This window comes from Paenisporosarcina indica (assembly GCF_001939075.1).
Lineage (GTDB): Bacteria > Bacillota > Bacilli > Bacillales_A > Planococcaceae > Paenisporosarcina > Paenisporosarcina indica.
Genome location: NZ_MPTA01000001.1, coordinates 461372 through 519042 on the forward strand (window position 1 = coordinate 461372; position 57671 = coordinate 519042).

Annotated in this window: 55 protein-coding genes (1 of these 55 cut by a window edge); 49 read left to right on the forward strand and 6 right to left on the reverse strand. The window is 38.5% G+C overall.

Annotation, left to right across the window (positions count from 1 at the left end; all coding sequences use genetic code 11):
• The 39 genes from infB to GY23_RS02350 form a co-directional block, all read left to right on the forward strand.
• On the forward strand, positions 1-1880 hold the 3' portion of the coding sequence (gene infB / locus GY23_RS02160; RefSeq protein WP_075617562.1) for a translation initiation factor IF-2. The gene continues 721 nt to the left of window position 1, outside the view; only the last 1880 of its 2601 coding nucleotides appear in the window; its start codon lies beyond the left edge, outside the window; its stop codon occupies positions 1878-1880.
• Entirely contained in the window at positions 1877-2155 is a 279-nt protein-coding gene (locus GY23_RS02165) for a DUF503 domain-containing protein (RefSeq protein WP_075617563.1), read from the forward strand. Before infB ends, GY23_RS02165 begins: the two co-directional genes overlap by 4 nt.
• A gap of 22 nt (positions 2156-2177) precedes the next feature.
• A complete protein-coding gene (gene rbfA, locus GY23_RS02170; protein WP_075617564.1) occupies positions 2178-2531 on the forward strand; it encodes a 30S ribosome-binding factor RbfA in 354 nt (117 codons plus the stop codon).
• Positions 2532-2615: 84 nt separating this feature from the next.
• Positions 2616-3548 (forward strand): tRNA pseudouridine(55) synthase TruB, encoded by a 933-nt coding sequence (gene truB / locus GY23_RS02175; protein WP_075617565.1) that lies wholly within the window; start codon positions 2616-2618, stop codon positions 3546-3548.
• Positions 3545-4495, forward strand: a complete 951-nt coding sequence (ribF, locus tag GY23_RS02180) for a riboflavin biosynthesis protein RibF (protein ID WP_075617566.1) — start codon at positions 3545-3547, stop codon at positions 4493-4495. The genes truB and ribF overlap by 4 nt, the downstream gene beginning before the upstream one ends.
• 131 nt (positions 4496-4626) lie before the next feature.
• Entirely contained in the window at positions 4627-4896 is a 270-nt protein-coding gene (gene rpsO / locus GY23_RS02185) for a 30S ribosomal protein S15 (protein ID WP_075617567.1), read from the forward strand.
• A gap of 186 nt (positions 4897-5082) precedes the next feature.
• Positions 5083-7218 carry a polyribonucleotide nucleotidyltransferase gene (gene pnp, locus GY23_RS02190; protein ID WP_075617568.1) on the forward strand — a complete coding sequence of 712 codons (2136 nt, stop codon included), beginning with the start codon at positions 5083-5085 and terminating at the stop codon, positions 7216-7218.
• A gap of 71 nt (positions 7219-7289) precedes the next feature.
• Positions 7290-8528: a M16 family metallopeptidase gene (locus tag GY23_RS02195; RefSeq protein ID WP_075618210.1), complete on the forward strand. Its 1239-nt coding sequence runs from the start codon at positions 7290-7292 to the stop codon at positions 8526-8528.
• Between the two features lie 417 nt (positions 8529-8945).
• On the forward strand, positions 8946-9215 hold the full coding sequence (locus tag GY23_RS02200) for a YlmC/YmxH family sporulation protein (protein ID WP_075617569.1): 270 nt from the start codon (positions 8946-8948) through the stop codon (positions 9213-9215).
• On the forward strand, positions 9212-10030 hold the full coding sequence (locus GY23_RS02205; RefSeq protein ID WP_075617570.1) for a hypothetical protein: 819 nt from the start codon (positions 9212-9214) through the stop codon (positions 10028-10030). Before GY23_RS02200 ends, GY23_RS02205 begins: the two co-directional genes overlap by 4 nt.
• A complete protein-coding gene (locus GY23_RS02210; RefSeq protein WP_075617571.1) occupies positions 10024-10611 on the forward strand; it encodes a dipicolinate synthase subunit B in 588 nt (195 codons plus the stop codon). Before GY23_RS02205 ends, GY23_RS02210 begins: the two co-directional genes overlap by 7 nt.
• An 83-nt stretch (positions 10612-10694) precedes the next feature.
• Complete coding sequence (locus GY23_RS02215) at positions 10695-11735, forward strand: aspartate-semialdehyde dehydrogenase (RefSeq protein WP_075617572.1); 1041 nt, start codon at positions 10695-10697, stop codon at positions 11733-11735.
• A 13-nt stretch (positions 11736-11748) separates the two neighbouring features.
• A complete protein-coding gene (gene dapA / locus GY23_RS02220) occupies positions 11749-12642 on the forward strand; it encodes a 4-hydroxy-tetrahydrodipicolinate synthase (RefSeq protein ID WP_075617573.1) in 894 nt (297 codons plus the stop codon).
• A gap of 232 nt (positions 12643-12874) precedes the next feature.
• On the forward strand, positions 12875-14542 hold the full coding sequence (locus tag GY23_RS02225; protein ID WP_075617574.1) for a ribonuclease J: 1668 nt from the start codon (positions 12875-12877) through the stop codon (positions 14540-14542).
• Between the two features lie 80 nt (positions 14543-14622).
• Positions 14623-16929 carry a DNA translocase FtsK gene (locus GY23_RS02230; RefSeq protein ID WP_075617575.1) on the forward strand — a complete coding sequence of 769 codons (2307 nt, stop codon included), beginning with the start codon at positions 14623-14625 and terminating at the stop codon, positions 16927-16929.
• Positions 16930-17097: 168 nt separating this feature from the next.
• Complete coding sequence (locus tag GY23_RS02235) at positions 17098-17826, forward strand: GntR family transcriptional regulator (RefSeq protein ID WP_075617576.1); 729 nt, start codon at positions 17098-17100, stop codon at positions 17824-17826.
• A gap of 51 nt (positions 17827-17877) precedes the next feature.
• A complete protein-coding gene (locus tag GY23_RS02240) occupies positions 17878-18942 on the forward strand; it encodes a BMP family lipoprotein (protein WP_075617577.1) in 1065 nt (354 codons plus the stop codon).
• Positions 18943-19099: 157 nt separating this feature from the next.
• Entirely contained in the window at positions 19100-20647 is a 1548-nt protein-coding gene (locus GY23_RS02245; RefSeq protein WP_075617578.1) for an ABC transporter ATP-binding protein, read from the forward strand.
• A complete protein-coding gene (locus tag GY23_RS02250; protein WP_075617579.1) occupies positions 20640-21686 on the forward strand; it encodes an ABC transporter permease in 1047 nt (348 codons plus the stop codon). Before GY23_RS02245 ends, GY23_RS02250 begins: the two co-directional genes overlap by 8 nt.
• A gap of 1 nt (position 21687) precedes the next feature.
• Positions 21688-22647: an ABC transporter permease gene (locus GY23_RS02255; RefSeq protein WP_075617580.1), complete on the forward strand. Its 960-nt coding sequence runs from the start codon at positions 21688-21690 to the stop codon at positions 22645-22647.
• 660 nt (positions 22648-23307) lie between these two features.
• Positions 23308-24585, forward strand: a complete 1278-nt coding sequence (yfmF, locus tag GY23_RS02260; RefSeq protein ID WP_075617581.1) for an EF-P 5-aminopentanol modification-associated protein YfmF — start codon at positions 23308-23310, stop codon at positions 24583-24585.
• On the forward strand, positions 24582-25886 hold the full coding sequence (yfmH, locus tag GY23_RS02265) for an EF-P 5-aminopentanol modification-associated protein YfmH (protein ID WP_075617582.1): 1305 nt from the start codon (positions 24582-24584) through the stop codon (positions 25884-25886). Before yfmF ends, yfmH begins: the two co-directional genes overlap by 4 nt.
• The gene (gene ymfI, locus GY23_RS02270) at positions 25883-26611 is read left to right on the forward strand and encodes an elongation factor P 5-aminopentanone reductase (protein WP_075617583.1); all 729 of its coding nucleotides are present in this window, start codon (positions 25883-25885) and stop codon (positions 26609-26611) included. The genes yfmH and ymfI overlap by 4 nt, the downstream gene beginning before the upstream one ends.
• Positions 26612-26654: 43 nt before the next feature.
• Complete coding sequence (locus tag GY23_RS02275; protein ID WP_075617584.1) at positions 26655-26912, forward strand: DUF3243 domain-containing protein; 258 nt, start codon at positions 26655-26657, stop codon at positions 26910-26912.
• A 182-nt stretch (positions 26913-27094) separates the two neighbouring features.
• Entirely contained in the window at positions 27095-27892 is a 798-nt protein-coding gene (locus tag GY23_RS02280) for a DUF3388 domain-containing protein (protein ID WP_075617585.1), read from the forward strand.
• Between the two features lie 16 nt (positions 27893-27908).
• A complete protein-coding gene (locus GY23_RS02285; protein WP_075617586.1) occupies positions 27909-28775 on the forward strand; it encodes a helix-turn-helix domain-containing protein in 867 nt (288 codons plus the stop codon).
• Between the two features lie 52 nt (positions 28776-28827).
• The gene (gene pgsA / locus GY23_RS02290; RefSeq protein WP_075617587.1) at positions 28828-29406 is read left to right on the forward strand and encodes a CDP-diacylglycerol--glycerol-3-phosphate 3-phosphatidyltransferase; all 579 of its coding nucleotides are present in this window, start codon (positions 28828-28830) and stop codon (positions 29404-29406) included.
• A 14-nt stretch (positions 29407-29420) separates the two neighbouring features.
• Positions 29421-30683 carry a competence/damage-inducible protein A gene (locus tag GY23_RS02295; protein ID WP_075617588.1) on the forward strand — a complete coding sequence of 421 codons (1263 nt, stop codon included), beginning with the start codon at positions 29421-29423 and terminating at the stop codon, positions 30681-30683.
• 246 nt (positions 30684-30929) lie between these two features.
• The gene (gene recA / locus GY23_RS02300; RefSeq protein WP_075617589.1) at positions 30930-31988 is read left to right on the forward strand and encodes a recombinase RecA; all 1059 of its coding nucleotides are present in this window, start codon (positions 30930-30932) and stop codon (positions 31986-31988) included.
• A 352-nt stretch (positions 31989-32340) separates the two neighbouring features.
• The gene (gene rny, locus GY23_RS02305; protein WP_075617590.1) at positions 32341-33894 is read left to right on the forward strand and encodes a ribonuclease Y; all 1554 of its coding nucleotides are present in this window, start codon (positions 32341-32343) and stop codon (positions 33892-33894) included.
• Positions 33895-33947: 53 nt separating this feature from the next.
• A complete protein-coding gene (locus tag GY23_RS02310) occupies positions 33948-34745 on the forward strand; it encodes a TIGR00282 family metallophosphoesterase (RefSeq protein ID WP_075618211.1) in 798 nt (265 codons plus the stop codon).
• Positions 34746-34832: 87 nt separating this feature from the next.
• Positions 34833-35102, forward strand: coding sequence for a stage V sporulation protein S (locus GY23_RS02315; protein WP_075617591.1), 270 nt, complete (start codon positions 34833-34835; stop codon positions 35100-35102).
• 172 nt (positions 35103-35274) lie between these two features.
• Entirely contained in the window at positions 35275-35418 is a 144-nt protein-coding gene (locus GY23_RS19000) for a hypothetical protein (protein WP_425434959.1), read from the forward strand.
• 202 nt (positions 35419-35620) lie between these two features.
• Entirely contained in the window at positions 35621-37159 is a 1539-nt protein-coding gene (gene miaB / locus GY23_RS02325) for a tRNA (N6-isopentenyl adenosine(37)-C2)-methylthiotransferase MiaB (RefSeq protein WP_075617592.1), read from the forward strand.
• On the forward strand, positions 37156-37587 hold the full coding sequence (locus GY23_RS02330; RefSeq protein ID WP_075617593.1) for a YlbF/YmcA family competence regulator: 432 nt from the start codon (positions 37156-37158) through the stop codon (positions 37585-37587). The genes miaB and GY23_RS02330 overlap by 4 nt, the downstream gene beginning before the upstream one ends.
• Before the next feature lie 222 nt (positions 37588-37809).
• Complete coding sequence (gene cotE / locus GY23_RS02335) at positions 37810-38355, forward strand: outer spore coat protein CotE (RefSeq protein WP_425434954.1); 546 nt, start codon at positions 37810-37812, stop codon at positions 38353-38355.
• Positions 38356-38556: 201 nt separating this feature from the next.
• Positions 38557-41145: a DNA mismatch repair protein MutS gene (gene mutS / locus GY23_RS02340; RefSeq protein ID WP_075617595.1), complete on the forward strand. Its 2589-nt coding sequence runs from the start codon at positions 38557-38559 to the stop codon at positions 41143-41145.
• Between the two features lie 23 nt (positions 41146-41168).
• Positions 41169-42968, forward strand: a complete 1800-nt coding sequence (gene mutL, locus GY23_RS02345) for a DNA mismatch repair endonuclease MutL (RefSeq protein ID WP_075617596.1) — start codon at positions 41169-41171, stop codon at positions 42966-42968.
• A 126-nt stretch (positions 42969-43094) separates the two neighbouring features.
• Positions 43095-43370, forward strand: a complete 276-nt coding sequence (locus GY23_RS02350) for a hypothetical protein (protein ID WP_075617597.1) — start codon at positions 43095-43097, stop codon at positions 43368-43370.
• A 32-nt stretch (positions 43371-43402) separates the two neighbouring features.
• Here the strand turns inward: GY23_RS02350 and GY23_RS02355 are convergent, their stop codons facing one another.
• The gene (locus GY23_RS02355) at positions 43403-43801 is read right to left on the reverse strand and encodes an SET domain-containing protein (RefSeq protein ID WP_075617598.1); all 399 of its coding nucleotides are present in this window, start codon (positions 43799-43801) and stop codon (positions 43403-43405) included.
• A 444-nt stretch (positions 43802-44245) separates the two neighbouring features.
• Between GY23_RS02355 and glpK the strand changes: the two genes are divergently transcribed.
• The 6 genes from glpK (at position 44246) to GY23_RS02385 (ending at position 49976) form a co-directional block, all read left to right on the forward strand.
• Positions 44246-45736, forward strand: coding sequence for a glycerol kinase GlpK (glpK, locus tag GY23_RS02360; protein ID WP_075617599.1), 1491 nt, complete (start codon positions 44246-44248; stop codon positions 45734-45736).
• Between the two features lie 13 nt (positions 45737-45749).
• Positions 45750-47396 carry a glycerol-3-phosphate dehydrogenase/oxidase gene (locus GY23_RS02365; RefSeq protein ID WP_075617600.1) on the forward strand — a complete coding sequence of 549 codons (1647 nt, stop codon included), beginning with the start codon at positions 45750-45752 and terminating at the stop codon, positions 47394-47396.
• A complete protein-coding gene (locus GY23_RS02370) occupies positions 47396-48316 on the forward strand; it encodes an alpha/beta fold hydrolase (RefSeq protein WP_075617601.1) in 921 nt (306 codons plus the stop codon). Before GY23_RS02365 ends, GY23_RS02370 begins: the two co-directional genes overlap by 1 nt.
• On the forward strand, positions 48313-49242 hold the full coding sequence (gene miaA, locus GY23_RS02375; protein WP_075617602.1) for a tRNA (adenosine(37)-N6)-dimethylallyltransferase MiaA: 930 nt from the start codon (positions 48313-48315) through the stop codon (positions 49240-49242). The genes GY23_RS02370 and miaA overlap by 4 nt, the downstream gene beginning before the upstream one ends.
• Before the next feature lie 137 nt (positions 49243-49379).
• Positions 49380-49607 (forward strand): RNA chaperone Hfq, encoded by a 228-nt coding sequence (gene hfq, locus GY23_RS02380; protein ID WP_075617603.1) that lies wholly within the window; start codon positions 49380-49382, stop codon positions 49605-49607.
• A 69-nt stretch (positions 49608-49676) separates the two neighbouring features.
• A complete protein-coding gene (locus GY23_RS02385; RefSeq protein ID WP_075617604.1) occupies positions 49677-49976 on the forward strand; it encodes a rhodanese-like domain-containing protein in 300 nt (99 codons plus the stop codon).
• A 26-nt stretch (positions 49977-50002) separates the two neighbouring features.
• Here GY23_RS02385 and GY23_RS02390 read toward each other — a convergent pair whose 3' ends face one another.
• Positions 50003-50620: a trimeric intracellular cation channel family protein gene (locus GY23_RS02390; protein WP_075617605.1), complete on the reverse strand. Its 618-nt coding sequence runs from the start codon at positions 50618-50620 to the stop codon at positions 50003-50005.
• A gap of 151 nt (positions 50621-50771) precedes the next feature.
• Here GY23_RS02390 and GY23_RS02395 point away from each other — a divergent pair, with 151 nt between their 5' ends.
• From GY23_RS02395 to glnA, 3 genes are all read left to right on the forward strand, one after another.
• Positions 50772-52025, forward strand: coding sequence for a methionine gamma-lyase family protein (locus GY23_RS02395; protein WP_075617606.1), 1254 nt, complete (start codon positions 50772-50774; stop codon positions 52023-52025).
• A 588-nt stretch (positions 52026-52613) separates the two neighbouring features.
• Complete coding sequence (locus GY23_RS02400; RefSeq protein ID WP_075617607.1) at positions 52614-52994, forward strand: MerR family transcriptional regulator; 381 nt, start codon at positions 52614-52616, stop codon at positions 52992-52994.
• Positions 52995-53029: 35 nt separating this feature from the next.
• Positions 53030-54364 carry a type I glutamate--ammonia ligase gene (gene glnA, locus GY23_RS02405; protein ID WP_075617608.1) on the forward strand — a complete coding sequence of 445 codons (1335 nt, stop codon included), beginning with the start codon at positions 53030-53032 and terminating at the stop codon, positions 54362-54364.
• Positions 54365-54460: 96 nt separating this feature from the next.
• Here glnA and GY23_RS18160 read toward each other — a convergent pair whose 3' ends face one another.
• Positions 54461-54637, reverse strand: a complete 177-nt coding sequence (locus GY23_RS18160) for a site-specific integrase (RefSeq protein WP_161487556.1) — start codon at positions 54635-54637, stop codon at positions 54461-54463.
• A 570-nt stretch (positions 54638-55207) separates the two neighbouring features.
• Between GY23_RS18160 and GY23_RS02410 the strand changes: the two genes are divergently transcribed.
• On the forward strand, positions 55208-55408 hold the full coding sequence (locus GY23_RS02410) for a hypothetical protein (RefSeq protein ID WP_075617609.1): 201 nt from the start codon (positions 55208-55210) through the stop codon (positions 55406-55408).
• 140 nt (positions 55409-55548) lie between these two features.
• Here the strand turns inward: GY23_RS02410 and GY23_RS02415 are convergent, their stop codons facing one another.
• From GY23_RS02415 to GY23_RS02425, 3 genes are all read right to left on the reverse strand, one after another.
• Positions 55549-55959, reverse strand: coding sequence for a hypothetical protein (locus GY23_RS02415; protein ID WP_075617610.1), 411 nt, complete (start codon positions 55957-55959; stop codon positions 55549-55551).
• A gap of 522 nt (positions 55960-56481) precedes the next feature.
• Complete coding sequence (locus tag GY23_RS02420; RefSeq protein WP_075617611.1) at positions 56482-56694, reverse strand: hypothetical protein; 213 nt, start codon at positions 56692-56694, stop codon at positions 56482-56484.
• A 13-nt stretch (positions 56695-56707) separates the two neighbouring features.
• Positions 56708-57337, reverse strand: a complete 630-nt coding sequence (locus GY23_RS02425) for a cupin domain-containing protein (protein ID WP_075617612.1) — start codon at positions 57335-57337, stop codon at positions 56708-56710.
• Positions 57338-57671: the final 334 nt, after the last annotated feature.

Below are 57671 nucleotides of genomic sequence, written 5' to 3' on the forward strand. Positions count from 1 at the left end.
AAGGCCGCGGTGGTGGTGGAAATCATCGTCCGGGAACTGGAAACCGTGCTGGTGGAAGAAACAAAGGGAAACAAAATCGTCAACCAGTAGCACCACCAGTACCGAAAAAAGAAAAAGAATTACCTGAAAAAATCACTTTCTATGAATCATTGTCAGTTGGTGAGCTAGGTAAAAAATTAGGTAGAGAGCCATCTGAAATCATCAAGAAATTATTCTTGCTTGGTGTAATGGCTACAATCAATCAAGAATTAGATAAAGATGCAATCGAATTGATTTGTGCTGAATACGGTGTTGAAGTGGAAGAAGAAATCCGTATTGATATTTCTGATTTAGAAGGATATTTCGAAGGCGAAAATGAAGAACCAGGTGTTCAGATGGAACGACCACCAGTTGTTACAATAATGGGGCACGTTGACCATGGTAAAACAACACTTCTAGATTCTATTCGTAAAACAAAAGTTACTGCTGGTGAAGCTGGTGGGATTACACAACATATTGGTGCTTATCAAGTCGTAGAAAACGGCAAGAAAATCACATTCCTTGATACACCTGGTCACGCAGCTTTCACAACAATGCGTGCACGTGGTGCACGTGTTACTGATATTACAATTTTAGTTGTTGCAGCGGACGACGGCGTTATGCCTCAAACGGTTGAAGCGATAAACCATGCAAAAGCTGCCGAGGTTCCAATAATTGTTGCCGTGAATAAAATGGATAAACCATCTGCTAATCCTGAACGTGTGATGCAAGAATTAACTGAACACGGTTTAGTATCTGAAGAATGGGGCGGAGAAACAATATTCGCACCAATTTCAGCACTAAAAGGTGACGGCATTGATAACTTGTTAGAAATGGTTCTACTTGTTTCTGAAGTAGCCGAGCTAAAAGCAGATGCAAACCGTCGTGCAATTGGTACAGTTATTGAAGCACAACGTGATAAAGGCCGCGGTTCTGTTGCTACACTTCTAGTTCAAGATGGAACACTTAAAATCGGGGACCCAATCGTTGTCGGTCATACATTTGGCCGTGTACGTGCAATGGTCAACGATTTAGGACGTCGTGTAAAAGAAGCAGGTCCAAGTACACCTGTTGAAATTACTGGATTAAATGATGTACCACAAGCCGGTGACCGTTTTGTTGTCTTTGAAGATGAGAAAACTGCTCGACAAGTAGGAGAATCACGTGCTTCAACTGCTTTACAAGCACAACGTTCTGAGAAAACACGTGTAACTCTAGATAACTTATTTGATCAAATGAAACAGGGCGAAATGAAAGAACTGAATATCATTGTAAAAGCAGACGTTCAAGGTTCTGTTGAAGCAATGGCAGCATCTCTCATGAAACTTGAAGTAGAAGGCGTTAATGTTCGAATCATCCATACAGGTGCTGGCGCAATTACGGAATCAGATATTTCACTTGCTGCTGCTTCAAATGCAATTGTTGTTGGTTTTAACGTACGTCCTGATACAAATGCAAAACGTGCTGCTGAAGCTGAAGGTGTAGATATTCGTTTACATCGTGTAATTTATAAAGTAATCGAAGAAATTGAAGCTGCAATGACTGGATTATTGGATCCTGAGTTCCAAGAAAAAATCATTGGTCAAGCGGAAGTTCGCGAAACGTTTAAAGTTACGAAGATTGGTACAATTGCCGGAAGTTATGTAACAGAAGGTAAAATCGCTCGTGATAGTGGAATTCGTGTCATTCGTGACAGCATTGTTATATTTGAAGGCGAATTAGATTCACTAAAACGATTTAAAGACGATGCAAAAGAAGTTGCAAAAGGGTATGAATGTGGGATAACAGTGAAAAACTATAATGATGTCCAAGAAGGCGACATTATCGAATCATTCGTAATGGAAGAGATTAAACGTAAATGATTGCCTACGCGGAATGCGAGTTCATCATTCCGACGTCGCACTCGTTAAAAGAGAAGCGCGCTGTTTTACAGCGCATGCTTACTCGAACGAAGCAAAAGTTTAATGTGTCGATTTCTGAAATTGATCACCAAGACCTTTGGCAAAGAACAAGGATTGCGATTGTGTGTGTTGCTTCATCAATCGATGCAAGTGATCGCGAACTAACTCATGCCATTAACTACTTGGAGTCATATCCAGAATGGGAAAGAGCGGAGACCATCCGTGAACATCTATAGATAGAACAGAGGTGAAGCCATCATGGCGAATCGCTCAAATCGAGTAGCAGAACAAATGAAAAAAGAATTAGGCGAAATCATCAGACGTAGACTTAAGGACCCGCGTATTGGGTTTGTAACGGTGACAGATGTTGAAGTTACTGGAGATCTGCAACAAGCAACTGTCTATATTACAGTGTTAGGCAACGATAAGAACCGTGTAGAAACATTAAAAGGTTTAGCAAAAGCAAAAGGATTTATTCGTACCGAAATTGGTCAACGTATTCGTTTACGCCGGACCCCAGAACTCAATTTTGAATTTGACGAGTCCTCAGTTTACGGGAATAAAATCGATAATTTGCTTAGACAAATCGAAAAAACTGAAGAATCCGAGTAACAAAAAGAAGTCTGCGAAACTAAGTTTTAGCAGACTTTTTTCCTATTTACTTATTACATAAAACAAACAAAGGAGTGGGAGCGAATGCAAAACGGCATTCTTCCGCTATGGAAAGAAAAAGGGATGACCTCTCATGACTGCGTATTCAAACTGCGCAAAATATTAAAAATGAAACGCATTGGTCATACAGGTACACTAGATCCGAGTGTTGAAGGAGTACTGCCTATTTGTTTAGGTGAATCGACAAAAGTAGCGGAGTATTTGACAAACGCAGGAAAACTTTACGAAGCTGAAGTGACGATCGGCTCATCAACAACCACAGAAGATGCTGACGGTGAAATTGTTGACGTAAATCATTCATTAAAACAATTTTCTAGAGAAGAAATATTGACAGCATTGACAGCATTGACTGGCACAATTGACCAAACTCCACCTATGTATTCCGCGGTAAAAGTTAATGGGAAAAAACTATATGAATATGCGAGAGCTGGGATTGAAGTCGAAAGACCAACTAGACAAGTGACAATCTATGAGCTAACCCTTTTAAGTGAAGAGTATACTTTTACAGGAGAAGTTATTTCATTTAGAATCCGCGTGGCATGCAGTAAAGGAACCTATATCCGAACGCTTGCAGTTCAAATTGGTGAAAAACTTGGGTTCCCTGCACATATGTCACATCTAGTACGAACAGCTTCGGGAACCTTTACACCAGACAAATGTCTAACATTAAGTCAAGTACAAGAGCGAGTGGACAATGAGACACTAGAAGAATATTTGTATGATCTCGATTATGCACTTCATGATATGCCGAAAATTGAAGTGACTAGTACCTTTGAAAAGTCCATTCAAAATGGACAAGTGTTAGACGCAGTTGATGTACTAAGTAAACACGAAAGAATTGTTTTTACGAAGGATGAGCAAGCAATTGCGGTCTATATTAAACATCCTACAAAAGAAGGTAAGATGAAACCGGAGAAAATGTTTAATCGCTTAGTGACGGAGGAAGAGTCGAAATGAAAACCATCCATTTATCCTATCCACACCATGTAAATAATGATTCCATTTTAGGTCCCTATTCTCTAGCGATTGGTTTTTTTGACGGAATCCATTTAGGTCATCGAGAAGTTATTGGTCATGCAAAGAAAATAGCGAATGACAAAGGGTTAAAATTAGCGGTGATGACATTTGATCCACACCCTTCAGTAGTCCTTGGGAAAAGAAACGAAAAAGTGTTTTATATTACACCACTTGATCAAAAACTGGAGTTACTGCAATCCATGGGGGTAGACACCACATTCGTTGTCCGTTTTACATCTGATTTTGCTCAACTAACACCTGAAAATTTTGTTCACACGTTTATTCGCCAATTGAATGTTGCCCACGTAACTGCTGGCTTCGATTTTACTTTTGGTTCCTTTGGTAGAGGTGACATGGACATTATGAAAGAGTTATCCAACAATGATTTTGAGGTCTCTGTCGTTCAGAAAAAAGCAGATACCCATGAAAAAATCAGCTCAACACGAATCAGAAACGCCTTGACAGCTGGAGACATGGAAAAAGTCCATAAATTATTAGGTCGCCCATTTCGAATTCCAGGTGTCGTCGTTCATGGTGACAAACGAGGACGACAAATCGGTTTCCCAACTGCCAATATTCAAGCAAAAGAAGGATCGTTCATTCCGGCCACAGGTGTATATTCTGTTAGGATGTTAGTACAAGACGAATGGGTTGACGGTGTTTGTAACGTAGGTTATAAGCCTACATTCAAAAATCCGGATGAAAAAAAACTTACTATTGAAGTGCACTTGTTTAATTTTGACAAGAATATATACGGTGAGGAAGTATTTGTTGACTGGTATCACCACATTCGTGATGAACGTAAATTTGACGGCATTGAATCATTAAAGCAACAAATTGATAAAGATAAGCAAACATCCATCGCATTTCTTCAGAAATTACACTAAGAGTTGCACATTCGCCTGAACTATGCTAAAATTTTCATGCATAGAGATATGCTTAACTGTTGCTTGGCAAGGCGAATCACCAACGCTTGCTCGGTAATTAGGGATATTATGAGAAATTGGAGGTGAACCGGATGGCAATTACACAAGAACGTAAAAATGAACTAATCGCTGAATACCGTATTCATGAAAGCGACACTGGTTCTGCAGACATTCAAATCGCTGTGCTTACAGAAGATATTAACAACTTAACTGAGCATTTGCGTACACACAAGAAAGATCACCACTCACGTCGCGGTCTTTTAAAAATGGTAGGACGTCGTCGTAGCTTATTAACATACTTACGTGAAAACGAAGTATCACGTTACCGCGAATTGATTACTAAACTTGGTTTACGTCGATAAGATGCATTTTAGTGAAAGCGGGATTCGTCCCGCTTTTTCTTTATGTTCGTAAAGTTTTCCAAGAAAATAAATACTCTCGTCTATACATTTTATTAATTTTCGCATGATAAACACTTTTTTGATACACTACTAATGATACATACAAATAAATTTTCCAGGATTTTTAGTACGAGAGGAGTTCAATCAATGAACGAAAAACAAATATTTAATTTCGAATGGGCAGGTCGCCCTTTACAAGTAGAAGTAGGTAAATTTGCAAAACAAGCTAACGGTGCTGTGATGGTACGTTATGGCGATTCTACAGTTCTTTCAACAGCTACTGCTTCAAAACATCCAAAACCACTAGACTTCTTCCCACTTACAGTAAATTATGAAGAACGTCTTTATGCTGCAGGTAAAATTCCAGGTGGATTTATAAAACGCGAAGGTCGTCCCTCTGAAAACGCGATTTTGACTAGTCGTTTAATTGACCGTCCAATCCGTCCGTTATTCCCTGATGGATTCCGTAATGAAGTCCAAGTGATTTCAATCGTTATGTCTGTTGACCAAGATTGTACGACAGAAATGGCTGCAATGTTAGGTTCTTCATTAGCATTAATGGTTTCTGACATTCCTTTTGGTGGACCAATTGCTGGTGTGCAAATTGGATTAGTCGATGACCAGTTCGTAATCAATCCTACACAAGCACAACTAGCGAAAAGCACGATTGATTTAGTCGTAGCAGGAACAAAAGAAGCGATTAACATGGTTGAAGCAGGGGCTTTAGAAGTTCCTGAAGAAGTAATGTTGGAAGCGATCATGTTCGGTCACGAAGAAATTAAAAAATTAGTTGCGTTCCAAGAAGAAGTTGTCGCAGTAATGGGCAAAGAAAAAACAGACATTAAACTTTATGAGCTTGATGCGGAACTAACAAGCGAAATCAAATCAGTTTGCGAATCAAACTTAAATGCAGCGATTCAAGTTTACGAAAAGCATGCACGAGAAGAAGCAATTCGTGAAGTGAAAGATGAAGTGCTAGCTACTTATGTTGAACGTGAAAGTGATGATGCAACGCTTAAACAAGTTCGTGAAATTTTAGATAAAATGGTTAAAGAAGAAGTTCGTCGTTTAATAACAGAAGATAAAGTCCGACCAGATGGCCGTAAGTTAGACGAAATTCGTCCACTTTCATCTGAAACGGGTATTTTACCACGCACACATGGTTCTGGCTTATTCACGCGTGGACAAACTCAAGCACTAAGTATTGCAACACTAGGTGCATTAGGCGATGTTCAAATAATTGATGGCTTAGGAATCGAAGAATCAAAACGATTCATGCATCATTACAATTTCCCGCAATTCAGTGTTGGAGAAACGGGTCCTATCCGTGGACCAGGCCGTCGTGAAATTGGTCATGGTGCTCTAGGTGAACGTGCCTTAAAAGCTGTACTTCCAGATGAAAAGGAATTCCCATATACAATTCGTTTAGTTTCTGAAGTTTTAGAATCAAACGGATCGACATCACAAGCAAGTATTTGTGCGTCAACACTTGCCATGATGGATGCAGGCGTTCCAATTAAAGCACCAGTAGCAGGAATTGCAATGGGTCTTATCAAACGTGGTGAACACTATTCCGTTCTTTCAGACATTCAAGGGATGGAAGATCACTTAGGCGATATGGACTTTAAGGTGGCAGGAACGGCTAAAGGTGTTACTGCTCTTCAGATGGACATTAAGATTGACGGATTATCTCGTAGTATATTAGAAGAAGCATTAACGCAAGCAAAAATAGGCCGTATGCATATTTTAGATAGTATGATGGCTACAATTTCTGAACCACGTGAGAAGTTGTCTAAATTCGCTCCGAAAATTGTGATGGTTAAAATTAATCCTGATAAGATTCGTGATGTTATTGGACCGGGTGGTAAACAAATCAATAAAATCATCGACGAAACTGGCGTGAAAATTGATACGGAGCAAGATGGATCAATTTACATTTCTTCAATCGACGAAGACATGATCGCACGTGCAAAAGAAATTATTGAAAGTATTGTACGCGTAGCGGTTGTTGGTGAATATTATATGGGTAAAGTGAAACGAATCGAGAAATTCGGTGCATTTGTAGAAATTTTCCCTGGAAAAGACGGACTTCTTCATATTTCTGAAATTCAAGAAGAGCGTACGAAAGCAGTGGAAGATGTCTTGAAACTTGACGATGAATTATTTGTGAAAGTAATTGAAATCGATAATCAAGGTCGCGTGAATCTATCTCGTAAAATCGTCGTGAAAGAAGAAAAAGAAGCGGCGGAAAAAGAGCAAGCAGAAACAGAACAAGCAGAATAATAAACACAGAAAAGGTTGCCATATTTGTGTATGGCAACCTTTTTGGCAAAAGTATGGGGGATAAATTTACAGTGTTACAAAAAAGAACTAGTCAAAATGGAGTGCGTATCATTTCTGAACACATTCCACACGTCCGATCTGTTGCCGTGGGAGTCTGGGTATATGTTGGGTCAAAACATGAAACACCAGAGGAAAATGGATTAACACATTTCATTGAACATATGCTTTTTAAAGGCACAGCCACTCGTTCTGCTCGACAAATTGCAGAAGAATTTGATCGCATCGGTGGGTATGTTAATGCATTTACTTCAAAAGAAAATACTTGTTACTATGCAAAAGTGCTAGATCATCATGCGAAACATGCCATTTCGGTTTTGGCCGATATGTTTTTCCATTCGCAATTTGATGAGCAAGAGCTAGATAAGGAACGCCAAGTTGTTCTAGAAGAGATATTAATGGTTGAAGATACACCCGACGATGATGTGCATGAACAATTATGGAATGTAATGTACCCTAATCAGCCTTTAGGAGCTTCCATTTTAGGAACAAAAGCGACACTCGAGACATTCAGCAAAGATTCAATTCATCAATTTATGGATCATCACTATCGACCAGAACATATTGTCATCTCTGTAGCAGGCAATATTCCAGATGGTTATATTGACTACATCGATTCATTATTTGGTCATTTTACTTCAAACTCTGCAAGAGTGGATCGCCTCGAGCCTGACAGTCCAATTTTTCATCCTGGTGAATCTCGAAAAACGCGAGAAACCGAACAAGGACACCTCTGTTTGGGCTATCCAGGGTTAAGTGTAAGAGATCAACACATCTATGATTTAGTTGTGTTGAATAATATTTTAGGCGGCAATATGTCTTCCCGTTTATTTCAAGAAGTTCGAGAAGAGAAAGCCTTGGCCTATTCAATTTATTCATACCATTCGTCTTACGAAGATTCAGGGTCACTTGCAATCTATGGTGGCACGTCAAGCAATCAATTGCAAAAACTTCAGGAAACCATCCAGGAAACCATACAAAAAGTGGTGGATGATGGTGTGACGAATACAGAAGTTAACAATGCAAAAGAACAACTAAAAGGCAATTTAATGTTAGGGTTAGAAAGCACGAACGCACGCATGACCCGCAATGGTAAAAATGAATTAACTTTCAGTGCACATAAAACATATGATGAGACTTTACAAGAAATTGACGAAGTTCACATACATCATGTACAAAAACTTGTGACTGAAATTTTTGCCCATAAACCAGCAATTTCTATTATTACACCTTCGAAAGACAATCCTTTGTGATTGTCTTTTTTGTATATAAAGTAAAAAATTGTGAAAGCTTTTCCTCCTAAATCGAGCCCACAGAAAATGTTCATCATTTTAGAATGGACTAAGTATTCCCTATAATAACGCTACGGCGCATTGTGGATGTCTCTCGCGAGAACCCAGTCAAAAGATCATTTCCATGTCTTCTTGCTCGCGATACCACTTGAAATGCGCCTAATATGGTTCTGATTATGTATATTGATTTCATCAAATTCAATTCAGTGTATACAATTAACAAACAAGGCTTTCAAATAACTTGCAGTAAAAACCATTGTTCTTTTTTGCTGTTCTTTGTTGTCGGTGTCGGTCTACCACAGCCTTCTTCACATTTCTGTGAACATGTGTATCTTCATTGCATATATATAGGGAGATGAACATGGAGGAGGAGTCATTATGTTGCTATCAGAAATGGCTGTGAAAGAATTAATCCAAATTGAAGATGGCAAACGATTTGGATTGTTGGCTGATACAGAATTACTTTTTGAACCAACTAGTGGTAAAATCATTGGATTTCTCATTCTAAAAGAACATGGAAGTCGGCCGTTCAAATCAAAAAGTTCCCACCACAATGTGTATATCGCGTGGGAAGATATTATATTGATTGGTGAGAACCGTATTTTATTTACGAAAACATCCCATTTAAATTCGGAGCTGGCCAAATGACGACACTAAAATGGTGTGTCATTGGCGTAGATCCACGGATGGAAAGGCTCGCGAGCCTATTAACTGATTCAAATGTAAATGTATTATATTTGCAAACAAAGGCATGGAGTTACCAAGTTGAACGTGATTTAGCAGTGTATCAACCAGATGTTTTAGTATTACCCATACAACCACTCGAAGTTGTGACGGACTCCATCGGATTAGAATATTTTCAAACGATTAAAAAATGTTTTGTCGGAAGGTTATCCCCAGAATGGACACGCTTTTTTGAAGCAAGTGAACTAGACATGGAGCCTTATCTTGAAAACGAACATTTTATTTGGCTTAATGCAAAATTAACAGCAGAAGGATTTATTGCCGCATATTATAATGAGGAACAAGAAACAGTCGCCGGAAAACATTTTTTGATTTCGGGGTTCGGTCGAGTTGCAAAATTACTTGCCGCACAGCTGAAACGGATGGATGCCCATCCGCAAATTGTCGTTAGATCACCAGTTCAGTTAGCAGAAGCACATGCAATGGGGTATGAAGCGTGTAAGTTGGAACCTGGAATAGATTGCAATAAGGCGATTTTTATCAATACGATTCCAGCTAGATGGCTAACTGAAGATTACCGCTCATTAGTAACAACATGCCAACGGTTTTATGATATAGCTTCTTCTCCAGGTTGTTTAGTTGTAGAAGATGAATTATCGGATATCTATCGACTCTACACTTCATTACCGGGTCAATTTATTAAAGAGGACGCGGCGAAATTACTATTTACTTGTGTAACAAAGTCAATTAAACATCTTGAAGGAGGAACGGTGTGTTAACTGGTAAACGAATAGGTTTTGGGATTACTGCTTCACATTGTACGTATGAAGAAGTGGTTCCGAAAATTGCTGTACTTAGGGAACAAGGAGCTATTGTTGTGCCAATTGTGTCACATTCCGTGTTAGTGGCAGCTACACGGTTCGGTACAGGGGATGAATGGGTTCGCAAAATCGAAGAAGCTGCAGGTGCAAAAGTGATTTCAACAATTGCAGACGCTGAACCATTAGGACCGAAAACACCAGTAGATTGTATGGTCATTGCACCAATGACTGGAAACTCAATCAGCCGATTTGCAAATGCATCTACAGATTCACCTGTATTAATGGCAGCAAAAGCGACCATGAGAAATGGCACGCCCGTAGTACTAGGCATATCAACAAACGATGCATTAGGATTAAATGGAGTCAATATTATGAAATTATTAAACGCAAAACATATTTATTTTATTCCATTCGGTCAAGACGATCCATTTAAGAAACCAAATTCCCTTATCTCGGATTTTGATCTTATTGTTCCAACAATCTTGAAAGCAATGGAACATCAACAACTGCAGCCTGTGCTTATTCAACATAAAAAGTGAACTAATTTTCATGCACATTCCCGCAAGAATATGATACAATACCGACAATGTGTCCAATTAGTTGGATAAAGGGAGTGAGTGTAATGTCAAAAAAATATATAGTTGCTGTAGTCGGTGCAACCGGTGCGGTAGGACAGAAAATGATGGAACAACTTGTCAAACGTGATTTTCCTATCCAACATATAAAATTCTTAGCATCTGCACGTTCTGCTGGGAAAGTAATTGAATTTAATGGGCAATCGTACACAATTGAAGAGGCAACACCCGAAGCGTTTGATGGAGTGGAAATTGCTCTATTTAGTGCAGGTGGCTCTGTCTCTAAATTACTTGCACCGGAAGCTGCGAAACGTGGTGCGATTGTCATTGACAATACGAGTGCATTCCGAATGGATCAAGATATTCCACTCGTTGTACCGGAAGTGAATCGACAAGATCTTAAATTACACAATGGCATAATTGCAAATCCAAATTGCTCTACCATTCAAATGGTTTGTGCACTTCAGCCATTAAGAGAAGCATTTGGCTTGAAAAATGTCATCGTTTCAACTTACCAAGCCGTGTCTGGTGCAGGTGCTGTTGCAATAAAAGAGCTAGAGGAACAAAGTCGAACATTTGGAGAGACCAAAAATGTTTCGGCACAAGTATTACCTGTTAAAGGTGCCGAAACACATTACCCGATCGCATTTAATGCAATTCCTCAGATTGATACGTTTGATGATAATGGCTATACGTTAGAAGAAATGAAAATGATCAATGAAACGAAAAAAATTCTGCATATGCCTGGTCTAGCAGTCACAGCAACATGTGTACGCTTGCCGGTTGTTTCCGGTCACTCTGAATCTGTCTTTATCGAAGTGGAAAATGAAGGGGTTAGCGTATCGGACATTCGGTCGATTTTAGAATCTGCGAATGGAATAAAAGTATTAGATAATCCCGAGAAACAGGAATATCCAATGCCTTTATTTGCAGAAGGTCAGGATGAAGTGTTTGTTGGACGAATTCGAAAGGATCTATCAAATGCTAAAGGGTTTCATATGTGGATTGTAGCAGACAACTTATTAAAAGGTGCTGCGCTTAACTCAATTCAAATTGCAGAAGCGATGATTGAAGACGGTATTATCTAAAGGAGAGATTATTATGCAAATCGGCCGTGTATCTACAGCGATGGTTACACCATTTTTACCAGATGGAGCCATTCATTTTGAGATGGTTGCAAAACTAATTGAACATTTAATTGCCACAGGGACGGATTCCATCGTAGTTTGTGGGACGACGGGTGAATCACCTACATTGACAGATCAAGAAAAAGTAGATTTAATTCGCTTTACTGTTGAATCGGTAAATAATCGAATACCAGTATTCGCAGGAACTGGCAGTAACAGTACAAGAGCTTCAATTGAGCTGACCAAACTAGCTGAAGATGCTGGAGTAGACGGAATAATGTTGGTTACGCCATACTATAACAAGCCAGATCAACGCGGAATGTATGAACACTTTAAACAAATCGCGAGTGAAACAAAATTGCCTGTCCTGCTTTACAATATACCAGGTCGTTCTGTCGTGAATATGTTACCAGAAACTGTTGTAGCTTTAAGTAAAATCCCCAATATCCAGGCTATTAAAGAGGCTGGTGGGAACTTAGAACAAATGTCAGATATTATTTCTGAGTGCCCTGATGATTTTGCTGTTTATAGCGGAGATGATGGCTTAACATTGCCACTTCTTTCTATTGGTGGTGTAGGGATTGTATCCGTAGTTTCTCATGTAGTTGGAGAGGATATGCAAAAGTTAATAACGGCTTTTGAAGAAGGAAGACATAAAGATGCAGCGACGATACACCATGCTATGCTCCCGTTAATACGGGCAATGTTTGCAAAACCGAACCCTGTTCCTGTCAAATACGCATTAACTAAATTAGGGCTGGATGTAGGTACTGTACGCTTACCGCTTGTTGATATGACAAATGAAGAAAAGCAAGAATTTGATTCAGCGTGGGATAAATATGAAGAAAAAAGAAAGTTATTCAAATAATTATTTACGAAAGGTCAGTTCCTAACTGGCCTTTTTTACGTCAATTATTAATCTGTAGCCAGTACTTAAGTTTTAAGACCTTCGGAAAAAAAGCATTTTTCGTAGCACCCCTCCCATAACAAAGTCTTCATAAAACGACACTTTCCGCTTTTATTATTGTACTGTTGTCAGGTGTTAGATATAATGTATTGAAGTGGATAAATGTTCGGGTATATTTTTAGGAGGAAAGCACGTGACTAAAACAAAAAATGAAATCATTCGAATTATTCCCCTAGGTGGAGTTGGGGAAATCGGAAAAGCAATGTATGTAGTAGAAATAGACGAAGAGATCTTTGTTGTAGACAGTGGACTTATGTTCCCTGAAAATGAAATGCTTGGGATCGACATTGTTATTCCAGATGTAACATACTTAGAAGAAAATAAAGCTCGTATAAAAGGAATCTTTTTAACTCATGGACATGAAGATGCAATCGGCTCAATTTCCTACTTATTGAGAAAAATCCAGGCTCCTGTCTACGGTTCTCGTTTAACGATTGCCTTAGCAAAAGAGCATCTAAAAGAATTACCAGCAACTCAATCTGTTAAATTCTTCGAAGTAACAAACCGTAGTCGTATGAATTTCAAATCAACTCATGTGACATTTTTCCATACAACACACAGCATTCCTGATTCTTTGGGAATTGTTTTCCATACTTCTGAAGGTGCGATTGTTCATACAGGTGAATTTAAATTTGACCAATCGGCTAAAGGAAGTTACCGACCAGATATCGCCAAAATGGCAGGACTAGGCGAAGAAGGCGTATTTGTATTAATGTCTGATTCAACAGAGGCAGAACGTCCAGGTTATACGACTTCTGAAGCTGTTATTAAAGAACAATTATCTGAAACTTTCCACGCAGCGAAAGGAAGAATTCTTGTATCGTTGTATTCGTCAAATTTTATTCGTATTCAACAAGTTTTCGATACGGCACTTGAGACTCGTCGCAAGGTTGCTGTAGTTGGTAAAACATTAGAAAACGTGTTTGATGTGGGTAAACGACTGGACTATTTAAAAATCGATGATGAAACATTAATTTCGATAAAAGAAATAGGGAATTATGCAGATGAGGAAGTCGTCATCATTGTTTCTGGTACGCAAGGGGAACCACTTGAAGCGTTGGATAAAATGGTGCGAAAACATCATAAAGACGTAAAAATTAAAGAGACTGATACTGTATTAATTACATTTACTCCATCTCCTGGGATGGAAGTAGCCATGTTTAAAACGATGAACCACTTAGCAAAAACAGGAGCAAAGGTATTAACTTCGAGCAAAAAAGTACATGTTTCTGGACATGGTAGTCAAGAAGATTTGAAAATGATGTTAAATCTGATGAAACCGCAATATTTCATTCCGATACAAGGTGAATATCGCATGCTGATCGCACACTCGAAACTAGCACAAGCTACCGGCCTAACAAAAGCACAAATCTTTATTGCAGATAAAGGTGATGTTGTTGAGTATAAGAGCGGGAAAATGCGAATGAGTGGACGCGTACAAGCTGGGAACATTCTGATTGACGGAATCGGTATTGGCGATGTTGGAAACATCGTTTTACGTGATCGTAAACTATTATCTCAAGATGGTATTTTAATTGTCGTGGTTACATTAAACCGCGCTCAAAAGAAAATTGCTTCTGGTCCAGAAATTCTATCACGCGGGTTTGTTTATGTTCGTGAGTCTGAACAATTAATGGATGAATCAGCCGATCTAGTCAAAAAAATTGTTGAAAAGTATGTAAATAAAGAAACTTTTGAATGGACAAACATTAAACAAGAGATTCGAGATACTTTAAACTCATATCTATATCAAAAAACGAAAAGACGTCCGATGATCATTCCAATTATTATGGAATACTAAGGTAAGAAACGGAAGGGTTTCCTCGCCATAAGCACCGGCAGGAAATCCTTTTTCTTTGATTCAGAAAGAAGGTGACATGTATGGCAAGAAAAAAGAAAAAAGTGGTGAAAAAGAACAAACCGACAACAATGCATCCACTAATGTATGAAATACTCGGCTTATTAATCATCAGCCTCGGCATAATCACTTTTTTTGAATTAGGTTCTGTTGGAATTCTTTTGTCGTCTGTCGCACGGTTTTTATTTGGGAATTGGCATTTCTCAGTCCCGGTATTATGTATAGTATTTGCATTGATTATGATGATTAGACTTGAGGTGCCAGGATTAAAAAACCGTGGTGTACTTTCTTTTCTCAGTATATTAGCAAGCTTCACAACGTTCAGTCATTTGGAGTTGTTCGAACAATTATTTCGAGGTGGGGCTCTCCTAAGTGATTCCGTCCTTCGAGAAACTTGGCGCATATTAACAGAGGGTGATGGGCTTGTCAGTCGTAATCATTCACTAGGTGGAGGCATGATGGGTGCAGTGTTATTCGCCTCCTTACATGTGCTATTTGATTCAGGCGGGACGATGATCTCGGCTTATCTTTTCTTGTTTATTGGGTTAATTTTACTTTCCGGCAAAGCGTTGGTTCCATTTTTAGTAAATCAGTACCCAAAATGGAAAAAACAATGGGAAGTTATTCGAATTCAAAAGAAAAAAGATAAAGCTTCAGCAAATAAAAATACAACACGAAGTGCAAAGAGCAAAAAAACAAAAACCCCATCTACAACAGCTACTCAAGATTATGAAGTTGCTACAACCGTACAAGAAATTGAACCAGAACACGTATCACCAATTATTTCCGCTTTTACGGAACGTGCAGAAAAAATGCAAGAAAGTAAACCGGAGCCAGAATTAGAACAAACAGAAGTAATGAATGAAAAAGCATTTGAGGCTGTTTCTGAAGCAGTAACAGAAAATAAGGATTATAAACTGCCTATGCCCAATCTATTAAATGCTCCTCCGCATAGTGACCAAAGTGGAGAGTACTCATTGATTAATGCGAATGCAAAGAAATTAGAAAAGACTTTTCACAGCTTTGGTGTTAAAGCCCGTGTTACGCAAGTTCATTTAGGTCCAGCTGTTACAAAATACGAAGTGTTACCTGACACCGGAGTTAAAGTTAGTAAGATTGTTAGTCTGAGTGATGACTTGGCATTAGCATTAGCCGCGCGTGATATTCGGATTGAAGCACCTATACCAGGGAAATCTGCGATTGGAATTGAAGTACCAAACCAAGAAGTGGCTATTGTCAGTTTACGTGAAGTACTAGAAGCAAAAGAAAACAATAAACCAGATTCAAAACTAATGATTGGTCTAGGTCGCGATATTACAGGACAAGCAGTACTAGCTGAATTGAATAAAATGCCTCACTTACTAGTAGCTGGCTCAACAGGTAGTGGGAAGAGCGTATGCATTAATGGGATTATCGTTAGCATCATCATGCGAGCGAAACCACATGAAGTGAAGATGATGATGATTGATCCAAAAATGGTGGAATTAAACGTCTATAATGGGATTCCACATTTATTGGCACCAGTTGTTACTGATCCGAGAAAAGCCTCTCAAGCACTTAAAAAAGTAGTGTCTGAAATGGAGCGACGTTACGATTTGTTCTCACATACAGGAACGCGTAACATCGAAGGCTATAATGACCACATTCAAAAATGGAATGAAGAAAATGAGGAAAAACATCCAAAACTTCCATATATCGTGGTGATTGTCGATGAATTAGCGGATTTGATGATGGTTGCGTCAAATGACGTTGAAGACTCTATTACACGTTTGGCACAAATGGCACGAGCAGCAGGAATCCATTTAATCATTGCGACTCAACGACCAAGTGTAGATGTAATCACAGGGGTGATCAAAGCAAATATTCCCTCACGAATTGCTTTTGCGGTATCGTCTTCAATTGATTCACGTACCATTCTAGATATGGGTGGGGCAGAGAAGTTACTTGGAAGAGGTGATATGCTATTTTTAGCAGCGGGTGTATCTAAACCCGTTCGTGTCCAAGGGGCTTTTTTATCCGATCAAGAAGTAGAAAAAGTGGTTGATTTTGCGATTGCTCAGCAAAAAGCTCAATACCAAGAAGAAATGATTCCATCTGATATTGAAGAGGTAGCGTTAGATGAGCAAACAGACGATATTTACGATGAAGCGGTCCAACTTGTTACAGAAATGCAAACTGCTTCTGTTTCGCTACTACAAAGAAGGTTTCGAATTGGCTATTCAAGAGCTGCTCGCATTGTCGATCAAATGGAAATGCGTGGAGTTGTAGGTCCACATGAAGGAAGCAAACCAAGACAAGTGCTACAAAATAAGCATGATGATCTTTCATAAAATGGGTAAATATAACAACAATATTACAAATATATCATTAATAATAAGAACTTTTAGTAATTTCGTCATAAATCTATTTATTTACACAAATAAAAGTGGTATAGTATGTCTGATTAGTAGGAAAGTTTTACATCAGATGTCTGATCTCTGCTGATGGTGGTGGTACGTATGACAATTAAAACAGATCATCGTCATTTGTATCTTCAAGTGATCGATCGTCTAAAAGACGATATTGCAAAAGGTGTGTTTCAAGTTAAGGAAAAACTTCCTTCAGAATTTGAACTAGCCAAATCACTTGGAGTCAGTCGTGCTACACTTCGTGAGGCACTTAGACTGTTGGAAGAAGAAAATGTCATCGTCAGAAGACATGGAGTGGGTACCTTTGTAAATCCAAAACCTGTTTTCACTTCAGGTATTGAGCATTTGACAAGTGTATCCTCGATGATCCGTACTGCGGGAATGGAGCCGGGAACTATTTATTTAAGTTCTTCGGAATCCTTACCGACTGAGGATGATATTAAGCGCTTTCATTGCGAAGAAAACGAGTCCGTCATTACAATTGAACGTGTAAGAACTGCAAATGGTGAACCCGTTGTTTATTGTGTGGACAAAGTTCCAACAAAAGTTTTACCTGCCGATTTTTTAAGCAGGAAAGAAGGTTCAATTTTCACAGCAATTGAAGAATCCGGTCAAATTCGGGTGGCTCATGCTGTTGCATATATTGACCCAACTGGCTATCACGAAGTAGCATCCCCGATTCTTGAGTGTGAACCTGAGACGGCGTTACTTGTTCTGAAACAATTACATTATAGTGACAATGATCAAGTGGTATTGTATTCAAAAAACTATTTTAGGGCTGATAAATTCAGTTTCCATGTAGTACGTAAACGGGTGTAAAACATCAAATTTCCTGCTAATATGAATAACACATTTTGGGGGGGTCTCAAATTGACAAAGCGTAAATTCGGTTTAGCTTTATCGATGGTATTGGCTGCTAGTACTATTTTAGGTGCTTGTGGAAGCGACAAAGAAGAAGGCAATGGTTCTAAAGATGGAGAGAAAAAAGCAAGCGATTTCTCTGTAGCAATGGTGACTGACGTTGGTGGAGTAGATGACAAATCATTCAACCAATCAGCTTGGGAAGGTATCAAAAAGTTTGGTGAAGAAAATAATCTTACTAAAGGCGATGGCGGTTTTGATTATCTACAATCAAAATCTGACGCTGACTACAACACGAACCTAAATAAATTAATGCGCCGTGACTTCGATCTAGTTTTTGGAATTGGTTTCATGATGGAAGAATCCATCAATGAAATTGCTACGCAACAAGAAGATAAACATCTAGCAATTATTGATGCCGTAGTTAAACAACCTAACGTAGCTTCAGTATTGTTTAAAGAGCAAGAGGGAGCATACCTTGCAGGTGTTGCTGCAGCCCTAATGAGCAAATCGAAAAAAATTGGTTTTGTTGGTGGAATGGAAATTCCTGTAATAGAGCGCTTTGAAGCTGGATTCTTGGAAGGTGTTAAAGCTGTAGATCCTAGTATCACTGTAGATGTTAAGTATACAGGTGCTTTTGACAAAGCGGAACTTGGTAAAACAACAGCGAACCTTATGTACTCTTCTGGCGTTGATATTATTTTCCACGCTGCTGGTGGTACTGGTAACGGTGTATTCTCAGAAGCGAAAGAATTAAAAACTAAAGATCCAAATGCAAATGTATGGGTTATCGGTGTTGACGCTGACCAGTATGATGAAGGTGCTGTAGGCAAAACAAATGTAACATTAACTTCTGTGTTAAAAGGTGTTAGCATTGCTGTACAAAACATTTCTAAATTAGCTCAAGAAGGTAAATTCCCTGGTGGAGAAACATTTACTTATGGCTTAGCTGAAGATGGAATGGGATTGGCTGATTCTCGTGGAGCACTTCCAGATGACGTGTTGGCACAAATCGATGAGTATTCTAAAAAAATCATTTCTGGTGAAATTGTTGTTCCTGAAACTGTAGAATAATTCCTACTATCATGAGTCATCATAAGGACCGGTGTAACTGGTCTTTATGATGTTTTTCTTGCCCTTTCTAAATTAATAGACGAAAGGTTTTCAATTGAAGCCTTTCTTGTATTAATTTATTTTTTTTTACAAAACAGTGCCTAAGGGAGTGAATATAGTGGAACACGTGATCGAAATGTTGAATATCCGAAAAGAATTCGGGAATTTCGTTGCAAATGATAACATTACGCTTCAATTGAAAAAAGGCGAAATTCATGCACTTCTTGGTGAGAATGGTGCAGGGAAATCGACGTTAATGAACGTGCTCTTTGGTCTTTACCAACCAGAAGGCGGAGAAATCCGCGTTCGTGGTCAAGTAGTGAAGATTACGGATCCGAATGTAGCGAATAATCTTGGTATTGGAATGGTTCATCAACATTTCATGCTAGTTGAAGATTTTACAGTTACGGAAAATATTATTCTAGGTAGTGAGCCTACTAAAGCTGGTATGATTTCTGTGAAGTCTGCTGCCAAGAAAGTACTAGAACTTTCTGAACTTTATGGTTTAGATGTTGATCCCCATGCAAGAATCGAGGACATTTCAGTTGGGATGCAACAACGTGTTGAAATCTTGAAAACGTTGTATCGTGGTGCAGAGATATTAATTTTTGATGAACCGACGGCATCATTAACTCCTCAAGAAATTACTGAACTAATTCAAATTATGCGTAGATTAATTGAAGAGGGGAAATCTATTATTCTGATTACCCATAAACTAAAAGAGATTATGGATGTTTCAGACCGTGTGACGGTTATTCGTAAAGGCCAAGGAATTGGAACAGTCATAACTGCGGAAACAAATCCAAATGATCTAGCTTCTCTGATGGTTGGACGACAAGTAGAATTTAAAACAGTTAAAGGTCCTGCAAATCCAACCGTTGAAGTATTAGACATTAAAGACTTAGTTGTAACGGATTTCCGAGGAATCGAAAAGGTAAAAGGACTTAACTTAAATGTTCGTAAAGGTGAAATTGTCGGAATAGCCGGAATCGATGGCAATGGACAATCTGAATTAATAGAAGCAATCACCGGTTTGCGTAAAGTGAAAAGTGGTCTAGTGAAGTTGAATGGTCAAGATATTACAGGAAATCGACCTCGTAAAATCACGGAAGCTGGAATTGGTCATATACCACAAGATCGCCATAAACATGGACTAGTTCTCGATTTTCCAATTGGACACAACATTGCACTTCAAACGTACTATACGAGCCCAAATTCAAAAAATGGTTTTATGAATTATGCAACAATATCTAAAAAAGCGAATGAAATTATAGCAAAATACGACGTTCGAACACAAGGTGATCACGAACCAGCTCGAGCATTATCAGGTGGTAACCAACAAAAAGCAATCATTGGTCGTGAAATTGACCGTAACCCGGACTTGTTGATTGCTGCACTACCTACACGTGGCTTGGATGTTGGTGCAATTGAGTTTATTCACCAACGCTTAATTGAACAGCGTGATAATGGGAAAGCTGTTTTATTAATCTCATTTGAATTAGATGAGGTCATGAACGTATCGGATCGAATTGCGGTTATTTATGACGGACAAATCGTCGATATATTAGATCCATTGCAAACGAATGAACAGGAACTTGGTTTATTAATGGCAGGACAATCAAAAACTGCAATAAAAATGAAAAAGGGGGACAGTAAGCATGTCTAATCGCATTATAAACCTACTCGTTCCCGTGGTTTCGGTAATTTTAGGTTTACTCGTTGGGGCAGTAGTTATGCTAGTCAGTGGATACGATCCGATAGAAGGCTATGCCGCTTTATGGGATGGAATATTTGGAGACGCATATACAATTGGTGAAACGATTCGTCAAATTACACCTTATATATTAGCTGGATTAGCGGTAGCTTTTGCTTTTCGCACCGGATTATTTAACATTGGAGTGGAAGGTCAATTAATCGTTGGCTGGTTTGCTGCGGCTTATGTTGGGATTGCGGTAGATCTACCAAAAATCATTCATTTACCACTTGCCATTCTAGCGGCAGCAGCTGCTGGTGCATTATGGGGCTTTATTCCAGGACTGTTAAAAGCACGTTTTAAAGTCCATGAGGTTATTGTCACAATTATGATGAACTACGTTGCACTCCATACTGTAAATGCTCTTATTCGTACAGTATCTGATGGCGGGGACAATACGGGGAAAATTCATCCTTCCGCTTCTCTGCGTTCCGATTTTTTAGAAAACATGACAGATTTCTCACGTCTACATTATGGAATTATCATTGCCCTTGCAATGGTTTTAGTAATGTGGTTGATTTTAGAAAAAACAACTAAAGGTTTTGAATTGAAATCTGTAGGTTTAAATCATCATGCCTCTGAATATGCAGGGATGAACGTCAATAAAAATATTATTCTAGCAATGTCGATTTCAGGTGCATTTGCTGGTCTTGGTGGTGCCATGGAGGCACTTGGTACATTTGAGTTTATTTCAGTTAAAGGTGGATTTACTGGGATTGGATTCGACGGGATTGCAGTAGCACTTCTTGGTGCCAATACTCCACTTGGTGTCATTTTCGGTGCTGTATTATTTGGTTCATTAAAATATGGTGCAACAAACATGCCAAATGCTGCACAAATTCCAGAAGAAATCGTGTCAATTATTATCGCGATTATCATTTTCTTTGTTGCTTCTGGTTATGTCATTCGTTTATTTATCGAGCGTTTAAGTAAGAAAAAGGAGGCGAAGTAACATGAATTTCTTGGAGATCTTATATTTCCTTGTTCCTGTCGCAATTGCATATGCAGCTCCTCTTATTTTAACGGCAATAGGTGGTGTATTTTCGGAACGTTCAGGTGTAGTTAACATCGGATTAGAAGGCCTTATGGTAGTTGGAGCTTTTATTGGTGTCTATTTCAACTTAACATTTGCTGATACTTTTGGAGCTGGTACACCGTGGATGGCTCTTTTAGCTGCCATGGTTGTAGCTGGCGTTTTCTCTTTACTACATGCTGTAGCATCAGTGACATTCCGTGCTGACCAAGTTGTCTCAGGTGTGGCGATTAACTTACTAGCAGTAGCCATTTGTTTATTCCTAGTTAAGAAGATTTATGGGAAGGGTCAAACGGATTTTGTGCAAGAGCGTTTCTTACGTGATGGTATTCCGTTTTTAGAGAAGATTCCATTCTTTGGACCCATGTTTTTCCAAAATGTATATTGGACTTCAGTGTTAGCGATTGGAATTGCTATTCTTTCATGGGTAGTATTGTATTATACGCCATTTGGTCTCCGTTTACGTGCAGTAGGTGAACATCCAATGGCAGCTGATACAATGGGAATCAATGTATCACGCATGCGTTATATTGCGGTTATGATTTCAGGTGGTTTAGCAGGAATAGGTGGAGCAATTTATTCTCAATCAATTTCTCAGGATTTTGGTCATTCAACAATTAATGGGCAAGGTTTCATGGCTTTAGCGGCCATGATATTTGGGAAATGGCATCCACTTGGCGCAATGGGTGCAGCATTATTCTTTGGGATTGCTCAAGCATTAAGTATTGTGGGTAGTTCAATACCATACATTAAAGAAATACCAAGTGTATTCTTACTTATTTTACCATATGTATTGACAATTCTAGCATTAGCTGGATTCATCGGAAAAGCCAATGCACCAAAAGCAAGTGGTGTTCCATACATTAAAGGGAAAAGATAAAATATTGATATTCAAGGATCAGGCGAATCTGCCTGGTCCTTTTTTCAAATCTAATAAAGTTTAAAAATCGAGTCTGCCAGAACCCAGTATTTAAAGATTTCTCTACACTAAATAGGGCACTGAAAAATAGGCTGGACGAAGTATTTCCTTTCATTCACACTTCGGCACATTGTGGATGCCTTCCGCAAGAAGCCAGGCAGAAGATCACTGCCAGTCTTCTCGCTCCGGCTACCATATTCACAGAGAGTAAATAAAAATAAAGAAAGCGGTGGGAGGTCGAAATTTCATCTTCGACCGATTGTCCATTAAAGTAAGGCATCTATTCTTTCGTTACCAAAATAAAAATCACTGTTCATATAAAGGAAACAAGTGAGCGACGGACGTACACCCGCAGGACGGTCTGGAAGAAAAGAGGAAGGGCGAAATGACGAAGTCATTTCGCCCTTCCTCTTTTTAATCATTAGACTATGGTGCAGCAGTTAGGCGTCCACAGCGACCTACAATCCTTCATGATTCAGTGATTAACTCCATAATAATAAATTACTGAAGGAACGGACGCACTATACCCGGATTTTCTTAGTGCAATTTGCAATCATTTGATAGCTACATGTATAGTGAAAGATATGGTATGGCATATTAAGGAGAATAGGGGGGATTTCGATGTTTCAATCCATCGACTTAAATCAAGGGATTCGTTTACATATTCGGTCAACGGATCAATTTAAGACCATCAATTTTGCATTTAAATTTAAGCATGAACTTACAAATCAATCCGCTTCAGAAAGAGCAGTTCTATCTAATGTCTTGCTCCACAGCAATGAACTTTTTCCTTCTAATCCTGCATTTCGCAGTCATTTAGATGAGCTATACGGTACAATCATGTACTTGGATTCAAGCAAAAAAGGCAGTGATCATTACATTACTTTGCTTGCGGAGTCCGTAAATGACCAGTATTTATCAACTGGTGGTGTTCTTGATCAAGTAATGGATTTACTGCAAACTGTATTGTTCCGTCCAAACGTTGAAAGTGATACATTTAAAGATTCAATTGTAAAACGGGAAAAAGATTCGGTGATCCAACGCATCGAGTCGCTTTATGATGATAAAACTCGCTACGCTCAACAAAGATTAGTTGAATTGATGCGACCGAATCACCCCGCATCAATTGGTGCGAATGGAACAATAGAAGATGTCACATCTATTACAAGTGAGTCACTTTTTGCTGCATACAAAAGTATGATGGAAGAAGATGAATTAGATATTTATATTGTCGGTGACCTCAATGTTGAAGAAATGACGTCTAAAATAAAGAATGCATTTTCATTTAAAGCTCGTGGTGCCAAACAAAAAAATCCACATCAAGATGTAGAACACCAATCTGTAGAGAAAGACAAAGTCAATGAATATCAGGATATGAAACAAGGGAAGCTCCATATTGGCTACGTAACACCGGTGACATTCACACATCCTGATTTCCCCAAAATGCAAATTACAAATGGAATATTTGGCGGCTATCCTCACTCGAAATTATTTTTAAATGTGCGTGAAAAAGAGAGCATGGCTTATTATGTTTCTAGTTCGTTCTCTTCATCCTATGGACTTCTATTTGTCTTATCAGGAATTGACGCTGGTAAACAAGAAAAAGCTGTACGGTTAATTGATGAGCAACTAGAAATCATGCAAAACGGTGATATTTCACAAAATGAAATAGATCAAACAGTTGCCATGCTAAAAAACCAGTTAAAAGAAGCACTGGATTCTGCACGTGGCCAAATAGAGATTTATGATCAGTATAAAGATTTAGATGAATCATTCTCAGTGGAAGATTGGTTTAAAAAATGGGAAGCGGTCACGAAAGAAGATATTCAAAAGACGGCGAAGTCAATTGAAAAAGAACTCGTTTATTTCTTGTCTGGAAAGGAGGAGCTTTCAAAATGAAGGAGCTTCACTTTAAACAATTAGATGAAAAACTCTATCACGAAAAACTTGAGAATGGTCTAGAAGTATATATCTTACCTAAAAAAGGTTTCTCGAAGACATTTGTTACATTTACAACAAAGTATGGGTCAATCGATCGTACCTTTGTGCCTTTCGGTGAATCCGCTGAGGTGACTGTGCCTGATGGAATTGCCCATTTTTTAGAACATAAAATGTTTGAAAAAGAAGATGGGGACGTTTTTCAAAAATTTAGTGGCTTTGGTGCTGCAGCTAATGCATTTACATCATTTACTCGTACAGCCTATCTATTTTCCGCAACGGATCATTTGTACGAAAATACGGAAACGTTATTAAACTTTGTGCAAGAACCTTATTTTACTCAAGAAACGGTAGAAAAAGAAAAAGGCATTATCGGGCAAGAGATCACCATGTACGATGACCAACCGGACTGGCGTTTATATTTTGGTACGATTGAAAATATGTATAAAGAACATCCAGTCAAAATTGATATTGCTGGAACTATTGAATCAATCGATCAAATCACGGCAGAACATTTGTACACATGCTATGAGACTTTTTACCATCCCTCAAACATGTTGATGTTCGTAGTAGGTGCTGTGAACCCGGAAGAAATGATGAATTATATACGCGAAAATCAGCATAAAAAAGAGTTTAAAGAGCCTAAAACGATTGAAAGGAAATTTGAACAAGAACCGGTGGAAGTGGCAAAAACTGAAAACAGTCTATACATGGATGTTCAAAAACCTAAAGTTTACATGGGTATAAAAGCAAAAGAAACATCACTTCAGGGTGAAGAAATGATGATACATGAATTAGCGATTCAGCTATCGTTAGAACTCATTTTTGGTCGTTCTTCTGATTTCTATGTGGAAGCATATGAAAAAGGATGGATTGATGAATCTTATGTATTCGACTACACACTTGAAAAAGGGTTTGGATTTGCCATCATTGGATCAGATACGGGGATGCCGAAAGAATTAATGGAAGCCGTGAAAAAAGAATTGCAAAAGGTCGAGGAGAAATGGCCATATGGTCAAGATGATTTAGATCGTGTGCGTAAAAAGAAAATTGGGTATTTCCTCCGCGCCTTAAATTCTGTTGAATTCATTGCCAACCAATTCACTCGCTACGCCTTTAATGACATGAATTTATTTGAAGCTGTGCCCGTATTGGAGAAAATGACAGTAGCTGATTTACAACAATCGTTTGCTTCAATTCAAGGCGAAAAGCAACAAACTGTATTTTCAATTCTTCCTAAGAAGGATCAAGCTAAATCATGAAGAAATTTGCCTGCATTTTTGGGGCATCTGGAGAAATAGGCCAGGCAATTGCGTTGGATTTGTCTGAACAAGGATGGAGCTTGTATTTACATTTCTTTGAAAACAAACAAGTGATTGACCAGTTGGCTACTCAATTTCGAACTGATTTTCCACAACAGGAATTTCATGTGATTCGTGCAGACCTTGGCAACCTTAAAACGATAGAAGAAATAGTAGCACAACTTTTTGAAGTGCAAGCAATTGTTTTTGCATCGGGGCAAGCGTTGTATCAAGTGCTTGAAGATACGACACCTGCTGAGATGGAGATGGTTTGGCGTACTCATGTTCAATCGCCCATGTCCATCATTGGACAGTTAGCTCCTAAGTTAAGAAGGTATAGTCACTCATATATTGTGTTTATTGGTTCAATTTGGGGTGAAACGGGTGCAGCAGGAGAATCCGTTTACTCAGCTGTCAAAGGTGCACAGCATGCTTTCGTGAAAGCGTATGCTAAGGAATCTGGTCCTTCAGGTGTACGAATTAATGTGGTCGCTCCAGGCTTAATTGACACTAAAATGAATGCTTCTTTAGATGAAGAAGATAGACAAATGCTGATTAGTGAGATCCCGCTTTTACAATTTGGAAAACCACAGGATGTAGCAAACATGGTATCGTTTTTAATGAGTGGAAAAGCTGATTATATTACGGGTCAAGTTTTACGTGTAAATGGCGGCTGGTACATATAAATGACTCTTTTACACATACTGTTTGTGAAAAGGAGGAATGAACATGGCCTTACTTGAAAACTGGCAAAAGTGGACCAATTTTTTAGGTGCAAACGTTATGAATGCAGAAGCAACTGGTATGTCAAAAAAAGCAATTCAATCAACAGCATTTGAAATCGGTAGCTACTTAGCTAAAAATGTTGATCCTAAAAATGAGCAAGAGCGTGTACTTTCTGATTTATGGTCAGTTGCGTCTGAAAATGAACAGCATGCTTTAGCTAACATGGTCGTAAAGTTAGTACAACAAAAAACTGTGCACTAAAAGAAAAGAAGGACATTGTTCCTTCTTTTCTTTTTTCCTTTTCTTACGTAAGCAAATCAGCTATGATAGAACCTAGAACTGTTTAAGTGTCTTATATTTCAAACAAACTAGTTATAGGTATATTTTGCTTTGCTTTTACAATTGACTTGCTGTCATAAATGATAGTTGGAAAGGTGTTACTTATGCGCGAATGGTATTTTGAATACGAAATACAAATAAACCGGCCAGGATTGCTCGGAGATATTGCATCCTTACTTGGAATGCTCCGTGTTAACATTGTAACAATTAATGGTGTGGATCAAGGAAGACGAGGTATGCTACTTCGTGCAGAAAATGATGAGCAACTTGAACGTTTTGAGTTAATTGTTTCTACCATGGAAACGATTAAAGTCACCAAATTTAGAGAGCCAAAGTTACGTGACATTTTAGCGATTAGACACGGACGATACATACAAAGAGATGCGGACGATCGAAAAACATTTCGATTTGACCGCGATGAACTTGGTCTTCTTGTTGATTTCATGGCTGAATTATTTAAGCAAGAAGGACACAAGTTAATAGGGATTCGGGGAATGCCACGTGTTGGGAAAACAGAATCAGTCGTCGCTGCAAGTGTCAGTGCAAATAAAAAATGGATATTTTTATCTTCGACGATGATTAAACAAACAGTCCGCAATCAACTAGCAGGTGACGAATATAGCGATAATAATATCTTTATATTAGATGGAATTGTCACGAGACAATCGACTGATGAACGTCATTTGCAACTTGTGAGAGAGATGATGCGTCTACCTTCAATAAAGGTTGTCGAACATCCGGATATGTTCATTAAACATTCCGAATATACAATTGAAGATTTTGATTACATTATTGAATTGCGACATGATCCAGATGAAGTAATTACGTATGAAATGATGGAAAAAAACCATATGATGTCTGAAAGAGGTAGTTTAGATGGCTTCGGTGGTTTTAATTTTTAACAGGCAGGTGTTTTAGTTGACTGAATTAGGAACTCGTCTTAAAGAGGCGCGAGCGGCGAAAGGATATAGTTTAGACGACTTACAAGAAATCACAAAAATTCAAAAGCGTTATCTGGCCGGCATTGAAGATGGGAACTATAGCATGATGCCAGGGCCGTTCTATGTACGGGCCTTCATTAAGCAATATGCAGATGCAGTGGGATTAAGTTCAGATGAATTATTGGAGTCCTATAAACAAGAATTACCTTCTTCATCTAATGAAGAATTGCAACAAACGATGACTTCAGCACCTTCTAGACGTAGACCCATCTCCAAATCATCGAATCGCTTAGCAGAAGTGTTGCCAATGATTATGGTGGCATTATTTATTATTATAGCTATTGTGATTTTCTGGTACTTTTATCAAAACTTAGCTAAAAACAATAATCAACCAGACACGAATGCAGGTGATGAAACTTCATTAGAACAACAAGATAACGTAGGTGAAAAACCTACAGAAGAAGTAACTGAAAAAGAGCCAGTTGTAGAACCAGAACCCGTCGAAGAAGAACCTGAGCCAACACAAACAATTGAAGTTGGTGCAAGTGAAGGTGAGACAACGAATTATACACTCTCTGGTACGGATACATTTTCTTTAAAACTTGTCGCTCGGGGTACATCATGGGTTGCGGTAAGAGACCAGACAGGCGTGGAACCGTTAGCACGAGAATTAGTAGCGGGTGAAACTGTTACACTGGATTTAAGTGATGTAGAAACTGCACGTATTCGAGTAGGTGCTTCATCTCAAGTTGATGTATTTGTGAACGATGAAAAAGTGGAATATGGAAAACCAACGTCACAGCTAGTTACACAAAATATGATGATTCAATTTTCAAAACAGTAATAGTCATCTCTTAAAAGATGGCTATTTTCTTTGAATCGGAAGGAGAAATAGTATGAATATACCTAATCGAATTACGGTTTCACGAGTCATTATGATTCCGATATTTGTTATTTTTATGCTCGTTGATTTTGGATGGGGAAAAGTTTCTTTTTTAGGAGCAAACATTTTAGTGGGACATTTAATTGGGGCGATTATTTTTATTGTCGCATCAGTGACAGACTTTATTGATGGCTATTACGCACGTAAACATAACTTAGTAACGAATTTAGGCAAGTTTTTAGATCCACTTGCGGACAAGTTATTAGTTTCTGCAGCTCTAATTATCTTAGTTCAACTAGATTTAGCACCTGCTTGGGTTGTTATTGTGATCATTAGCCGTGAGTTTGCTGTGACTGGGCTTCGGTTGATTTTAGCAGAGGGTGGCGAAGTGGTCGCTGCAAAACAATTAGGTAAAATTAAGATGTGGACTCAGATTATTGCCATTTCAGCTCTTCTTCTTGATAATATCGTGTTTGAATTATTCTCGATTCCATTTGCTTTAATTATGTTGTATGTGTCAATGTTCTTTACAGTTTGGTCTGGATGGGATTATTTCTATGCAAACCGACGTGTCTTGCTTGATTCAAAATAGGAGCGTGATTGAAAATGAATGCTGAAATTATTGCTGTAGGTTCTGAGTTATTACTTGGTCAAATTACCAATACAAACGCACGTTATATTTCCAGTCAATTAGCTGAACTCGGAATTGATGTATATTACCACACAGTTGTCGGTGACAATGCCGGCCGTTTGAAACAAGCAATTGAACTGGCGGAATCTCGGGCTGAGTTGATTATTTTTTCGGGCGGACTTGGACCAACAAAAGATGATTTAACAAAGGAAACAGTTGCCAAACATGTCGGTAAAGCGCTCGTTATGGATCAAACCGCACTAGCGTCAATTGAAGCATTCTTTCAACGTGCGAATCGGACTATGACGGAAAATAACAAAAAACAAGCCCTTGTATTAGATGGCTGTGAAGTATTGACGAATAACCATGGCATGGCACCGGGCATGTTTTATACACACGGAAATCATGTGTATATCCTTCTCCCTGGACCACCTAAAGAAATGGAACCGATGTTTCAATTTGAAGCTAAACCTGTATTGGCTCGATGGTTAAATCAAGGTGAGGTCATTCAATCGCATGTATTGCGTTTTTATGGCATTGGTGAAGCAGAACTTGAAACGAAAATTATGGATTTATTAGATAATCAAACGAATCCGACGATTGCACCGTTAGCTTCAGATGGAGAAGTTACTTTGCGAATTACTGCAAAAACATCTTCCGAAGCAGAAGCAGTTCGATTGATTCGAGAAACAGAACAACAGTTAATGTCTCGTGTAGGAGATTTTTTATATGGGTATAATGATGATTCTCTTGCTTCAAGTGCAGCACGCCTGCTAATCGATCAAGGTTTAACGATTGCAGCTGCAGAAAGCTTAACTGCAGGACTGTTTCAATCAGAACTTGCAGCGATTCCTGGAGTAAGTAAAACTTTAATTGGTGGAATGGTTACATACACAGAAGATGCGAAAGTGAACCAACTTGGTTTGGAGAGAGAAGTCATCGATGAGTTTGGCGTAGTCAGTGCAGAATGTGCAACGGCTATGGCACAAAAAGTAAAATCCATGTTTCAATCGGATATTGGCGTTGCTTTAACTGGTGCAGCCGGTCCAAGTGGTCATGGCAATGAACCCGCGGGGAGTGTTTGGATCGCAATCGTATTACCGAATAATCAGGTTGTCACGCATCAATTGCATTTAAGTGATATGCGTAATACGAACCGTCTACGTGCAGTAAAGAGAACGCTCCATTATTTAATCCAACTGTTATCTCATCAAACGTTGAATAACAATGTAATATAGTACTAGAAAGTGATGGCAAATGTCATACACTGGTTTGGAATTATTCGACTAGTTAAGCTAAAATAAAATTTTAAGGGCTTAAAATGGCCGAAAATAGAGATTTGGACCGTTATTTAGGTTCAAATCTTTATTTTGGATTAATTTTAACCGAATAAACGTTCGCTTTTTTCTTGTATATTTCTCATAAACCAAGTATAGTAGAGACAGAAGTTAAATTTGAGTTTGAAATTAAAGGAGGAACCATTCTTGAGTGATCGTAAAGCCGCCTTAGATATGGCGTTAAAACAAATTGAGAAACAATTCGGTAAAGGTTCAATCATGAAACTTGGAGAAAAAACTGATCGTGAAATCTTAACGACTTCTAGTGGTTCTATTGCACTTGATGTAGCACTTGGTGTAGGTGGATACCCACGAGGACGAATTATTGAAATATATGGTCCAGAAAGTTCTGGTAAAACAACTGTTGCCCTACATGCGATTGCAGAAGCACAAGCAGCTGGCGGTCAAGCAGCATTTATCGATGCTGAGCATGCATTGGATCCTGTCTATGCACAAAATCTAGGCGTAAACATTGATGAGTTATTATTATCACAACCTGATACCGGTGAACAAGCATTGGAAATTTGTGAAGCACTTGTACGAAGTGGCGCTGTAGATATCGTTGTAATTGACTCTGTTGCTGCACTTGTACCAAAAGCCGAGATTGAAGGTGAAATGGGAGATTCTCACATAGGACTTCAAGCTCGTTTAATGTCACAAGCGCTACGTAAACTATCTGGTGCGATCAGCAAATCAAAAACGACAGCTATTTTCATTAACCAAATTCGTGAAAAAGTTGGTGTAATGTTTGGTAATCCAGAAGTAACACCTGGTGGGCGTGCACTAAAATTCTATGCATCAGTGCGTTTAGAAGTACGTCGTGCGGAAGCCATCAAATCGGGAAATGAGTTCATGGGTAACAAAACGAAAATCAAAGTCGTTAAGAACAAAGTTGCACCTCCATTCCGTACGGCTGAAGTGGATGTCATGTATGGACAAGGAATATCCCGCGAAGGTGAAATCGTCGATTTAGGCGCGGAAATGGATATCGTTAATAAGAGTGGCTCATGGTATGCTTACAACGATGATCGTATAGGTCAAGGTCGTGAAAATGCGAAACAATATCTTAAGGATCATCCAGATACTAAAAATGAAATTTTACAAAAAATCAGAGCGGCTTATGGCATGATGGCAACAGCCTATACAATTGCTGCTCATGATGAAGAAGACGATGAAGAGTTTGAATTATTACTAGACGAAAAATAAGATTAGCATAATAGTCTACCGTGTATTTCGGTAGGCTATTTTTCTTTAGTGAGAAAGTTAGAGTAAGATTTAAATAAGTCAAATCAAAGTTCGACTATGTCCCTCCCACATTATCTGGCTTTTGGCCCTCTAGCAAAAGCTAATTTTCAATTAGCTCTTTCAAAGCCGAAAGTGAGTGATAGTGGAGGTTCTCTTTTCTTCTGAAGCATCTGTGAATCCTTGACAGAGTATTTTTACATCTATACAATTAAACTTGTATAATCTCTCGAATTAATACCAATTGGCAGTATAGAGGGTTACTCCGTATATGAGCCGACTGAACATGAATGAAATAGCAAGAGGAGGTGTTCAAATGTATGAAATTATCTCCGCTTTGCTTGGTCTTATCGTCGGTGCCGCTGTTAGCTATTATGTAATTAAGAATGTGAATGATTCAAAAGTGACTGGTGCGAAGCAGTCAGCTGTTCTCATCGTTGATGAGGCGAAGCGTGAAGCGGAAGCTCTTAAAAAAGAAGCATTACTAGAAGCGAAAGATGAAATTCACAAATTGAGATCTGAAGCAGAATCTGACATCCGTGAACGCCGATTTGAACTGCAAAAACAGGAAAATCGGTACTTACAAAGAGAAGAAAACCTTGATCGTAAGGATGATGCTCTAAACAAAAGAGAAGCGGGTCTAGAGCGTAAAGATGACGCTCTGACTGAGAGACAACAGCAAATCGAACAGATGGAAAGCAGAGTGACTGAGTTAGTAGCAAAACAACAAACAGAACTTGAACGCATTTCTGCATTAACACGAGAAGAAGCGAAAGGCATTATTCTACATCAAATAGAAAATGAATTAGCAACCGACATTGCAGTAATGACAAAAGAATCTGAAACACGAGCAAAAGAAGAGTCAGATAAAAAAGCCCGTGAAATCTTATCTTTAGCTATACAACGATTTGCAGCAGACCATGTAGCGGAGACAACTGTATCAGTTGTGAACTTACCTAATGATGAAATGAAGGGCCGCATCATTGGTCGTGAAGGTCGAAACATTCGAACGCTTGAGACATTAACAGGAATTGATTTGATTATCGATGATACTCCTGAGGCTGTCATTCTTTCTGGATTTGATCCAATTCGTCGTGAAACAGCTCGCTTGGCACTTGAAAAATTAGTGCAAGATGGTCGTATTCACCCAGCGCGTATTGAAGAAATGGTTGAAAAATCAAGACGTGAAGTAGATGAGCAAATTCGTGAAATCGGCGAACAAACTACTTTTGATGTTGGCATTCACAACCTCCATCCAGATTTAATCAAAATCATGGGCCGCATGCGTTATCGTACAAGTTATGGACAAAACGTCTTAAAACACTCGAAAGAAGTGGCCTTCCTAGCTGGATTACTAGCAGCAGAACTTGGCGAGGATGTAACTCTTGCAAAACGTGCGGGCTTACTGCATGATATCGGAAAAGCAATCGATCACGAAGTGGAAGGTAGCCATGTCGAAATCGGTGTGGAACTTGCAACGAAGTATAAAGAGCATCCCGTCGTTATTAATAGTATTGCTTCTCACCACGGTGACACTGAAGCAACATCAGTTATTGCAGTATTAGTGGCAGCAGCCGATGCATTATCAGCAGCTCGTCCAGGTGCACGTAGTGAAACATTGGAAAATTACATTCGTCGTTTAGAGAAATTAGAAGAAATTTCAGAATCTTACGATGGTGTTGAAAAATCATTCGCAATTCAAGCAGGCCGTGAAATTCGCATAATGGTTCGTCCAGAACAAATTGATGATATTACGGCACATCGTTTAGCACGAGACATCCGTAAGCGGATTGAACAAGAACTCGATTATCCGGGTCATATAAAAGTAACAGTTATACGTGAAACACGTGCAGTTGAATATGCAAAATAAAAAAGGGCTTCATATGAAGCCCTTTTTTATTGGTTGAGAAAGTAGGAATGACAATGAAAGTATTATTTATTGGTGACATCGTAGGTTCAATTGGTCGAGATACTGTAGAAGACTATTTACCGCGATTAAAGAGAAAATATCAACCGGATGTGATCATTGCAAATGGAGAAAATGCCGCATCTGGTCGTGGGATTACTAAAAAGATCTTTCAAGAATTACTGTACATGGGTGTTGATGTTGTAACCATGGGAAACCACACATGGGATCAAAAGGAAATTTTCGATTTTATTGATGATACGGATTATTTAATTCGTCCAGCAAACTTTTCAGAAGATGCACCAGGTAAAGGTATGACCACCGTTACTAAAGGTGGTCACACGTTATCGGTTATAAATCTACATGGACGTACATTCTTGCCACCACATGATGATCCATTTAAAAAAGCGACGGAACTTGTAAATGAAGCAAAACAACAATCTCCTCTAATTTTTGTGGATTTCCATGCAGAGGCAACGAGTGAGAAAATTGCAATGGGTTGGCACTTAGATGGGCAAGTCTCCACTGTTGTCGGGACTCATACACATGTTCAAACAGCAGATGCACGCATTTTTCCAAATGGCACTGCATTCATCACTGATGTGGGGATGACTGGGCCATATGATGGTGTATTAGGTATGAAAAAAGAAGATGTATTGTACCGATTCCAAACAAATATGCCAGCACGCTTTGAAGTACCAAAGTCTGGCCGTTCTGTACTTAGTGCATTTTTCGTTGAACTTGATAACCAAACTGGAAAAGCCATATCTTTTGAACGAATTTATATTAACGAAGATTATCCTTTTCAAGGTTAATTCCTTCTATCTTTCTATGAACTTGCATACAGTGATTTAAGGACAGCGAAAGCGTCCAACGGTCAGCAAGAACAAGGAGGAATAGTAGTGGAAGCATTAAAAGTATCTTCAAAATCTAATCCAAATTCAGTGGCAGGAGCATTAGTTGCCGTCATCCGCGAAAAAGGGTATGCGGAAATGCAAGCAGTTGGAGCAGGAGCACTAAATCAAGCGGTAAAAGCAGTTGCAATTGCACGTGGCTTTGTCGCACCGAGTGGAACTGACTTAATTTGTTCACCGGCATTCACAGACATCGTAATTTCTGGAGAAGACCGAACTGCAATTAAATTGTTAGTAGAAAAACGTACTCGAGGTTAATTAGACAGACCCAATCTCAAAAAAGAGATTGGGCTTTTTCATGTTTTCTTATAGAAAGTAAAAAGTATAGTAGTAGCTGCGATTAACCAGAAAGGCTATTCGTTCATCAACGCCATTTAACAAAATATATGCGTACGAATGGTTTAAAGATCATATAACAAAACTGTCCAATATCGAAGCATATGATCCAACAAATCGCGAGGAAGCAATGGCTCCGTTGATGGAACATGAAAGCCTAGTAACTGGAATCATATACAGAAGAACGGACAACCTTCCTTTGAAATACAGCTTCAAGGTTTTGCCGAGACACATCTAAGTGCAGAAGAATTGATGATGAGCAATTGTGATTTTGATAAACTAATAAAAGAATTTATGTGAGCAGGAAACAGCCGGTATAAAATCGGGAAATTTTTTGTCGAAAAGACAACAATTCAGTCGAGCACCTTGTAGGGTCTGGTAAGGTTTCAGTATAATAGAAGAATGTAGTTTTCGTTTTATGTAATGAGAGGGGTATCGTCATGAATGAAGAACAGCGTTTACAAAACTCGCAAGTGAAACCACTGCAGAAACCTGAAAAAGATTATAGCCAGTATTTCCAGTCTGTTTATGTGCAGCCATCCTTAAAAGATGCAAAGAAACGTGGAAAAGAAGAAATCACGTATCATAAAGATTTTGTTATTGACCCTGTGTTGTTAGGAATGGGAAAAGGACGTAAATTCTTTATTCGTACATTCGGCTGTCAAATGAATGAACATGATACGGAAGTAATGGCTGGGATTTTCCTGCAACTTGGATATACCCCTACTGAAAACGTACAAGAGGCCAATGTCATTTTACTCAATACATGTGCGATCCGCGAAAATGCTGAAAACAAAGTGTTTGGAGAACTTGGACATTATAAAAAATTGAAACGTGACAATCCAGACGTCTTAATTGGCGTTTGTGGGTGCATGTCTCAAGAGGAATCTGTTGTCAAAAAAATCTTAAAAACTTATAATCAAGTCGACATGATTTTTGGTACCCACAATATCCATCGTTTGCCACAACTTTTAAATGAAGCATATCTGTCAAAAGAAATGGTCATTGAAGTGTGGTCAAAAGAAGGCGATGTCATTGAGAGCTTGCCAAAAGTACGTCGAGGAGAAATCAAAGCGTGGGTTAACATTATGTATGGCTGCGATAAGTTCTGTACCTATTGTATCGTGCCTTATACACGAGGCAAAGAACGAAGCCGGAGACCTGAAGACATCATTCAGGAAGTAAGACAATTAGCCGCACAAGGATATAAAGAAGTTACATTACTCGGGCAAAACGTAAATGCTTACGGAAAAGATTTTGAAGACCTTTCCTATCGTCTGGGTGATCTAATGGAGGCTCTGCGTCAAATCGATATTCCACGTATTCGATTTACTACAAGTCATCCACGAGATTTCGATGATCATCTAATTGAAGTACTTGCAAAACGAGGTAACTTAGTAGAACATATACATTTACCTGTCCAATCGGGTTCAACAAGTATGTTGAAACTAATGGCACGTAAATACAGTCGTGAACAATATATGGATTTGGTAAGAAAAATTAAAGAGGCGTTGCCTGATGCCGCTTTAACAACGGATATCATCGTTGGTTTCCCAAATGAAACAGATGAGCAGTTTGAAGAGACGATGTCTTTATATAGAGAAGTCGGCTTTGAGCATGCATTTACGTATATCTATTCACCTCGTGAGGGTACACCAGCTGCTAAAATGGAAGATAATGTTCCACTTGAAGTGAAAAAAGAACGATTACAACGATTAAACAATCTTGTAAATGAGTTCTCGGCAGCTACCATGCAGAACTACCAAGATCAACTTGTGGAAGTATTGGTCGAAGGTGAAAGTAGGAAAAACCCTGAAGTTCTTGCAGGATATACAAGAACGAATAAACTTGTTAACTTTGCGGGTTCAACCGATTTAGCTGGAAAACTGGCAATCGTTAAAATAACAAAAACAAAAACATGGTCACTAGAAGGCGAACTAATTGAAGTTCTTTCTGGCCAAGAAGTGGGTGTCTTATGACAACGATTTATACAAAAGATGAAATTATAGCAAAAGCACGTGAAATCGCGGATATGATCGCGAATACGGAAGAAGTGGATTTCTTTAAACGTGCAGAAGCACAAATAAATGAAAACCAAAAAATTCGTGAAAAGATTGCTAGTTTAAAAAGCTTGCAAAAACAGGCGGTTAATTTCCAACAATACGGCAAAGAAAAAGCATTAAAATTAATTGAAGACAAAATCGAGAAAATTGAAGTAGAAATTGACGAGATTCCGATTGTACAAGAGTTTAAACAATCGCAAGGGGATGTAAATGATTTACTTCAGTTAGTGTCGAACACGATTGCCAACAATGTAACAAATCAAATCATTGAATCAACAGAAGGCGATTTACTTCGTGGAGAAACTGGTTCAAGAGTACAAAATAGCAAACCAGGCAGCTGTTAATACCGAGAATGAAAAAATGTTTCCTCGAAGATGAGGGAACATTTTTTCTTTTTGGATTGTACACATGGCAAGTACGCATTTGAATTTCCCCTCTTTTGTGAGCAAAAATTTACGATTCATCTGTTTCGTTTGTCGGAGTCTGGCTTCCATGTCGAATTGTACATTTCCTTTCACCTAATGGGCACAGCCTGCATATGATGAAAAGGAAATGAACGAAGGAGGATGGCTTTGAAATATGTCCGTCAAATCGTGACGAAAGCAGTCGTGGCGAAAGGGAAAAAGAGAGCTGAAGCATGTGAAACATTACGTCCACCAAATAACCCTTCAAGTATTTTAGGGTGCTGGGTTATCAATCACACACATCAAGCGAAGAAGCAAGGTAGATTTGTAGAAGTGACAGGTAAGTATGATATCAATGTGTGGTATGCCCACCACGATCATTGCAAAACATCTGTATTCTCGGAGACGGTAGCATATAGAGAGAGAATTAAATTGCACTACCGAGATGATGACGAGATTCATGGTGTGGAAGAAGTACATGTTCAGGTTTTCCAACAACCCAATTGTACAGAGGCTGTTATTACTTCAGACGGTGAACAATTTAAAGTAACGGTAGAGAGAGAATTGCACGCAGAAGTGGTTGGGGAAACAACAATTTGTATCCAAGTTCAACCACTTGAATACGAAGAAGAATGGTCATTTAAAGACGAAAGTTCATCTTCATCTACGTCTTCATTTGATGAATCTAGAGAATCATCTTCGTTTTAGAAAGCCGGGATAGGAAATCCGGCTTTTTTTTTCTGTCATTTTGTTATAATAGCAGTAAAGCATTTTATCTAACAGTAGGCTGTGATGGATATCCGCTGTTTTAAGTGGTTGAAGGACAACAAATAGTATATGGATACCATTTGTCAGTGGGGGGTGTAACCCTCACTGAACGGGTACCTATTATTCGAAAGAGGTATCAATATGACAAGCTATACACCCATGATTCAACAATACTTGAAAGTGAAATCAGAGTATACAGACGCTTTCTTGTTTTTTCGATTAGGCGATTTTTATGAACTATTTTTTGAAGATGCGGTTAATGCATCCCAAATTCTTGAAATCACGTTGACGAGTCGCGATGGGGGAAGTTCAGAGCGCATCCCAATGTGCGGAGTTCCTCACCACGCGGCTCAAAATTATATCGAAACGCTTATACAAAAAGGTTATCGAGTAGCAATTTGTGAGCAAACAGAGGATCCTAAACAAGCCAAAGGAGTTGTCAAACGTGAAGTTGTTCGTTTAATCACTCCTGGTACAATTATTGAAGGGAAAAATATGGACGGTAAAAGTAATCATTTTATTGCTTCAGCGGAGGAAATAGACGAAAATCGATATGCCTATGCTTATCTGGATTTATCGACAGGCGAAGGAACGAGTGTCATATTAACAGGAACGGAAAAGAACTTGATGCAAGAATTGCAAACATTGGCAATCCGAGAACTTGTGGTGCCAGAGCAATTATATGTTCTTTTATCAGATTTAGCAGAATCTCAGTCCATCTTGTTGTCGATTGAAAAAACAGAGCTTGAGTCACATGCAAAAGATACATTTGTCGAACAAATCCCAATGGAAGTCCATGCCGTTTGTCACCGTCTTATAAATTACTTACATCGGACACAAAAACGGTCACTTGATCACATTCAACCGTTTCAATTCCAAGAACGTGAAGAACTTTTGACGATTGATTACCATTCGAAACGAAATTTAGAACTTATTCAGTCCATTCGTGGCGGAGATCAAAAAGGATCTTTATATTGGCTACTTGATGAAACCATGACTGCGATGGGCGGTCGGAAATTAAAGCAATGGTTGCACCAACCACTCGCAAATCGAATGAAAATAGAACAACGGCTTGGAATCGTTACCGAATTGCTTGAAGCCTATTTCATCCGTGCAGATATCAGAGAAAGTTTAAAAGAAGTGTATGACTTAGAACGATTAATCGGTCGTATCTCTTTTGGGACAGCAAGTGGTCGAGATTTAAGTCAACTAAGACAATCACTACTCCAAGTTCCATTAATTAAAGCTCAATTATTAGGTAGTGCCAAACCAGCTTTAGCTGAAAGCGCCAATCAATTGGACGAGTGTGTAGAATTACTAGATTTGTTAGCACGGGCTATTGCCGATCATCCTCCACTATCTGTCAAAGAAGGAGACATAATTCGTGACGGCTTTCATGAGCGATTGGACGAATTACGTGATGCAAAGAAAAACGGTAAAGAATGGATTGCAGCACTAGAACAAAAAGAACGTCAACGTACTGGTATAAAAGGGCTTAAAATCGGTTACAATCGCATCTTTGGATACTTTATTGAGATTACAAAATCGAATATCCATTTAGCTGATTTAACCCGTTATGAGCGTAAACAAACACTTGCGAATGCAGAACGCTATATCACGGATGAACTAAAGGAAAAAGAGTCTTTGATCTTAACGGCGGAAGAAGAGAGTTTGGCACTTGAATATTCATTATTTGTTGATATCCGTGAACAAGTGAAGCAATACATTCCTCAAGTGCAACAACTTGCTGCAAAAGTTAGCGAACTGGATGTATTCACGAGTTTTGCAGAAGTTTCGGATCAATATCGATTAACAAAACCAACGTTTCATGATGGCCGTGAGCTTAGTATATTAAACGGACGACACCCCGTTGTTGAAAAAATGATGAACAAACAACATTATGTACCAAACGATTGTGAACTCACAAATAAAGAAAATATGTTGTTAATCACAGGACCTAACATGTCAGGGAAAAGTACATTTATGCGCCAAGTGGCGATTACCGTCATAATGGGGCAAATGGGTTGCTATGTCCCTGCGGAAGAGGCTGTACTGCCCGTAACGGATCAAATCTTCACGCGAATTGGAGCTGCAGATGATTTAGCAGCTGGACAAAGTACGTTTATGGTCGAAATGCTCGAATCAACCTATGCCATTACACATGCGACGGAACGTAGCTTGTTACTATTTGATGAAATTGGGCGTGGTACGTCTACTTATGATGGCATGGCACTTGCGCAAGCCATGATGGAATACATTCATACTGAAATTCGGGCTAACACTTTATTTTCAACACATTATCACGAACTGACACATTTAGAAACTCAATTAGATAGGCTTCGAAATGTACATGTTGCTGCCGTCGAACAAAGCGGGAAAGTAGTCTTCTTACATAAAGTGAAAAGTGGACCAGCAGATAAAAGCTATGGGATTCATGTGGCAGAGCTAGCAAAGCTACCAGAATCGATTCTCGTGAGAGCACGTGATATTTTAAGTGAACTAGAAGCCGATAAAGTACTAGAAAGTAATGGAAACAGTTCGTCAGTAAACGAACAATTAACGTTTTTTCATGAATCAACATTGGAACCAGAACAACAACATGAAAAAATTGCTAAAGATCCATTGAATCATGATGTGTTAACTTTAATACGAGAGATTGATATATCAGGTACTACACCAATGAAAGCCCTCCAACTATTATATGAATTGCAACAAAAAATAGGAAAATAAAAAGAAAGAAAGGAGTCGTTCAAGTGGGACACATACGCTTAATGGATGAACCATTATCGAATAAAATTGCAGCGGGTGAAGTCGTTGAACGACCAGCTTCTGTTGTAAAAGAACTTGTAGAAAACGCAATTGATGCAGGAAGTACATCAATTGATATTTATTTAGAAGAGGCGGGGCTACGAACCATTCAAATCACGGATAACGGAAGCGGGATGGATGAAGAAGATGCTGTTCTTTCTTTTTCACGGCATGCAACGAGTAAAATTTCAAATGAGCATGACCTGTTCCGTATACGGACTCTTGGTTTTCGTGGGGAGGCATTGGCGAGTATTGCCTCAGTATCCAAAGTTGCATTATGGACTTCTGATGGTGCCACTACTGGAACGAGCGTTGAAATCGAAGGCGGGCATCTGAAAAAGCAAACTGCAGGTGCACTTCGAAAAGGAACGGACATCAAAGTATCTCAACTATTTTTTAACACGCCAGCACGTTTAAAGTACATGAAAACAATTCAAACAGAACTTGGGCATACCATGGATTTAATCAATCGACTTGCCTTATGTTATCCTTCCATAGCTTTTAAACTATCGCATGGTGATCAAATGTTGCTTCATACAAATGGACGCGGTGATTTGCAACAAGTTATAGCTGCGATTTATGGGATGTCGATCGCGAAGAAAATGATTCCATTTGAAGGGGAATCTTCAGACTATCGCATTCATGGATATGCATCGTTACCAGAAATCACACGAGCTTCAAAAAACTATTTAACATTATTTGTGAACGGAAGATGGGTCAAACATTATAGCGTACAACAATCTATTGTTCATGCGTATCACACATTTTTACCAATCGAACGATATCCATTAGTCGTGTTGCATATTGAAGGTGATCCATATTTAACCGACGTAAATGTTCACCCATCAAAACAACACATACGCTTGAGTAAAGAAAAAGAATTGCAAGAGCTTGTTGAAGAGACGATACGTAAATGCATTCGCTCCGTGATGAGAGCACCTGAAATTGCCGAAAAACCCAAAAAAATAGTCACACCAAGTGAGCAAATGGATTTATGGAAATCCAGACCAGTTGGATCAACAGTTTCACAACAAACCCATCCGATGCAAACCTTCAATAAAACACCCGAGCCTCTGATGGTGAAAGAAACGATTGACCGTGATGAAACTTCCATTGAAGTTGAAGCATTTGAGAAATTGGAACCCGTTACTTCGAGAGAACTTATTCCTGAACTTGATATTATCGGACAAATTCACGGAACTTATATCATTGCTCAAAGTACGGATGGATTTTATTTAATCGATCAACACGCGGCGCAAGAACGGATTAAATATGAATACTTTCGTGATAAGGTAGGCGAGGTCGACGGAGAACAAAGACAATCATTATTGATTCCACTGTCGATGCACTATTCTGCTGATGAGGCTTTACGCTTAAAGGAGCATGCGGATAAACTAGAAGAAGTTGGGATATATCTCGAGGAATTTGGTCCCACTACCTATATTGTTCGTGAGCATCCCTCTTGGTTCCCAAAAGGATTCGAGGAAGAGATTGTAAAAGAATTAATTGAGCAAGTATTGATTAATCGAAAAACAGATGTGAAAAAGTTAAGAGAAGATGCAGCCATCATGATGAGTTGTAAACGATCGATTAAAGCGAATCATTACTTAACAAGAGAAGATATGGTAAGACTAATCGAAGACTTAAAAAAAGCGGAGCATCCTTTTACTTGCCCACATGGACGTCCAGTCATTGTCCACTTTTCAACGTATGAGATTGAAAAAATGTTTAAACGTGTCATGTAATTGCTTTAGACCACGTCTCTATGGTGGTCTTTTTTCGATTAAGAACGAACAAAAGTGGATATAGTTGAATGAAACTTAACTCTCTGGGAGAATCTATTAGAAAAGTTTCTTTAAGGAGAAAAATAAATGACTGAATTTCCGATTATACATACGAATATTTGGGATGCAGTATGGGCGATCCCTGTAATCATGTTAATAGTATTTTTGCTCAAACTATTTATGCATGTTCCTCCAAAATACTTGTCGACATGCGCCACAGTAATCGGTTTGTTCATTTCAATTTTCATTAGTCACCCGAAAAACTTGTCGGCCGGAATTTTCATGGGATTTTTCTATGGCGCTGCAGCGTTTGGAACATATATCTCAATCAAATTAGCCATGCAGGCGTACAGAACCAAATAGTGGATAAAAGAAAAAGCCTGACACTGAGCTAGTTAAACTAGTTCGTTGTCAGGCTTTTCTTCATTAAACCACAAAGGATCATCATTATCGACTTCTCCATTGTAATTGATTAATACTTCTTCTCCAGCTGTAATATCTTTATAAGCAAAGAAGTCAAATGTGTGGTTGTCAAAATTAATGTCATAGTATGCATTCGGTTGATAGGAGTGGTTAAATAACATGCCATATCCTAGAACTAATGCACTATGATTAATTCCATACTCAAATGCGTAGTCGGCTAATAATGTTTTTTCAACATGTTCATGCTCCTCATTTGGATAGGGGAGAACTGGGGCTTCATGAATAAGTTCCCCTTTTTTGATGTCACGCTTAGCAAATACACCGCGATTTAATTCTCCATCACTTAATTTAGATGTTTTAATTTCAATCATTGGATTCACCTTCTCGATTCTGTAGTCGATGGATATAACAGGAATTATAGTATGAACGAATAGTAAGCCATTCAAACTATAAGTATAACATGGAAAATAATAATCGCTATCTTAACATATCCCATCCTTTTCTCAATTGGAATACTGGTGCATCTTTTCCAACTGTATCGGCAGATTCGAAGAACATCAAACTAAGAATATCCTCCTTCTAAATTGAGCGGGAAGTTGCGAAAATCCAAGAAAGTTGCGACCAAACCTCCATTCATGCATGTATTAGCCACAATTTGTTTAATATTTCTTCGTAATCAATTGAATTTGAGTTTTGAATACAACAAATACGGAAAAACAGTATAATTAAAGGAAATAATTTCTCTGAAGTGGTATTCGGTATAAGTATGCTTGATTAACCGTCATTATTTTTGATGCATTTGAGGAGGTACGTTGATGGGCGAATATATTTTGTCTATAGATCAAGGAACAACCAGCTCTAGAGCCATTCTTTTTAATAAAAAAGGAGAGCTTGTACATACAGCACAAAAAGAATTTCAGCAACACTTTCCTAAGCCGGGATGGGTGGAACATAATGCAAATGAAATATGGGGATCAGTCCTTTCTGTTATTGCGGCAGTCTTAACAGAAAGTGGAATTCAACCGACTAACGTTCATGGGATTGGTATAACCAATCAACGGGAAACGACAGTGGTGTGGAATAAAAAGACCGGGCGTCCAATTTATCATGCTATCGTGTGGCAATCACGCCAATCGCAAAAAATAATTGATGAACTAAGAAATGAAGGGCTAGAGAACTTATTTCAAGCCAAGACAGGATTACGATTGGATCCATATTTCTCAGCTACAAAAGTAAAATGGATTTTAGAAAATGTCGAAGGAGCGAAAGAGTTAGCGCAACAAGGTGATTTGCTATTTGGAACGATAGATTCTTGGTTGATTTGGAAGTTGTCAGGAGAGAAAGAACATGTTACTGATTATTCCAATGCATCACGGACGTTGTTATACAACATTCATGAATTAAAGTGGGATGAAGAAATTTGTGGGATATTAGACATTCCTTTATCGATGTTACCAAAAGTCGCTTCATCCTCTGAAATCTATGCAAAAACAGATCCTTCCGTTTTCTATGGTGCTGAGGTAGCCATTGCCGGTGCAGCAGGGGATCAACAAGCCGCTCTGTTTGGGCAGTGTTGTTTCGAAAAAGGAATGGCAAAGAACACTTATGGAACGGGATGCTTTATGTTGTTGAATACTGGGGAAACAGCGGTATCTTCAGATCATGGCTTACTGACAACAATTGCTTGGGGAATTAATGGTCAAGTCACATATGCTTTAGAGGGAAGTGTTTTTGTGGCGGGTTCTGCGATTCAATGGTTACGTGATGGTCTACGCATGTTGAAAAATGCTTCCGATAGTGAAAGCTATGCAAAAAAAGTTGATTCCTCAGAGGGTGTATATGTCGTCCCTGCATTTGTGGGCTTAGGTACACCGTATTGGGATTCAGATGCCAGAGGTGCTATTTTTGGCTTAACCCGTGGAACTTCGAAGGAACACTTTATTCGGGCAACACTTGAGTCGTTAGCATACCAAACTAAGGATGTATTTGGTGCAATGGAAAAAGATGCAAATATGAGGGTTGCAGCCTTACGAGTTGACGGTGGGGCGGTGCACAATGAATTTCTTATGCAGTTCCAAAGTGATTTACTCGAGTTGGAGATCGAACTGGCAAAATTAAATGAATCCACTGCACTTGGAGCCGCTTATTTAGCTGGTTTAGCTACGGGTTTTTGGTCTGGCATGGAAGAAATCGAGAAAATGAGAAGTAGTAAAAAAACATATGCACCATTAATGTCCGCAGAAAAACGTCATGAGCTATATAGTGGATGGCAGAAGGCAGTAGAAGCTACACGACTGTTTAAATAAAGGAGAATGCAGAATGCTAACAGCAGTTGGACGTCCAAAAATGCTACAAACAATAAATGCGTTCGAATTTGATTTGCTCGTCATTGGTGGAGGAATTACCGGAGCGGGAATCGCACTGGATGCAGTGACAAGAGGCTTATCGGTTGTATTAGTGGAAATGCAAGATTTTGCAGCAGGTACTTCCAGTCGCTCAACTAAGCTAGTTCACGGTGGACTCCGATATTTAAAACAATTTGAAGTGAAAATGGTTGCCGATGTAGGGAAAGAACGTAAAATTGTCTATGAAAACGCAGTGCATGTGACGAGTCCTGAATGGATGATTTTGCCTTTTCATGATGGAGGTACATTTGGACCGATTTCAACATCAGCGGGTCTGAGGCTATATGACTTTTTGGCAGGTGTAAAGCCTGAGGAACGCAGACGAATGTTATCGCCAGAAGAAACATTAATGAGAGAACCATTGCTTAAATCAAAAGGCCTTCGTGGAAGCGGATATTATGTAGAATACCGCACAGACGATGCACGATTGACAATCGAAGTCATAAAAAAAGCGGCTGAAAAAGGTGCGATTTGTCTAAACTATGTGAAGGTGGAATCCTTCGTCTACCAGAATGGAAAAATTGCAGGTGCTCATGTAGTTGATCAATTAACGGGTGAGAGTTCGACCATTCATGCTAAAAATGTCGTGAATGCAACAGGTCCATGGGTAGATGATGTTCGGGCAAAAGATTCAATCGATAATGGGAAACATCTCAAGTTAACGAAAGGTGTTCACGTTGTGGTTGACCAATTACATTTCCCTTTGAATCAAGCCGTTTATTTTGATACACAAGACGGTCGAATGATCTTCGCAATTCCGAGGAATGGGAAGACATATGTTGGTACTACCGATACATTTTACGGTAGCAATCCCCAAAATCCAGTAGCAACGAAAGAAGATGTTACATACATATTAAATGCGATTGCTTCGATGTTTCCTTCGACTAAATTGACGTTACATCATGTAGAATCATCATGGGCAGGCGTTAGACCGCTTATTTATGAAGAAGGGAAAAATCCATCGGAAATTTCTCGAAAAGATGAATTGTGGGAGTCTAAAAGAGGACTACTTACAATTGCCGGTGGTAAGTTAACTGGCTATCGAAAAATGGCGGAAATAGTGGTGGACTACGTTGTCAGCCAATTTCCCACATCTCCTTACGGGCCATCTATTACGAGAAATCTTCCGCTGTCTGGTGGAGATATTGGTGGTTCCGAGAGATTTGAATCATTTGTTAAAATAAAGGCTGAAGAAGGCTTGAGTTACGGGTTTTCATATGAAGAGGCTTATTCTCTTGCACAAATTTATGGAACAAACGTAGACGATTTATTTGCATATGCACCCGTTCTTAAAAATAATATCTATGGTTTGCCATTGTCTTTAGCAGTCAAACTTGCATATGCGGTTCAATTTGAACTGGCTTGTACACCAGCTGATTTTCTTATTCGAAGAACGGGCGATTTATATTTTAATATGGCAGAAGTACATACCTACAAAGAACATGTTTGCGAAATGATGAATTCGCTACTTGGTTATACAAAGGAACAGTTGAAAAATCATCGCGATGAATTAGAAAAACAAATAGAAAGTGCAACGTCATTTCGAGAGGAGAATGAATGATGTCAAAAAGTATTCGCTATGTGGAAATGTCAGATGGACATGAGATTTACACGGTTATCTATAAACCGGAATACCCACCAATTGGGCATGTTCATATACTTCATGGCATGGCAGAACACATTGGTCGATATGAGGAGTTTGCATTGTATTTAGTATCAAAAGGATTTCTTGTGTCTGGTCACGATCATCGAGGCCACGGTCAGACAGGCGTAAAATATAATCAATTGGGATTCTTTGCCGATAAAAATGGGTTCGAACTTGTAACTGAAGATGTGAGAGAAGTACTGCAAGCAGTGCGGGAAGATATTGATTGTCCTAAACCCATTCTTTTTGCTCATAGTATGGGGTCCTTCATTGGGAGGCGATATATTCAAAAATATGGCAATTCTGTTTCGAAAATTGTTTTATCAGGAACCGGAGGAGCAAACGGACTTTCTGAAGTAACAGGGAAATGGCTTGCAACTGGCTTATCAGTAATACAAGGAAAGCATGCTAAAAATCCAGTCTTATACAAGCTCGCATTTGGAAAATTTAACAATTCTTTTAAAAATGTGAAAACAGAATATGATTGGTTAAGTTCTGATGCGAAGGAAGTTCAAAAGTTTATCGATGATTCATTATGTGGGTATCCAGCAAGCAATCAATTCTATGTGGATTTAATTGATGGTCTGAATATTATCCATGATGGAAAAGAAATTGCTCACATTCCAAAAGACCTTCCGATACTTTTGATTTCAGGATCACTCGATCCGGTAAGTGGCAATGGAAAGGCTGTTTGGAAGGTTTCCGAACAATACAAAAAAGCGGGACTTACGAAAGTTACTGTTGTCATACTGGAAGAAAAAAGACATGAAGTATTAAATGAGATTGGAAAAAAAGAAACATTTATTCTGATTTCTAAATGGATGGAGAAAATATGAAAGAATTAGACGTTTTAGCAATTGTAGGACCAACTGCCTCAGGTAAGACCGCATTGTCCATCAAATTAGCGCGAGCATTGGATGGGGAAATTATTAACGGTGACTCCATGCAGGTGTATAAAGGGCTTAATATTGGCACAGCAAAAATCACCATTGATGAAATGGAAGGAGTTCCACATCACTTATTAGATATTAAAGAACCAACAGACTCTTTTTCAGTAGCTGAATATCAGCGAGTTGTTCGTGAGAAAATAACCGAAATCCGAGAACGAAACAAGCTACCAATTCTCGTTGGAGGCACAGGTCTATATTTGCAAGCCGTATTATTTGATTTTCAATTTACAGAAGATCGAGTAGATGAAGGGATTCGACATGCTTATTACGAAGAATTAGAACGCATTGGTCCTATTGCCATGCATGCCAAACTTCAAAAAATAGACCCTGAAACCGCAGCGGAAATACACCCAAATAACACACGAAGGGTTGTACGTGCTTTAGAAATTGCAGAGCACTCAGATACAAAGAAGTCTTCTGAACCTCAAAATAAAGGCCACCAAGCGGTGTATAAACACATGATACTAGGCATAGATGTAGATAGAGAAGTCCTATATGAACGTATTAATAAACGAGTTGATCATATGATTAATCAAGGTTTAGTTAATGAAGCAAGACAATTATGGAATGACGGAATTATTGACGTACAAGCGGTCCAAGCCATTGGCTATAAAGAATTGTACGCATATTTCAGGAACGAGATATTGTTGGATGAAGCGATTGATCAAATCAAACAAAATTCTCGTCGATATGCAAAGCGTCAACTTACGTATTTCCGAAATAAACTGCCGATTACGTGGATTCAATCCAATCACAGTTTGGAAGAAATACTTCCAAGAATTATGTCTGAGTTGCAGGAATCTCCCCAATAAAAGCGAATACTACTAAATACATGTTCGAAAATAAACATCAAAAGAGCCGTAGCTACTTTACAGTGGACTTTTTGAACCTCTAGTAAATAAAAATAGATATGCGTACCAAATGCATACATACAGGAGGAAAAACACACATGAAACCGATCAATATCCAAGATACATTTCTTAATCAATTACGAAAAAATAATGTATTCGTAACTGTATTTTTATTAAATGGTTTTCAATTAAAAGGACTAATAAAATCTTATGATAACTTTACCGTGTTGTTAGAATCAGATGGCAAACAACAACTTATTTATAAGCATGCTATTTCTACATTCGTTCCAGCTAAATCAGTGAATATTACAGCTGAAGAAGTTTAAGTCATCTTGACTTTGTTCTTATTCGGGTTTAACGTAATCCTGTAGAATAATGTATTGGAGGGACGAATAATGAAAACAATACAACCTGAAGATTTACTGGCAAAGCTTGACGCAGGTGAAACCGTTCATATGATCGATGTCCGTGAAGCGGATGAAGTCGCAACGGGGATTATTCCCGGAGCAGAACATATACCGTTAGGATTAGTGGAATTCAAGTTTCAAGAATTAGATAAAGAAAAAGAATATGTAGTCATTTGTCGTTCTGGAGGACGCAGTGGCATGGCATGTCAGTTCCTTGAAGAACAAGGATTTGACGTTACTAATATGTCTGGCGGGATGCTGGAATGGCAAGGCGAAATCGAATTATAAAAAAAGCAGCTTAACTCGCAATCGAGTTAAGCTGCTTTTTCTGATTCACGTAAAGAACGGAATGGTAACCGCCACTTATATGAGTAAGAAACTACTCGTAGTATTGTAGTGATAACAAATAATGTATAGAGAGTCCAATCATGTTTCGCAATTCCAAAACCAATGATTAAACCAGAAGCCGCTGCCCACACCGCATACACTTCATTACGAAGAACGAGGGGTTTCCTTTTTGCAAGAACATCCCGGACGATTCCGCCTCCAGAACCAGTTAACACAGCAGCTACAACAGTTGCACTAATTGGCAATCCTAACTGTACTGCAAACATTGCACCTTGAATGGCAAATGCAGATAACCCAATCGCATCAAAGAAATTTCCCCAGCGATTCCAATGTTTCAATAAATTTTGAGGAAACATAAAGACTGCAGTAATGGCAATCAAAGCGATTTGGAACATCATTTCTTGTTCCCATAGTGCAGATACTGGCACTCCTATTAATAAATTTCGAATTGCTCCCCCACCAAATGCGGTCACAATTCCAAGTAAGTACACACCAAATAAATCATATTCTTCTTCCATAGCAACAATTGCACCCGATACGGCAAAAGCAATTATTCCAATAATACTGAGCACATCCCAAGCCACTTGTCATACCTCCAACTTCAATAGAACGGATTAAATTGTAGCAGATTTATGAACATTTACAATAGTAATTTTTTGCTTGTAGGTAAATAGTTGACGTAAAAGGAGGGACTGATAAGATAAAAAGGGAAAAAGAAGAATAGAGGGACAAGTAATGGCGTTTAAAACAAGTTTAACAATGGAGTTATTAGAAGAAGCAAATCAAATCGAAAAGCTTATATCAACACAACATAATGCGGCAGATCATAATGCTTTTGTAAATCAAGAAAAAGTAATTACAGCTTTTAGAAAACATCAAGTTAGCGATTTTCATTTACATCCCTCCACGGGTTATGGATACGACGATGAAGGAAGAGATACATTAGAACGCGTATATGCAGAGGTTTTTGGAGCTGAAGCTGCATTAGTACGTTCCCAAATCATTTCTGGTACGCATGCCATCACTATTAGTTTATTTGGTGTTCTTCGACCGGGAGATGAATTGCTTTATATCACGGGAAAACCATACGATACCTTACAATCTATTGTAGATGGTGGCGATCAAGATACAGGTTCGCTCAAAGACTTTAATATTTCGTACAAACATATAGATTTACTAGAGAATCAATTCATTGATTGGGGAAAAGTAGAGCAATCCATTTCAGCAAAAACGAAAGTCGTTGCGATACAACGCTCAAAAGGTTATGCAAATCGACCATCCTTCACGATTGAACAAATTAAAGAAATGACGAAACGAATTCGTCTGATTAAGCCTGAAGCTATTATATTTGTGGACAATTGTTATGGTGAATTTGTTGAAGAACTAGAACCAACGAATATCGGTGTGGATTTGATGGCAGGTTCTCTAATTAAAAATCCTGGTGGTGGACTAGCTAAAATTGGAGGATATATTGCTGGACAGAAAAAGTACGTAGAAATGTGTGCATACCGTATGACTTCTCCTGGAATTGGGGCTGAAGCAGGTGCCTCATTGAATACACTTGCTGATATGTACCAAGGATTTTTCTTGGCTCCTCATGTGGTATCCCAAGCGGTGAAAGGAGCTATTTTCACATCGGCTTTACTTGAGAAAGTCGGTATGGACACCTCTCCTCATTATCAAGAAAAGAGAACGGACCTGATCCAATCCGTTTCCTTTAAAACAGCACAACAAATGGTGCAATTTTGTCGTGCCATTCAAGCGAATTCGCCGATAAATGCCCACTTTGCACCAGAACCCGCATATATGCCGGGCTATGAAGATGATGTGATTATGGCAGCAGGTACATTTGTTCAAGGATCTAGTATTGAATTAACTGCAGACGGTCCAATCCGTCCTCCTTATACAGCCTTTATCCAAGGTGGATTAACGTATGAACATGTTAAATTTGCCATTCTTTCCGCCGTGCAACAACTTAAAAATATGTAACTGCATCCTCCTTTTTGGAGGATTTTTTTCGATTTCCCGAACCCAGTGTTCAAAGATTTTCCTACCATATATAGATGTCTCGGAAAAAGTTCACCATTATAGAAGGGACAAAGTATTCACTATAAAAACGCTGCGGCGCTTTGTAGATGCCTCCAGCGATAAGCCAGGCAGAAAATCACTGGACAGTCTTCTCGCTCGGGCTACCACTTGAAAGGCGCATACGTTGGTTCTGTATAGTTATAATGCTTACATCTAATTCAGAAGTTGTATTTTGGCAATTTTAGAAGGTTTTTTTGTATAGGCTATTTTACGTTTTCATCTAAGGGTACGAATAGAGAAAGGAACCATCTATTCACTAGTTGCGCAAATCAAAGACACTGAGACATAACAGAATGCAACTCGTCCATCCTTTTTTTGAACATGGTGTAGCAATAAAGCATAAAAAAAACCTGGATTATCAGTTTTCAATTTTAATATTGAACCAGGTGTCATTTTGAAAGATTTTTATTATGTTAGATAATGTGACATGAACTTGACAAGAAACCTAACATACATTATGATTAGACTAGTGAAGCGGAGGTGAGTCAAGTGGGTCAACAGTTAAGAAGATCAATGCCTTTATTACCAATAAGTATTGTGATGCAGCTAACGGAATTGACTGCTAGACAAATCCGCTATTACGAAGATCATGATTTAATTCATCCAGCACGTACTGAAGGCAACCGACGAATGTTTTCATTAATTGACGTCGATATCTTACTTGAGATAAAAGACTTTCTCGAGCAGGGAATCAATATGGCCGGCATAAAAGCTATATTTGATATGAAGAAACAACCTGTTATGCCAGAGGTGAAAGAACCAATGACAGATGCAGAACTTCGTAGTATTTTGCGAATTGAAATGCAACAAGCCGGAAGATTTCAAAAAGCTTCCTTACGACAAGGGGATTTATCTCGTTTTTACCATTAAACGAGTAATATATAATTTTAGGAGAGTGACCAAAAGTGAGCAAGTACACAAAAGACGACATTAAAAAGCTTGTAAAAGAACAAGGAGTAAACTTTATCCGCCTACAATTTACAGATATTCTTGGTACAATTAAAAATGTTGAGATACCTGTAAGCCAGCTGGACAAAGCACTCGATAACAAAATGATGTTTGACGGTTCTTCTATCGAAGGTTTTGTTCGTATTGAAGAATCAGATATGTATTTAGTTCCAGACCTTAATTCTTGGGTTGTTTTCCCTTGGATTACAGGTACAGGTAAGGTAGCTCGTTTAATATGTGATGTAAATAAAGCAGACGGAACTCCTTTCGCAGGAGATCCACGCAGTAATTTAAAACGTGTATTAAAAGAGATGGAAGAATTAGGTTTCACAGATTTCAACTTAGGACCAGAACCAGAATTCTTTTTATTCAAGCTGGATGAACGTGGCGAACCAACACTTGAATTAAATGACAATGGTGGATATTTTGACTTAGCACCTATGGATTTAGGTGAAAACTGCCGACGTGATATCGTTCTTGAGTTAGAAGAAATGGGCTTTGAAATTGAAGCATCTCACCATGAAGTAGCTCCTGGACAACACGAGATTGACTTTAAGTATGCAGATGCAGTTACAGCTTGTGACAACATCCAAACATTCAAATTAGTTGTAAAAACAATAGCACGTAAACATGGTTTACACGCAACATTTATGCCAAAACCTTTATTTGGGGTTAATGGGTCAGGAATGCATATGAACGTTTCTTTATTCAAAGGGAAAGAGAATGCGTTCTTTGATGAAACTGGCGATTTGAAATTAAGTGAAACAGCTTTCCAATTCATGGCGGGAATCTTAAAACATGTGCAAGGCTTTACAGCGATTACAAATCCTACTGTAAACTCTTATAAGCGTTTAGTTCCAGGATACGAAGCACCATGTTACGTAGCTTGGTCAGCACAAAACCGTAGTCCATTAATTCGAATTCCTTCTTCCCGTGGTGTCAGTACGCGTGTAGAAGTTCGCTCAGTGGATCCTGCTGCTAATCCGTACTTGGCAATGGCAGTAATCTTAAAAGCTGGTCTTGACGGTATTAAAAACAAAATGACACCACCGAAAGCGGTAGATCGTAACATCTATGTCATGAACAAAGAAGAACGTCGTGCAAATGGCGTAGAAGATCTTCCAGCAAATCTACACTTAGCTTTAGAAGAACTTGCTAATAACAAAACAATCCGTGATGCATTAGGAGAGCATATTTATGCGAACTTCGTAGATTCTAAAGAAATCGAATGGGATATGTTTAGAACGAGTGTACATCCATGGGAAAGAGAACAATATTTGAAAATGTATTAAGTTGAAAGCGTTGGGGCTGTAATGCTCTAGCGCTTTTTTTGTTAGAAAAAAACTCGTGATTGGAAGTGTGGATTTCTCGCACATTTCTCACGCATATTATTCGATTTGTTTCATATACTCATCGAACTTTTCGAATAATCTTGAGGCAATCAGTATGGTCACATGGGCATAAATATCTGCTGAAATTTGCGCAAAACCATCCTCGAGCCGTTCTTGTACACACTTCATATCCGCACCAGCTTCAAGTAACAATCCATCATGGGTATGTCTCATGGAAGTGAATCAAGGTTAATGTTTTCTAAACTTAACTTGAATGTGTTTCCGTTGCAGTTAAAAAGGGCAAGAAGGTAATTGATGAAGAGGCATAGAATTCATGACATAAGCGAGCGATGGCTAACAATATGAAGAAAAACATGCGGGAAAGACCAAGACGAGTTAATGATTTTAACAAACAGGGTTGTAAAGTCGCAAACTCCTGAAGGTACAGCGTAAATAATATTGATGATGATAACATTGGGGCTAAACAAAAGAAGGACTTAAATCGAAGGGATTAGAACTAGATAAAGTTACAACTCAAACTTTTTATGAATACGCAAAATGAAAACTAAAGAAAAATCAGGCCTGATATATCATTAAATGACTTAGGGATTGTCTCATAAGTCACTTTCACACTGAAAATCTATAAAATTCAAAACGTACAAATTCTAATTAAAAGCAATTGTACGTTTTAGATATCTTGCTATTTTAACTTTAATACACTTTTTGGACAGCCCCTTCTTATTTACCTAAATGCAATTCCTTTGTATGCGTAAAATAATGTATGGAAGGGGATGAAAAGATGCAGTGAAAATGGTTCTGAAATTTAAAAATGGAGATCAAATCGCTATACCCGTTGCTGAACATAGCTCAGGATATTGGGATGTAATCATTTATTTAAAGTCAATTGAAGAAAATGATTCTCCCATCGAAGTTGTTTTAGAAAATGGAAATACTTATAAAAGTAGTGGCAAAGAGTTGCTTTCCGTGGAGCTAAAATTTAAATAAATTCTTTAATATTTTGAACTTCCACACGGGCGTTCTTTTTGTTTACCCTTAAATAGATAGAAACCATGGGGGTGAGTGATGAGGCGCCCGATTTCTTATTTTAGAACCAGAGTCATGCACTAAAGTGAGCTTTAAATTAGTTAATTGGAGAAAATAATACACGAGGAACAACCGATGTTACCCCAACTTGTATGAATTTGTTGGTATAGGAATGTTGATAGGCTACACTTAGTTGGATCTAAAAGCTCATTGAATGCCTCATCCAGTGCTGCTTGGACACTGGCAACGCTAGGGTATTCTTCAATTGTTCTGCCCCTCAAAACTTCCCTAGCAACTACATTTTTCAATTCCTCAGAAAGTGCGTTGTAGGCTGTGAGATTTAACGCTTGTCCTAAATTTTCTAGGGCTTCCCGAATTTCCACTATCGTCACAGCCTCATTAACTGCGTTCGAAAATATGTTTGTTGCAGTAATGACGTAATCTGTTTGAACTTTAGTGAAGGTAAAAACATTATTTGTGTTGAGTAATTCTCCAAGTGTACTACCGATCATGCTTACAAATTGGAGTTTCCTCTAATGTTCAAAGATAGTGAAAATAAAAATGCGATTTTGAATATTTCTATAAATAATAATTAATTGTTTCCTATAGATTTAGACTGAAGGATTCGGTCCCAACTTGATCCACTGGATTTGTGCCATCTCAAATGAAAAGTGTAATTTGGAAGGTCACGAGGTTAGTGTTAATAAACATTTTTTCTGCCATCTTATATATTATCCTTGATTTTCTCGTTGACGTCACTGCAGAGTTAATAGGAAGAGAAGCGAATCTCTCAACTATGTATTAAATAACTTGATAGACTAAACTTAGGCTAAATAAAATCGATGTGTACTGAGGGCAGGATTTTTAGTTTTAACCACCCCTACTTTTGGATTATTGCTAATTGTGCTATACCACAAATAAATAAAGAAAATAAATACTTTATTTGGTTTAGTCACTCAACAAACAAAGCAAAAATAGGGGTAATTAGGTATTTAATAAACTGATCTTGAATTCTTAAAGCAATAGCAAAGGTGTTATTGTGATTGACATGTAGGAAATGGGTTTATATCTTGAATCATTCCATAATCAAAATGCTTAAGAGCGAACTGTGATTGATATAAGTACTCAATGATATAAATTTTACCACCATAAACATTGCATAACACACCAGAAGTTCCTTGACCATTCGTTAATGAAATTCCTACAGGTTGACCTATTAAGTTCCAGACTTTCTGTTGCCAATGCAATAAACTCGCTCCTTTAATGGTAGTAGGAATTATAATCTTGCGTTGAATAAATATGATTATTGTATTTAATCATGGAATTTGGATAAGAATGCGTATTGCTTTCTTCTGTTTTGTGGCAGTTCAAAGGAGGACCGATATAAGTGGGGGGATCAATTGGTGCAATGGCTTTTTTCCATTCACTTTTATCCATGCAATAGGTGTGTGCCATCACGCTAGCGGGTGTCAGTTTCAGAATATCGGAACCTAGAATCACTTCAGGAGTCGGCGCATCGAAAATGGCAAGTAGATGTGTTTGATCCACTGTTGCAAATTCATAATGCCACCATCCTTGTGGGATGTTTACCACTTGACCAGGGGTAATTGAATAATTTTGGTATTGCCTTGTAAAGGGATTCAATAGTGCAACGGATAATGCTCCAGAAATACAATACACAAGCTCCGCAGCATTTGGGTGATAATGGGGTTCGACGACATTGGTGGCACTAAGGTAAATATCGAGTAATGAATTGTTCTTTAAAGTATTTAATTGCTGTACTCCTAAAATATTGATTAGGTTTTGGTTATCTTTTTTAAAGAATGGGCTTTTATTAACATCAAAAGCGAACTGGGTTGTTGGTGAGGTGTAATCGATTGATGAACTCATAATTCGACCTGCCTTTAAACAATTGTAATGTGGCTATGAAGCACATTCTTCGCATGATATGTATATTATGGAATTGTTGTGTAGTTCGAATAATCTTCTACATACATCTTATTCGTTGATTTGACCACATAAAATAGTAATGAATAGAATATCGAAACCCATTATTTGTTTGTAATTCTGTTGATTTGATAAAATAAGAGTGAGTGAATATGATACTAGAATGCTATATAAGAAAGTATCAACTTAGAACGTGCGCTATTAGCTATTTTTAACGCAAGTGCGTGAAGAAATCAATCTGCATATATGTGGTTTTCATAATACGAAACCTCCGGCC

Bases quoted from the DNA above. Each gene is read 5' to 3' on its own strand.
- GY23_RS02165 (WP_075617563.1), top strand. From the start codon at position 1,877: ATGATTGCCTACGCGGAATGCGAGTTCATCATTCCGACGTCGCACTCG.
- rbfA (WP_075617564.1), top strand. From the start codon at position 2,178: ATGGCGAATCGCTCAAATCGAGTAGCAGAACAAATGAAAAAAGAATTA.
- truB (WP_075617565.1), top strand. From the start codon at position 2,616: ATGCAAAACGGCATTCTTCCGCTATGGAAAGAAAAAGGGATGACCTCT.
- ribF (WP_075617566.1), top strand. From the start codon at position 3,545: ATGAAAACCATCCATTTATCCTATCCACACCATGTAAATAATGATTCC.
- rpsO (WP_075617567.1), top strand. From the start codon at position 4,627: ATGGCAATTACACAAGAACGTAAAAATGAACTAATCGCTGAATACCGT.
- pnp (WP_075617568.1), top strand. From the start codon at position 5,083: ATGAACGAAAAACAAATATTTAATTTCGAATGGGCAGGTCGCCCTTTA.
- GY23_RS02200 (WP_075617569.1), top strand. From the start codon at position 8,946: ATGTTGCTATCAGAAATGGCTGTGAAAGAATTAATCCAAATTGAAGAT.
- GY23_RS02205 (WP_075617570.1), top strand. From the start codon at position 9,212: ATGACGACACTAAAATGGTGTGTCATTGGCGTAGATCCACGGATGGAA.
- GY23_RS02215 (WP_075617572.1), top strand. From the start codon at position 10,695: ATGTCAAAAAAATATATAGTTGCTGTAGTCGGTGCAACCGGTGCGGTA.
- dapA (WP_075617573.1), top strand. From the start codon at position 11,749: ATGCAAATCGGCCGTGTATCTACAGCGATGGTTACACCATTTTTACCA.
- GY23_RS02230 (WP_075617575.1), top strand. From the start codon at position 14,623: ATGGCAAGAAAAAAGAAAAAAGTGGTGAAAAAGAACAAACCGACAACA.
- GY23_RS02235 (WP_075617576.1), top strand. From the start codon at position 17,098: ATGACAATTAAAACAGATCATCGTCATTTGTATCTTCAAGTGATCGAT.
- GY23_RS02250 (WP_075617579.1), top strand. From the start codon at position 20,640: ATGTCTAATCGCATTATAAACCTACTCGTTCCCGTGGTTTCGGTAATT.
- GY23_RS02255 (WP_075617580.1), top strand. From the start codon at position 21,688: ATGAATTTCTTGGAGATCTTATATTTCCTTGTTCCTGTCGCAATTGCA.
- yfmF (WP_075617581.1), top strand. From the start codon at position 23,308: ATGTTTCAATCCATCGACTTAAATCAAGGGATTCGTTTACATATTCGG.
- yfmH (WP_075617582.1), top strand. From the start codon at position 24,582: ATGAAGGAGCTTCACTTTAAACAATTAGATGAAAAACTCTATCACGAA.
- ymfI (WP_075617583.1), top strand. From the start codon at position 25,883: ATGAAGAAATTTGCCTGCATTTTTGGGGCATCTGGAGAAATAGGCCAG.
- GY23_RS02275 (WP_075617584.1), top strand. From the start codon at position 26,655: ATGGCCTTACTTGAAAACTGGCAAAAGTGGACCAATTTTTTAGGTGCA.
- GY23_RS02280 (WP_075617585.1), top strand. From the start codon at position 27,095: ATGCGCGAATGGTATTTTGAATACGAAATACAAATAAACCGGCCAGGA.
- pgsA (WP_075617587.1), top strand. From the start codon at position 28,828: ATGAATATACCTAATCGAATTACGGTTTCACGAGTCATTATGATTCCG.
- GY23_RS02295 (WP_075617588.1), top strand. From the start codon at position 29,421: ATGAATGCTGAAATTATTGCTGTAGGTTCTGAGTTATTACTTGGTCAA.
- rny (WP_075617590.1), top strand. From the start codon at position 32,341: ATGTATGAAATTATCTCCGCTTTGCTTGGTCTTATCGTCGGTGCCGCT.
- GY23_RS02310 (WP_075618211.1), top strand. From the start codon at position 33,948: ATGAAAGTATTATTTATTGGTGACATCGTAGGTTCAATTGGTCGAGAT.
- miaB (WP_075617592.1), top strand. From the start codon at position 35,621: ATGAATGAAGAACAGCGTTTACAAAACTCGCAAGTGAAACCACTGCAG.
- GY23_RS02330 (WP_075617593.1), top strand. From the start codon at position 37,156: ATGACAACGATTTATACAAAAGATGAAATTATAGCAAAAGCACGTGAA.
- cotE (WP_425434954.1), top strand. From the start codon at position 37,810: ATGGCTTTGAAATATGTCCGTCAAATCGTGACGAAAGCAGTCGTGGCG.
- mutS (WP_075617595.1), top strand. From the start codon at position 38,557: ATGACAAGCTATACACCCATGATTCAACAATACTTGAAAGTGAAATCA.
- GY23_RS02350 (WP_075617597.1), top strand. From the start codon at position 43,095: ATGACTGAATTTCCGATTATACATACGAATATTTGGGATGCAGTATGG.
- GY23_RS02355 (WP_075617598.1), bottom strand. From the start codon at position 43,801: ATGATTGAAATTAAAACATCTAAATTAAGTGATGGAGAATTAAATCGC.
- glpK (WP_075617599.1), top strand. From the start codon at position 44,246: ATGGGCGAATATATTTTGTCTATAGATCAAGGAACAACCAGCTCTAGA.
- GY23_RS02365 (WP_075617600.1), top strand. From the start codon at position 45,750: ATGCTAACAGCAGTTGGACGTCCAAAAATGCTACAAACAATAAATGCG.
- GY23_RS02370 (WP_075617601.1), top strand. From the start codon at position 47,396: ATGTCAAAAAGTATTCGCTATGTGGAAATGTCAGATGGACATGAGATT.
- miaA (WP_075617602.1), top strand. From the start codon at position 48,313: ATGAAAGAATTAGACGTTTTAGCAATTGTAGGACCAACTGCCTCAGGT.
- hfq (WP_075617603.1), top strand. From the start codon at position 49,380: ATGAAACCGATCAATATCCAAGATACATTTCTTAATCAATTACGAAAA.
- GY23_RS02385 (WP_075617604.1), top strand. From the start codon at position 49,677: ATGAAAACAATACAACCTGAAGATTTACTGGCAAAGCTTGACGCAGGT.
- GY23_RS02395 (WP_075617606.1), top strand. From the start codon at position 50,772: ATGGCGTTTAAAACAAGTTTAACAATGGAGTTATTAGAAGAAGCAAAT.
- GY23_RS18160 (WP_161487556.1), bottom strand. From the start codon at position 54,637: ATGAGACATACCCATGATGGATTGTTACTTGAAGCTGGTGCGGATATG.
- GY23_RS02415 (WP_075617610.1), bottom strand. From the start codon at position 55,959: ATGATCGGTAGTACACTTGGAGAATTACTCAACACAAATAATGTTTTT.
- GY23_RS02425 (WP_075617612.1), bottom strand. From the start codon at position 57,337: ATGAGTTCATCAATCGATTACACCTCACCAACAACCCAGTTCGCTTTT.